The 57,671-nt window shown below is 44.3% G+C and carries 46 protein-coding genes, 1 other RNA gene, 1 pseudogene and 2 riboswitches (1 of these 50 running past the window's edge); of the genes and pseudogenes, 4 read left to right on the forward strand and 44 right to left on the reverse strand.

What is annotated here, in order from left to right; genetic code table 11:
• The 16 genes from GGQ95_RS13080 to GGQ95_RS13155 form a co-directional block, all read right to left on the reverse strand.
• Nucleotides 1-5,483: DNRLRE domain-containing protein (locus GGQ95_RS13080; RefSeq protein ID WP_244963739.1), on the reverse strand; the 5,483-nt coding region annotated here is incomplete at its 3' end.
• Nucleotides 5,484-6,671: 1,188 nt separating this feature from the next.
• The gene (locus GGQ95_RS13085) at nt 6,672-8,180 is read right to left on the reverse strand and encodes a carboxypeptidase M32 (RefSeq protein WP_080862829.1); all 1,509 of its coding nucleotides are present in this window, start codon (nt 8,178-8,180) and stop codon (nt 6,672-6,674) included.
• A gap of 107 nt (nt 8,181-8,287) precedes the next feature.
• Nucleotides 8,288-10,225 carry an ATP-dependent DNA helicase gene (locus tag GGQ95_RS13090; RefSeq protein WP_080862828.1) on the reverse strand — a complete coding sequence of 646 codons (1,938 nt, stop codon included), beginning with the start codon at nt 10,223-10,225 and terminating at the stop codon, nt 8,288-8,290.
• Nucleotides 10,226-10,320: 95 nt separating this feature from the next.
• Nucleotides 10,321-10,491, reverse strand: a complete 171-nt coding sequence (locus tag GGQ95_RS13095; protein WP_172798631.1) for a hypothetical protein — start codon at nt 10,489-10,491, stop codon at nt 10,321-10,323.
• Nucleotides 10,492-11,127: 636 nt separating this feature from the next.
• Nucleotides 11,128-12,264: a THUMP domain-containing class I SAM-dependent RNA methyltransferase gene (locus GGQ95_RS13100; protein ID WP_183186928.1), complete on the reverse strand. Its 1,137-nt coding sequence runs from the start codon at nt 12,262-12,264 to the stop codon at nt 11,128-11,130.
• Nucleotides 12,257-13,963: a putative bifunctional diguanylate cyclase/phosphodiesterase gene (locus tag GGQ95_RS13105; RefSeq protein ID WP_236546247.1), complete on the reverse strand. Its 1,707-nt coding sequence runs from the start codon at nt 13,961-13,963 to the stop codon at nt 12,257-12,259. Before GGQ95_RS13105 ends, GGQ95_RS13100 begins: the two co-directional genes overlap by 8 nt.
• 644 nt (nt 13,964-14,607) lie before the next feature.
• Nucleotides 14,608-15,002, reverse strand: an RNA gene (gene rnpB, locus GGQ95_RS13110) — RNase P RNA component class B.
• 81 nt (nt 15,003-15,083) lie between these two features.
• Nucleotides 15,084-15,380, reverse strand: a complete 297-nt coding sequence (gene gpsB, locus GGQ95_RS13115) for a cell division regulator GpsB (RefSeq protein WP_044742380.1) — start codon at nt 15,378-15,380, stop codon at nt 15,084-15,086.
• A 74-nt stretch (nt 15,381-15,454) separates the two neighbouring features.
• A complete protein-coding gene (locus GGQ95_RS13120; protein ID WP_183186929.1) occupies nt 15,455-16,000 on the reverse strand; it encodes an SLOG family protein in 546 nt (181 codons plus the stop codon).
• A 68-nt stretch (nt 16,001-16,068) separates the two neighbouring features.
• Nucleotides 16,069-16,350, reverse strand: a complete 282-nt coding sequence (locus GGQ95_RS13125; protein ID WP_066148704.1) for a spore coat protein — start codon at nt 16,348-16,350, stop codon at nt 16,069-16,071.
• Between the two features lie 331 nt (nt 16,351-16,681).
• Nucleotides 16,682-17,923 carry a ribonuclease H-like domain-containing protein gene (locus GGQ95_RS13130; protein WP_183186930.1) on the reverse strand — a complete coding sequence of 414 codons (1,242 nt, stop codon included), beginning with the start codon at nt 17,921-17,923 and terminating at the stop codon, nt 16,682-16,684.
• Complete coding sequence (locus GGQ95_RS13135; protein WP_183186976.1) at nt 17,913-20,195, reverse strand: DEAD/DEAH box helicase; 2,283 nt, start codon at nt 20,193-20,195, stop codon at nt 17,913-17,915. The genes GGQ95_RS13130 and GGQ95_RS13135 overlap by 11 nt, the downstream gene beginning before the upstream one ends.
• A 376-nt stretch (nt 20,196-20,571) precedes the next feature.
• On the reverse strand, nt 20,572-21,495 hold the full coding sequence (cysK, locus tag GGQ95_RS13140; protein ID WP_044742551.1) for a cysteine synthase A: 924 nt from the start codon (nt 21,493-21,495) through the stop codon (nt 20,572-20,574).
• A gap of 252 nt (nt 21,496-21,747) precedes the next feature.
• Nucleotides 21,748-23,172, reverse strand: coding sequence for a sensor histidine kinase (locus tag GGQ95_RS13145; protein ID WP_066148695.1), 1,425 nt, complete (start codon nt 23,170-23,172; stop codon nt 21,748-21,750).
• Between the two features lie 3 nt (nt 23,173-23,175).
• Nucleotides 23,176-23,850: a response regulator transcription factor gene (locus GGQ95_RS13150; RefSeq protein ID WP_044742549.1), complete on the reverse strand. Its 675-nt coding sequence runs from the start codon at nt 23,848-23,850 to the stop codon at nt 23,176-23,178.
• A gap of 2 nt (nt 23,851-23,852) precedes the next feature.
• Nucleotides 23,853-24,827: a YncE family protein gene (locus tag GGQ95_RS13155; protein ID WP_159719918.1), complete on the reverse strand. Its 975-nt coding sequence runs from the start codon at nt 24,825-24,827 to the stop codon at nt 23,853-23,855.
• 213 nt (nt 24,828-25,040) lie between these two features.
• On the opposite strand from GGQ95_RS13155, the gene GGQ95_RS13160 reads away from it, so the two are divergent.
• Nucleotides 25,041-26,150: a histidine kinase N-terminal domain-containing protein gene (locus tag GGQ95_RS13160; protein WP_066148691.1), complete on the forward strand. Its 1,110-nt coding sequence runs from the start codon at nt 25,041-25,043 to the stop codon at nt 26,148-26,150.
• Between the two features lie 31 nt (nt 26,151-26,181).
• On the opposite strand, the gene GGQ95_RS13165 is transcribed toward GGQ95_RS13160, so the two are convergent.
• The gene (locus tag GGQ95_RS13165) at nt 26,182-26,865 is read right to left on the reverse strand and encodes a thermonuclease family protein (protein WP_231734627.1); all 684 of its coding nucleotides are present in this window, start codon (nt 26,863-26,865) and stop codon (nt 26,182-26,184) included.
• Between the two features lie 493 nt (nt 26,866-27,358).
• On the opposite strand from GGQ95_RS13165, the gene GGQ95_RS13170 reads away from it, so the two are divergent.
• On the forward strand, nt 27,359-28,738 hold the full coding sequence (locus GGQ95_RS13170; protein ID WP_066148689.1) for a peptide MFS transporter: 1,380 nt from the start codon (nt 27,359-27,361) through the stop codon (nt 28,736-28,738).
• Between the two features lie 591 nt (nt 28,739-29,329).
• A riboswitch (Lysine riboswitch) is annotated at nt 29,330-29,517 on the forward strand.
• A gap of 109 nt (nt 29,518-29,626) precedes the next feature.
• The gene (locus GGQ95_RS13175; protein ID WP_159719920.1) at nt 29,627-31,087 is read left to right on the forward strand and encodes an amino acid permease; all 1,461 of its coding nucleotides are present in this window, start codon (nt 29,627-29,629) and stop codon (nt 31,085-31,087) included.
• A gap of 30 nt (nt 31,088-31,117) precedes the next feature.
• On the opposite strand, the gene GGQ95_RS13180 is transcribed toward GGQ95_RS13175, so the two are convergent.
• The 7 genes from GGQ95_RS13180 to GGQ95_RS13210 all read right to left on the reverse strand — a co-directional run bounded on the left by GGQ95_RS13180 (nt 31,118) and on the right by GGQ95_RS13210 (nt 39,666).
• Nucleotides 31,118-31,291, reverse strand: coding sequence for a twin-arginine translocase TatA/TatE family subunit (locus GGQ95_RS13180; RefSeq protein ID WP_044746464.1), 174 nt, complete (start codon nt 31,289-31,291; stop codon nt 31,118-31,120).
• A 476-nt stretch (nt 31,292-31,767) separates the two neighbouring features.
• Complete coding sequence (gene thiE, locus GGQ95_RS13185; RefSeq protein WP_066148685.1) at nt 31,768-32,433, reverse strand: thiamine phosphate synthase; 666 nt, start codon at nt 32,431-32,433, stop codon at nt 31,768-31,770.
• Nucleotides 32,434-32,442: 9 nt separating this feature from the next.
• Entirely contained in the window at nt 32,443-33,255 is an 813-nt protein-coding gene (gene thiD, locus GGQ95_RS13190; protein WP_066148683.1) for a bifunctional hydroxymethylpyrimidine kinase/phosphomethylpyrimidine kinase, read from the reverse strand.
• Nucleotides 33,256-33,266: 11 nt separating this feature from the next.
• The gene (gene thiM, locus GGQ95_RS13195; RefSeq protein ID WP_066148681.1) at nt 33,267-34,076 is read right to left on the reverse strand and encodes a hydroxyethylthiazole kinase; all 810 of its coding nucleotides are present in this window, start codon (nt 34,074-34,076) and stop codon (nt 33,267-33,269) included.
• A gap of 82 nt (nt 34,077-34,158) precedes the next feature.
• Nucleotides 34,159-34,270: riboswitch (TPP riboswitch) on the reverse strand.
• Between the two features lie 51 nt (nt 34,271-34,321).
• Nucleotides 34,322-35,344 carry a glycosyltransferase family 2 protein gene (locus GGQ95_RS13200; RefSeq protein WP_159719922.1) on the reverse strand — a complete coding sequence of 341 codons (1,023 nt, stop codon included), beginning with the start codon at nt 35,342-35,344 and terminating at the stop codon, nt 34,322-34,324.
• A gap of 13 nt (nt 35,345-35,357) precedes the next feature.
• The gene (locus GGQ95_RS13205) at nt 35,358-37,025 is read right to left on the reverse strand and encodes a DUF6044 family protein (RefSeq protein ID WP_066148678.1); all 1,668 of its coding nucleotides are present in this window, start codon (nt 37,023-37,025) and stop codon (nt 35,358-35,360) included.
• Nucleotides 37,026-37,332: 307 nt separating this feature from the next.
• Nucleotides 37,333-39,666 carry an FdhF/YdeP family oxidoreductase gene (locus tag GGQ95_RS13210; protein WP_183186931.1) on the reverse strand — a complete coding sequence of 778 codons (2,334 nt, stop codon included), beginning with the start codon at nt 39,664-39,666 and terminating at the stop codon, nt 37,333-37,335.
• A 468-nt stretch (nt 39,667-40,134) separates the two neighbouring features.
• On the opposite strand from GGQ95_RS13210, the gene fdhD reads away from it, so the two are divergent.
• Nucleotides 40,135-40,878 carry a formate dehydrogenase accessory sulfurtransferase FdhD gene (gene fdhD, locus GGQ95_RS13215; RefSeq protein WP_221212109.1) on the forward strand — a complete coding sequence of 248 codons (744 nt, stop codon included), beginning with the start codon at nt 40,135-40,137 and terminating at the stop codon, nt 40,876-40,878.
• A 380-nt stretch (nt 40,879-41,258) separates the two neighbouring features.
• Here fdhD and GGQ95_RS13220 read toward each other — a convergent pair whose 3' ends face one another.
• The 20 genes and pseudogenes from GGQ95_RS13220 to GGQ95_RS13310 form a co-directional block, all read right to left on the reverse strand.
• On the reverse strand, nt 41,259-42,014 hold the full coding sequence (locus GGQ95_RS13220) for a LamB/YcsF family protein (RefSeq protein WP_044746457.1): 756 nt from the start codon (nt 42,012-42,014) through the stop codon (nt 41,259-41,261).
• Entirely contained in the window at nt 41,989-42,981 is a 993-nt protein-coding gene (locus GGQ95_RS13225) for a 5-oxoprolinase subunit C family protein (protein ID WP_183186932.1), read from the reverse strand. The genes GGQ95_RS13220 and GGQ95_RS13225 overlap by 26 nt, the downstream gene beginning before the upstream one ends.
• Entirely contained in the window at nt 42,962-43,663 is a 702-nt protein-coding gene (gene pxpB, locus GGQ95_RS13230; protein WP_183186933.1) for a 5-oxoprolinase subunit PxpB, read from the reverse strand. The genes GGQ95_RS13225 and pxpB overlap by 20 nt, the downstream gene beginning before the upstream one ends.
• Nucleotides 43,663-45,195 (reverse strand): bifunctional ADP-dependent NAD(P)H-hydrate dehydratase/NAD(P)H-hydrate epimerase, encoded by a 1,533-nt coding sequence (locus GGQ95_RS13235; protein ID WP_066148669.1) that lies wholly within the window; start codon nt 45,193-45,195, stop codon nt 43,663-43,665. The genes pxpB and GGQ95_RS13235 overlap by 1 nt, the downstream gene beginning before the upstream one ends.
• A 334-nt stretch (nt 45,196-45,529) precedes the next feature.
• Nucleotides 45,530-46,591: a C40 family peptidase gene (locus GGQ95_RS13240; RefSeq protein WP_183186934.1), complete on the reverse strand. Its 1,062-nt coding sequence runs from the start codon at nt 46,589-46,591 to the stop codon at nt 45,530-45,532.
• 391 nt (nt 46,592-46,982) lie between these two features.
• Nucleotides 46,983-47,225 carry a hypothetical protein gene (locus GGQ95_RS18360; RefSeq protein WP_244963741.1) on the reverse strand — a complete coding sequence of 81 codons (243 nt, stop codon included), beginning with the start codon at nt 47,223-47,225 and terminating at the stop codon, nt 46,983-46,985.
• Between the two features lie 40 nt (nt 47,226-47,265).
• Nucleotides 47,266-47,388 carry a hypothetical protein gene (locus tag GGQ95_RS18615; RefSeq protein ID WP_255458133.1) on the reverse strand — a complete coding sequence of 41 codons (123 nt, stop codon included), beginning with the start codon at nt 47,386-47,388 and terminating at the stop codon, nt 47,266-47,268.
• Between the two features lie 24 nt (nt 47,389-47,412).
• A complete protein-coding gene (locus GGQ95_RS13255; RefSeq protein ID WP_159719928.1) occupies nt 47,413-47,802 on the reverse strand; it encodes a thiol-disulfide oxidoreductase DCC family protein in 390 nt (129 codons plus the stop codon).
• A 60-nt stretch (nt 47,803-47,862) separates the two neighbouring features.
• Complete coding sequence (locus GGQ95_RS13260) at nt 47,863-48,441, reverse strand: hypothetical protein (protein WP_159719929.1); 579 nt, start codon at nt 48,439-48,441, stop codon at nt 47,863-47,865.
• A 17-nt stretch (nt 48,442-48,458) separates the two neighbouring features.
• Nucleotides 48,459-48,986 (reverse strand): YdbC family protein, encoded by a 528-nt coding sequence (locus GGQ95_RS13265; protein WP_159719930.1) that lies wholly within the window; start codon nt 48,984-48,986, stop codon nt 48,459-48,461.
• Nucleotides 48,967-49,518 carry a GrpB family protein gene (locus GGQ95_RS13270; RefSeq protein ID WP_080862732.1) on the reverse strand — a complete coding sequence of 184 codons (552 nt, stop codon included), beginning with the start codon at nt 49,516-49,518 and terminating at the stop codon, nt 48,967-48,969. Before GGQ95_RS13270 ends, GGQ95_RS13265 begins: the two co-directional genes overlap by 20 nt.
• A 20-nt stretch (nt 49,519-49,538) precedes the next feature.
• Entirely contained in the window at nt 49,539-49,934 is a 396-nt protein-coding gene (locus GGQ95_RS13275; RefSeq protein ID WP_231734626.1) for a hypothetical protein, read from the reverse strand.
• 221 nt (nt 49,935-50,155) lie between these two features.
• Nucleotides 50,156-51,094, reverse strand: coding sequence for an alpha/beta hydrolase (locus GGQ95_RS13280; protein WP_159719931.1), 939 nt, complete (start codon nt 51,092-51,094; stop codon nt 50,156-50,158).
• A gap of 662 nt (nt 51,095-51,756) precedes the next feature.
• A complete protein-coding gene (locus GGQ95_RS13285; RefSeq protein ID WP_183186978.1) occupies nt 51,757-52,317 on the reverse strand; it encodes an aminoglycoside 6-adenylyltransferase in 561 nt (186 codons plus the stop codon).
• Between the two features lie 205 nt (nt 52,318-52,522).
• Nucleotides 52,523-52,678, reverse strand: a complete 156-nt coding sequence (locus tag GGQ95_RS13290; RefSeq protein WP_080862730.1) for a DUF1540 domain-containing protein — start codon at nt 52,676-52,678, stop codon at nt 52,523-52,525.
• A gap of 287 nt (nt 52,679-52,965) precedes the next feature.
• Nucleotides 52,966-53,153 (reverse strand): annotated as a pseudogene (locus tag GGQ95_RS18365) (GNAT family N-acetyltransferase); the annotation flags it as partial.
• A 112-nt stretch (nt 53,154-53,265) separates the two neighbouring features.
• Nucleotides 53,266-54,936, reverse strand: a complete 1,671-nt coding sequence (locus GGQ95_RS13295) for an acyl-CoA dehydrogenase family protein (RefSeq protein ID WP_066148644.1) — start codon at nt 54,934-54,936, stop codon at nt 53,266-53,268.
• On the reverse strand, nt 54,914-56,443 hold the full coding sequence (locus GGQ95_RS13300) for a class I adenylate-forming enzyme family protein (RefSeq protein ID WP_080862729.1): 1,530 nt from the start codon (nt 56,441-56,443) through the stop codon (nt 54,914-54,916). Before GGQ95_RS13300 ends, GGQ95_RS13295 begins: the two co-directional genes overlap by 23 nt.
• Entirely contained in the window at nt 56,440-56,826 is a 387-nt protein-coding gene (locus tag GGQ95_RS13305) for a MerR family transcriptional regulator (protein WP_066148640.1), read from the reverse strand. Before GGQ95_RS13305 ends, GGQ95_RS13300 begins: the two co-directional genes overlap by 4 nt.
• A 307-nt stretch (nt 56,827-57,133) precedes the next feature.
• On the reverse strand, nt 57,134-57,671 hold the 3' portion of the coding sequence (locus GGQ95_RS13310; protein ID WP_066148638.1) for an SDR family NAD(P)-dependent oxidoreductase. Its footprint extends 203 nt past the window's final position; 538 of the gene's 741 nt are visible here — the last part of the coding sequence; the start codon falls outside the window, past its right edge; the stop codon is at nt 57,134-57,136.

The following is a 57,671-nucleotide window of genomic DNA, read 5'->3' on the forward strand; positions in this document are numbered from 1 at the left end:
GTGACGGTTTGGCTGAATGATCCGTGCGAGAACAGGAACTGTTGCAATTTATCCGAGGTGGTCGGATACGTCCATTTTTGGACTCCGCCGCGGTCGGATTGCTCTGTCACACGGTTCTTCTCATCAAACTTTCTAGTCTTCGTCGTGCCGTCTTTTAAGTATTGAACCGAAAGTTCATTCCCATTTTTATCATAACTAAATTCGTAATACGGGACGTTGTTGTAGGAAATGGTTTTGACTCGTTCCGTTCCGTCGTACGTCCATTGAATCGTATTTCCTTTCGGCAAGACGGTTTTGATTTTATTGCCGTTGGCATCATACTCATTGGTTGTTACGTCATTTAATGGACCAACCGTTTTCAGGAGTTTTCCCGTCTTATCATACGAATAGGTAAATCCTTGTGACGGACCGCTGCTCGTTTGAATGACTTTCGAAGTCATATTGCCGTTCAAGTCATAATCATAGTGGACGGACGTTCCATTCGCCAATAGGAGTTGTTTTAAACGATTGGATGGGTCATACTTGTACTGTTTTTGATGTCCCTTCTCATCATATTCACTTAACAGATTTCCTACCGCATCATAGCTCTTTTTCGTGACATACCCGGCTTCATCTGTTTCTTCCTCCACATAGTTGCCTTTGGCGTCATACTTGTTTTTCGTGACAACGTTTCCTTCCATTAAGCGAATGGCGTCAAACCAGACCGTTCCGGTGTAATTGCCGCGGAAGACAGCGGATAGGTCGATTTTATCCATTGGCTTGGAAGGCTGAATCGAAACGGCGGCACGGTTCCACTCTTGCGTGCCGATCGGAAAATCTGCCGTATACGTTTGGGTCGTTCCGTCGACAAAATACGCTTTCGCGGTAATCGAATAATCGCTTGGGCTCACGGTTCCGTTGGCTTTGACATCCTGCGCTTTGGAAAGACCGGTGAGTGTCAGACGAAGCGGCGTATCACTCGAAGTTTGCCCTACGATCACGGTCTGCTTATATTCACTCGCGGACTGCGTGGTGCTCGTTCTCGATACTTTGAGGGAGTAAGACCCATCGAATGATTCCATATTGTCTACGCTTCCGCCCGTTCCGCTCCAATTCGTCACGCTTCCTTCGAAGCTGCTGTTTAACACTGGATTATAGCTGGAAGAAACTTGGGCTTCCTCGAATTGAACAGTATCAAACCACGCTTCCCCTGATGCGGTTGGTGATTTATGCTCGATCTCTAAATAGATGCGCACTTTCACCGCATTCGCAGGCGTCTTAAAGGTCAGTTGTCGATCCGTCCAAGGTCTTGTGCCCGTCAATTGGCTATAGCGATTGTCTATCCAAGAAATCCGGCGATTTTGGCTATCTAAAAGTTCGATATTAAAAAACGCATGGGCTTTCGTTAAGTTCGTTTTCATTTTTCCACTTAATGTATATGTGACGTTCGGTTTGATTGCAATTTCTTGGGTGGCCGCCACATAGCCCAGTTCGGTGGCAGGCGACGTGGAGTTCACCGTGATTTTTAGCGTTTTCCGTCCCGTCAATCCATTATAGACATTCGTATCTTCCTGTAACTGTCCAGAGTCATTCGAACGAAGCAAATTCCAAGCGGTCGTTCCCTGTTCAAAGCTAGGATTAGAGAGTAAATTCGTCGCACTACCTAATGTATCACTTTCCTCAATGATGTTGCCATAGGCATCGTACTTCGCTACAGAAGACGTTTTTCCCGATTGATCGGTTTCGGATACCGGATTTAAGCCATCATAGGCAATCGTGGTGGTATCGCCTTCCGTATCTTTCATGGAGACCACATCATGATTTTGGTTATACTGGTAGGTTTCCGTCCCATAACTATCTTTCGCCGTTAACACATTTCCGTTGGCGTCATACGTATACGATTCAGTAGGGTTCGCCGCCCCTTGGTCATTGGGATCGCGTGTTTCCTTTAAGTTATTTCCTTCGTAAACATAACGGGTCGTAATGTTTAAACCGCCGACATCCTCCACGATTTCAATCGGGTTGGCGGCCTCATTAAAGGTGTAGCGGGTTTTGCGGCCATTCGGTTTCTCCATGACCAGCTGCCGTTTCGTCGAATCGTAGCTTAATGTATACGTGTGATTCTCCGGGTCGATCACTTGATGGAGCCGGCCTCCGTCATATACGAACTGATTGACAACCGGCTTATCCTCCGTATGCGTCGGTTCGAATACTTTTTCCAACCGTCCCTGTTCATTATATTGGTATCTGGTGATTTCTCCGCCCGTTTGGGTCACTTTGGTTAACTGATCATTCTCATACTCATATGTGATGGTCCGGTTCATCGGGTCGGTGATTTTTTCAATTTTTCCGTTCGAGTTGTACTGAATATCCAGTTTTCTTCCGGACGCATCCGTGATAGACACTACCTTTCCATTGGCATAACCATAGGCGGTGGTATTTCCATGACCGTCCACGATTTTGGTTACCTTTCCATCTGTTTTTTGAAAATATAGCTTCGTTTGATCTTTAGTCGTCAGTATATATTCATTTGTCGTTTCACTTAATTCCAAGTAAACCCCTGTTGGCGCTTTATAGGTGCCATCGGATAATTTCGTAAATCGATGGAGCGTCCCATCTTCGTCTATAAATCGGGCTTCATTTCCTTGAGCCACAATCGTCATTTCCGCATCGCTATGCCATCCTTTTCCGAATAACCCGGTCGATGCGGATAAACTATTGTAGGTTCTTGTGATTCCAAGCTCCGGGCCTCTTCCAGAAATCGAAAGATCATCTTCGTCGATGATGAGATTTCCAGTGGCGGCATTGACGCTTCCGTAAGGAACATCAATGATGGACCAGTACTCTTCCTTCCCTAAATACTCATTCGCCTCCGGAATTTTCACCGTGAATGCGTTCCCAGAGAAAATCGTTTCCCCCTCGGCATTGTAGGCACTAAGCCGGAACCAATAACTGGTGCTTGTCGCATATTTCGTTCCCATTTTCGCATACATAGGAGAAGGATCTTTCGGCAGTTCGACTCCTTGTCCATCATGATGCAATGTTAACGTATTCGAATCGCCTTGTTCAATTTCCTGTGGCGTCGGCCAAATTCCTTTATTTTGTGTCGTCCAATGGTCTACATCTCCTACATCAAAGGCTTCATAGTAAAGCCCGTTAAACATCCAAACCTTGTACCCTGTGGCTCCCTCTATTTTGTCCCAGTCCAGCATCACATAACCAGATTGGCTGCCTACCTGATTGGCGTAAGCAAATCCAGAAGGGGCGGGCGGTACGGATAAGTCCGGAATTCTCGGCATATACGCCTCCGAAAAGACCGTTTCCCCTTGTGAATTATAGGCACTGACCCGAATCCAGTAGTTCGTTGAATTCTCATATCGCGTTCCTGCGTTGGCGTAGGTCCAAGAAGGATCCACAGGCAGTTCGGCCCCGCGGCTATCATTTAAATGCAGCTGATAGCGACCAGCGTCCACCTCTGCCGGAGTCGGCCAATATTTTTTCCCTTTGGTGGTCCACGACGTCACATTTCCGACGTTGAGCGATTCATAGGAGGCTCCATTAAAAATCCAAATTTTATATCCCGTCGCGCCACTCACCGGGTTCCATTGAACATCTATATAGCCGGTTCCATCTCCATTGGTATAGCTTTTTCCTGTCGGAGCGGATGGCTTCGCTAAATTCGGAATGGTGGGCATATAGGCCTCTGATACCGCGCTTTCCCCTTGAGGGAAGATCGCGCTGACACGGAACCAATAGTTCTTACTATTCGGATAGCTTCCTCCTGAATGGCGATAGACAGGAGACGGATCCACAGCTAATTCGGTTCCTAAGCCGTCCTGATGCAAATCATAGCGTCCCGCGCTGATTTCTGAAGCCGTCGGCCAAATCTTCTTTCCTTTCGTGCTCCAAGAGGTCACGTTTCCGACACTAAACGACTCATACTCTTTCCCGTTATAAATCCATACTTTGTACCCGGTTGCGCCCGGAACGGGATTCCATGATAGATCGACATAGCCGGTTCCATCCCCATTACTGTAGGCTGTTCCTGTCGGTGTATTTGGAACGGGGATCGTATACGTGACAGACAAATAAGGTTTATAGGTACTGTTCGTTCCAGAAACGACTTTTTTCCAATATGTTTGTCCGTTTCCGTTCGTATGAAGTTTCAAGCCATAATTCGGTTTGGTTCCAGCTGCCCATTCTTTGACCGTATTGGTGACATTCAATTGCGCCCATTGGTCCCTGGCGACATCGACCTTGCCGATATTGGTAGAAGAAGGCTGATTATTCCATGTTAAAGTGCTCGCCGACCACGAGCCGTTGACCGCGTCCAACCATAAGCCGGTGGCTGTTGTAGCATAGTAGGAGTGGGTCACATACACATTGAATGTAGCGCTGGTCACATTCATGTTCTTGACACTAGAAATATCCGGGTTTAAAAACCCGTAACACGTCCCTGTCGTGCCATCATAATACCCTACTTTGAGCACATATTGTCCTTGCGCAGAGTCCCACTTACTCGAAGCAGAACTATAGTTCGTCGTCGGATACGCGCTCATCACAAAGGTATCCGTCGATAGCTGAATGGAAGTGCTTGGATCAATATAGACAGGATACACTCGCTTCGGATCTTTCAACCATTCTGGATCGGCCGTGACCGTTAAGATATACCCTTGATCATCCGGTTGAAGCTCATACGTGACCTGTTCAGACCGTTGCACCTCTCCTGAACGCTCATCAAGATTGGAATCGACCATAAAAGGCTTCGGCAGTTCAAACACCTTTTCTTTTTTCTGGTTGGTAAATAAAATGGAACCGTCCTCTTGAACGGCTGCGTGTAAGTCCGTTTTCAAATGAAATTTAAAACTATGATACCCATTAAAAGAACGAAGCACGATATCTTCTTTTGTCGATTCATTAAAGGCGATATTTTGTAAATCTATATGTGGAAATACATTTTTATGAAGAATTTTATTGTCTTTTTTCTGATAGGTAGCGACTACATCCTTGGCTCGGAGCGGTGGGACGCCCTCTCCCGATGCTTCGACAATCGAGTACGAAATCGAGGAGCCATTGTAATGAAAGGTCGCATATTCCCCGTTCACCATTTTTTTATAAAAATCCGTCTCGAGCATCGTACGATCCGTTTCCACCACATTGGGGCGATCGGAACGATCCATTAAACCTGGGGATATCTCTTCAAACCGTTTCTCCCCTTTTTTCTTTAGGTGAATCGGTTCAAAATAAATGTGCTTGGTAAACGTGCCGTCTCCATTATAGAATACCTTGGTTCTCTCGGTCCGTTGTTCCATAAGCTCCCCAGGCTGAAGCTGAAAGGAAGGAGCGGGCGGCACTCGGGACGGTGACGGCTTGGCGGTGTTGTCCGCCTGAGCGTGAATCGCTTCCGCCCACCCCTCCACTGGGAGGCTAGTCAAAATTAACAAAAAAGCCAGATTCCAAATGAACCATTTTCTAAGTTGTTTCATCCTTTTGCGTGGTTTCATCGTATTCCCCCTTTATCTGCCCATGGTTCAAAAACATTGTAGCGAGGAGAAAAGGGAGTGGCAAGATTTTTCGACAGACAAAATACGAGACATTTCGACAAAATTCAGTCCGATGATCCTTTTTCCTCCTATTCCTAATCTGGCCGGCCATTCCAGAGAAGCTGAATAAAAAGCCAGACCTTATTTAAGAATAGCTTAGTGCTTTCGTTCAAGTTGGAGAGAATAAAAAAGACATATGATTTTTTAATGAAAAACTGAAGCAGTTGATAATACAGGAATTAAAACGAAAACGTATCTACACGCTCTTTTTCTCAATCATACTCTTTCATTCAATCCATATCTCATAAGAACTAAAAGGTGCGTTTTTTGCGAGTAGTTATGCAATACGGATTTACATGTACATGGGGGACGGCTGTAATCAATTATTTACTCTTTCTAAAGCTTTCACAAATTACCAATCGTCATTTGTCAGAAGAAGCCTGACATAAGAGTGCAAATCTAACCTTAGTACCTAGAGTTTAATACTAACTCATTCTATTATTTTTTTCTTATCGAAAAAGCAAAATCTTTATCAAATCGAGTGGTCACTGCCAAACTATGAGAGGGAGGCTCAATTGATTATTAATTTCTTTATATAACATTTAGCAGAGCCCCCAGAATATAGCAACACAGAAAATCTAAATAAACTGTTCTCGTTATCATCATGCTGAAAACGTACATTCATTTTTCTAGAAAAGGTTTTGTCTTGCACTCTTTTTGACAACAAAAAATGAGGATTATGAAAACCTATATTTCTTTTTTAATATTTCCTCGTCCTAAAATCACCACAGCTAATTCCCTTATATACCTTATTGTCATCACTGAACTATATTTTTTATTTCTTTCAATAACTGTGTCTAATTCTAACCATAAATTGCAATCTCTTTTCCCATGCAGCCTGTTAGTCCCAGCAATTCCCGATGGAAGCACGGCTCATTTTGATATCCTCATTTAGCTGTTTGGCTATTAAATACTTGAATGCTACTGCTGTCCGACACAGAAACAACCACGTTCTTTGCTCTGCCTCCTCTTGTGCTTTACTTCGTCTCTCTCATTCTGAATAAATCAACGGCTTCAGCCTGCGGTGATGGTATAAAAAGCCACCTTTTCTCCGCCTATCCAAGCGGGCAAAAGGTGGTTCCAATAGGTTTATAGCTGATAAATCGCTCGATATTTATCTTCTAGGTATTGAATTAAATAATCCACATTTAGCTCTTCACCTGTCGCTTCTTGCAAAATGTCAAGCGGCTTTTTCGTTTTTCCGAAGCAATGGACTTTTTCTGTCAGCCAGCTGCGGATCGGGAGCATGTCTCCCTTTTCCAGCAAATCGTCAAAATGAGGCAGATCCTTCAGCATCGCATGCTTGAATTGGGCGGCATACATATAGCCAAGCGCATAAGAAGGAAAGTAGCCAAAGCTGCCTCCTGACCAATGCACATCCTGCAATATGCCAGACGCATCGGAATCCGGTCGAATGCCTAGATATTCCTCGTATTTATCGTTCCAAAGCTCTGGCAAGTCGTCCACAGCAACGCTTCCATTGAACAGTTCTTTCTCGATTTCATAGCGAATCATAATATGTAAAGAATAGGTGAGCTCATCCGCTTCAATGCGAATAAGAGATGGCTTCGCTTCATTCACCGCCCGATAAAACTCATCTAATGTGATGCTGGCAAATTGCTCTGGCGCGTATTTCTGGAGAAGCGGATAATGGCGCTTCCAATATGAATAATGACGGCCGATGAAATTTTCGTAAAACAGCGACTGCGACTCATGAATTCCCATTGACGTTCCTGTACATAGGGGCGTACCGACCAGCTCTTTAGCAATATTTTGCTCATATATCGCATGGCCGCACTCATGAATCGTACCAAATAGAGCCGTGCGAAAATCGTGCTCATCGTATCGAGTGGTAATCCGGACATCTCCTGGATTTAACCCAATCGCAAACGGATGAACCGTCTCGTCTAAACGGCCGGCGGAAAAATCGTAGCCAAGCTCGCGCAACAATTCGAGGCTAAAAGCGCGCTGTTTCTCCTTCGGAAATTTCTGAAATAAAAATGAGGTATCGGGTTTATGCTCGGCAGCGGCCACTGCTTGAACAAGCGGAACCATACGCTCTCGCAGTTTGGCAAATACTTGGTCGAGCAGTTCAACCGTTATGCCCGGTTCATACAAATCAAGCAACGTATTGTACGGATGTCCTTGATAGCCCCAATATTCGATAAATTTTTGATTAAACTCCACTAATCTTTCTAAATAAGGACGAAACATCGCAAAATCGGATTTTTCTTTCGCTTCTTCCCAAACGCTTTCCGCTTTCGACTGCAACACAACATATTCCTTATATTCCTCAACCGGAATTTTTTTATTTCGTTCATATTCTTTTCTGCATTCCGCTAAGGCACATTGCACCACTGCAGATAGCTCCGTTTGCACATGGCTTGGTGAAAGCTTGGCGATATAAGCGGCCATTTCCTCTGATATCGACATTTTAAACATTTCTTGAGATAGAATGCCGACTACTTCTGCACGCTGCTCTAAGCCTTTTTTCGGAGCGCCAGTCCGCATGTCCCAATACATTAGTTGGATCGCTTCATTGTAGCTCATCATTTTTTTTATATAGCGCAAAAATTGCTGCTCCATTTCCTTCAGCATCTTTATCCCCCTTTCTTGGTTCGCCCAAATTATTATAATTCCCTCTTCATCTTCCTTTTCCTCTTTCTTTATGAAAATAACCATGCCACGAAAAAAAAGGGAAGAAATTATTCTTCCCTTACATTCGTCGGCAGCACTCTTTTAACTGCTTCAATTACTTTCTCGCTTTCCTCATTCGTTACAAAAATGGACACGATTCCTTGATCCTCATGTGTGCGGATCAGTCGCCCTATTCCTTGGCGCAACCGCAATAACATATACGGAACATCGACTTCCCAAAATGGATTTTCGTATGCCTTCCGTTTCGCTTGAAACACAGGGTCGTTTGGCGGATATGGAAGCGACCAGATGATGACGTTTGCCAACGACGGTCCCGGAATATCTAATCCTTCCCATAAATGTTCAGAGCATAAAATCGTTTCTTCTTGTCTTTGGAAAGTCGCTACAAGCTCACTTATTTCTTGGTCTCCTTCAAATAAAAAGGAAAGCCCGTCCTCATGTACGGCCTTTTTCTTAAATCTTTGCAGCTCTTGCCGTGAAGGGAACAAAAGTAAAGCCCGTCCATTTGTTTCGCGAATTTTTTGCAGCGCATAGCGATATTTTTGTTCAAATAACGTTTCATCATTTGCAAAAAACGGCATATAAATCGTCATCTGCTCATCGTAATTAAACGGTGATTCCACGCTAAAAGATAAATAATCCTTAATTCCTAAGCTCATAGCGATATACTCAAACGATTGGTGATTCGACAGCGTAGCAGATGAGAAGATAAAAGGAATATTTTTGCTAAACACTTTCTCCTGCAATACTTCCTGCACCGTCCGCGGCATGATGACTAGTGTTTTTCCTTCGTTCAGTACTTCCAGCCACGTAATCGCATCACGATTATGGATCAATAAGTGAAGTGAATGGCTAATCTGATCTAAATATTCATCAACAATATTTAATTGATAGTGATCGATGGTAAATGTTTCACTTTCAAAAACAAGTTCATTGCCGATCTTCTCAATCGCTGCAAGCAGTTGTTTGCCTCGTTTCATCAACTGGTCAGAGAAAGAAATTTCTTGGCGATTCGAACCTGCAATTTCTACCGCGCAAGCCGTCAGCTCAGCAAAAAAGCGAGCATTCAGTTGCAGTGCTTCTTCAATAAGATAAGCGAGCTCCTCACGAATGTCGTTTTCTAATAAGCGAGTCAATAGTGTTTCTAATGTTGTTTCCTTCATTCGATATGTTAAGGCCTTTTGAGCGGCAAATTCCAATAAATGCCCTTCGTCAAAGACCACACAGCACGCCTCAGGCAAAAGCGGAAGCTGTCCCTCCCGTTTGCGTGCCTCATATGTCCATACGTGCTCCATATAAAAATCGTGTGAACAAACAATTAAATCAGCTGCTTTCCGATAATGCTCACGCGACAATGTTTGTCCACAGCGATGCCGCTTATCACAGGCAAAGCAATCTTGAAATGAATCCCAGGCAATTTTTCGCCATTGCTCGTCGCTTAAATGTGCATATTCTTTGCGGTCTCCGTAATGATAGAACGACTGCAGCGCTTTGTAATCATGTACAAAATCAGGAAGATCATCAAAAATTTGCTCGTAAAGCTCGACATCATCTTCCGTCATTAACACTCGATCAAGCTTATTTAAACATAAATACTGATCTTGTGATTTAGCAAGACGCACATCAATATGCAAGTCGAGCACATGGGAAATTTTGGCGATATCCCCCTCTTTTTTCACTAACTGCTCAATGAGCGTTTCATCGGCACAAGCAATGATCGCTGGTTTCCCGGTATAACGCGCATAACAGATCGCATAAAGCAAATAAACGATCGTTTTTCCTGTTCCCACCCCTGCTTCAGCAAACATCACTTTCTTTTCTTTAAACGCTCTTTCCAGCTGAAACGCCATATAAACTTGCTCATCGCGCAATTCAAAGCCAGCGTCCGGCAAAATATCATAAAATACATCGCCGATCCATTCATTTAATTTATCAAAAAAGTTCTCGTTTTTTTCTAACGAAAAAGGATAGCGCTCGCGGCTCATCCTTCGACCCCCTCCAACATAATAAGAGTAACAATCAATTATTATCCCTTATCTGTCGGAGGATGTCAATGTAAGAGTCGGAACACTGGCCGCCATTACGCACGAAACACATCAGACATTGCATATGTAAATGCTTGTTTCCATTCGTGTTTGGCTATTTCAATGCTTTCAAGCCCTGTTGTTTCCTCCTGATGCTTCTCTAACAGAGCATAGGTTTTGTCGAGCGCTTGAGAAATTTTTAACAAATCCTTACATAATAAAGCCATTTCATTCTCTCCTTCATCCATTTTGTTATTTCTGCAAGACTCGCATCAAAGCAGATATAAACGTTTATTTCAAGCGAATAAACGCGCAATCAAGAGTCTTGTCTTCCTTTATCTCCAAAATATCCAGAAATATGCAAGCCGTTGAACCAGCCATTTCCTTGCGAATGGAAGAATGATGCATTTTTGTGCACAATAGGTGCCGATATTATTTATATGCCCAAAAGAAACAAATCATGCTATATTTCTTTACCTATTCGTCATGATGTTTCAACAAAAAGGAGAAAGGAAGTATTTGTTTTTATCGTTATATCACTAGTGTTGATGATTCATTAATAAAAACAGAGTAATATGGCTTAACGTCCGCTTTTCTGTTTGCTGACTTCAGCAAAAAAATGAGGGATTCAGGGCTGCTCATTGGATCGTCCATACGCCTAATCTTATATATAAATTTTTACTTTGCAGCGAATCGATTCAGTAAATATCTGATTTCTCGAAAAACCCTTCATCACATAAAACATCAATAATCGACAAAAAACAACCGCACCTCGTTTAAAATAAAAGAGATGCGGTGCAACAATAAAAATGGAATATTGGTTGTTCGTCTGCGAGGTAAAAACTTTTCACTTGCTCCTTCACTCATCGCTCTTTTGGAGGACGTGGCCCCCAATATTGATAATATTGTGTTTCAATAAAGCCATTGAAAAGCTTGCGGCGCTTGGTTGCCGGTTTCCCATAATATGTTTCAAATTGTTTGTGCGCAGTTAACATATAGATGGACCATGTATCAAGCTTAGCGAAGGTTTGTCCCATTTCTTTATACATTTCCTCTACCTGCTTCCGCTCGCCAAGCCGCTCGCCGTATGGCGGATTGCCGAGGATCACTCCGTATAGTTTGTTAGTTGTAAAATCCTTTACTTGCATCTGCTTAAATGCAATGATATCGCCTAATCCCGCTTCTAGCGCGTTATCTTTGGCTACTTGAACCATGCGGTGATCAATATCGAATCCGGAAATATCAAGCGGCTGATCATATTTCGCCAAATCCTCTGCCTCTTCACGCGCCCGCTCCCAATGGCGCTCGCCAATCCAGTCCCATTGTTCCGACACAAAGTCGCGATTAAACCCAGGAGCAATGTTTTGCCCGATCAGTGCCGCTTCAATGGGAATGGTTCCCGATCCGCAAAAAGGATCGACGAATGGACGATCTGGTGTCCAATTTGTTAATTGAATGAGCGCGGCCGCCAATGTTTCCTTTAATGACGCTTCCCCTTGAGCAACGCGATAGCCGCGTTTGTGAAGACCGGCTCCGCTTGTATCAATCGTTAAGGTAGCGATATCTTTATGCAGCGCCACTTCAATGCGATAGAGCGGTCCCGTCTCTTCAAACCACGATACCCGATAATGCTGCTTTAAACTTTCAACAACGGCTTTTTTTACAATAGCTTGACAATCAGAAACGCTGAACAATTGGGACTTCACTGATTTTCCGATGACCGGGAACTCCGCATGAACAGGGATATAATCTGCCCACGGGAGCGCTTTCGTTTGCTCAAACAATTCTTCAAAGGTTGTTGCTCGAAATTCACCCATTTTTAATTTGATTCGATCCGCTGTTCGCAGCCATAAATTGGAGCGGCAAATAGCCAATTCATCGGCAGCAAATGTAATTTTGCCGTTCTCAACCGTGCATTCATAGCCAAGGCGCCGCACTTCTTCTGCTACAATTGATTCAAGTCCCATGGCTGCAGTCGCAATAATCGTCAGTTTATCCATCTGTATTCCCTCCTATAATCGCTGTCCATTCCTTTAAAAATTCTTGCAGTTCCGCGAACGGCAGAGGCTTCGATATATAATACCCTTGTGCGTAATCACATCCTTGCTGCCGCAAAAACTTAAACTGCTTTTCCGTTTCTACTCCCTCGGCAATAATCGAAAGCCGTAAATTTTGCCCCATTTTAATAATCGCTGTAACAATGGATGCGTCATCATAGGAAGACGACAAGCTTTTAATAAAGCTTTGATCAATTTTTAAAATATCGATAGGAAAACGGCGCAAATAGCTTAGAGAAGAAAAACCGGTGCCAAAATCATCGACCGCAATTTTCAGACCGAGCTGCTTCAGCTTCACTAGCTGTTCAATGGATTTTTCCGCACGAGGCATAATCGTACTTTCTGTCAGCTCTAATTCTAAAAACCTTGGATTTACGTTCGACTGTTCGATCATTTGTTCAAGCTTTTTCACAAAATCGGCTTGCTGAAAATGAATAGCTGAAATATTAACGGACATTTTTAAATGCGGATAGGTTAAACTTAGCCTTTTTAAATCTTCACAGGCTTGCAAAAGCACCCACTCGCTAATGGGGATGATCATCCCCGATTCTTCGGCAATCGGAATAAACTGGCCTGGAGATACAAAGCCGATATCCGGACGCTTCCATCTGAGCAAGGCCTCCACACCATAAATTTGTTTTGTTTCAATGTGAATTTGCGGCTGATAATGCAATTCAAATTCTTTGTGTATGACTGCTTTTCGGAGCAGATTTTCAAGAAAAAAGCCTTGCTGGTCCTGATCATGTGATTCACTATGATACACTTCAAAATGATTTCGGCCGCTTACTTTTGCCTGATACATCGCCCGGTCTGCATTGCGAATCAATGTTTCGATGTCCTCCCCGTCGTGCGGGTAAAAGCTGATTCCGATGCTCACTGAAATATAAGCTTCATGGCCATTTAAGCGAAAAGCAGCCTTCAAGGCTTCATGGATGGCTTCTGCTATTTGAATCGCTTCTCTAATATGCCTCAAGTTAGGGAGAACTATAATAAACTCGTCTCCGCCGATTCTGGCGATCGTATCCTTTCTTTGCAAAATCCCTTTCAATCTCTGGGCCACCTTTTTCAGCAGCAAATCTCCCGCCAGATGGCCCAGCGTATCATTGACGTACTTAAATCGGTCCAAGTCTAAAAACAAAACAGCAAATTGCTGATTATATTTCCTAGACGTTTGAATTAAGCTTTCGATCCGTTTCGTTAATAAATAACGATTGGGCACACCTGTCAAAATATCATAATGTGCCATCTTTTTTAGCTGCTCAATATTTTTTTTCCGCTCCGTAATATCGGAGAAAATCGCAACATAATTTGTAATCGCTCCTTCGCTGTCTTTAATGGAATGGATTTTCAGCCACTCAACAAATAGCTCTCCGTTCTTTCGTTTATTCCAAATTTCCCCTTCCCAAAAACCGCGATGAATAATCTCATTCCACATGCTTTCATAAAATTCTTTGTTGTGTACCCCTGATTGCAAAATGTTTGGGTTTTCTCCAATCACTTCTTCTGCGACGTATCCTGTGACCATTTCAAAAGCCGGATTGACAAATACAATCTTTCCTTTTTCATCGGTGATAATAAGCCCCTCATGAATATGGTTAATGACGTTTTGGGCAATTTTAGAGAGTATATTTTGTTTTAGCATGACCAACATCCCCCTTTATAGTCAGTAAAAGAACGTCTTGTCTGGTCATTCACAACACTCTTCGCTTCACTTACCACATAAGCTCAGGAGCGCTTCTAGGAGAACGGGTGCGTAACAAAGGCAAGTCGATGACTTGCCTTTGACTTATGCGCAGATTGGCATGAAAAAACATACATCGCCACGATATGAATGATTGCAGGTAGAAAAGGGTGATCTCTCTGTACTCTCATATGCGTGAACGAAACAAAAGAAAAAGACCGACTGCATATGATTTTCTCTAGCTTCAACCGCTTTAATTTCATTGTATCATTTTAGAATGATGGAATATGTGTTTGAACGTTCAAAAATGATAAATATTTTATGTACTTGTGCCATGAGAACCTGTTGTCCTTATACTGTATAAATACATGGAAAAGATGGCTCGATTTAGCCGAAGAGATATTTTATGTATGCACCGTAAAAAACAAAGCAATGATCGGCTCTAAAATCCCAAAGCTTTTTGGCAGCCTTCCCACCCTAGGAGCATCAAAAGCATTCGAGAGAAAAAAGGATCTTTAACGATACACAGCACCGTTCGACAGAAGCAAGAAAAGCCCTCCTATATGCAGGAGAGCTTTTGCCACCATGTTTAGCCATTAATAATGCTCTGTAAGCCATGTTTTGTTCCTTCGTACTGCAAGCGGCTTTTCGCCTCGTACTCCGGCGGTAATCATCTATCTACAGATGGAACATGCCATCTGTCCTTCCCTCCGTTCATTTCCTTCGGGAAGATGCCCCTACCATCATTTGGGTTTCTCGCTCGAGGGGTTTACCGCGTTCCACCTCTAAGGTTTCCCTTAGAGCTACGTCACTGTGGCACTTTCAGGGTAATTGAGCCATATCAGAACTTGACTTAGGCTCTTTCCCCGCCGTCAGCCCAGCCGAAGCCAGACTGCCCTAGCTTATGGATTCGCTAGGCACGAACACTACGGGCATCTCAGCACCGTGCGAGCATGGACTTTCCTCTACGGCAAAACTGCCGCAGCGATTACCCGAACATTATCAATGGCGCAATATCTGCATAATGTAGTATAGTCCATTTTTTCCTTCACTTCAATGGAAATTTTGTGTTTTATGTAGCCTACTCATATAATTTGTTGCCAAATACGTGCTTTTCTAAATTTGACAACCGCTGTAAAATATCAAAATTGGTCGTGCCAACAGGAGTAGCTGGCCGTTTTTGCAGTTGCTCTATTTGATGCTTTAAACGTAGGTTTTCTTGCTGAAGCTCCTCAATTTCTTGATGAAACGCTTCATAATCCTTAATAATCGCATCTAAAAACTGATCTACCTCATCTTGATTATAGCCCCGCATGCTTACTTTAAATTCTTTTTCTAGAATATCCTTCGCTGTCAGTTTCACGCGACCTGCTAACATAAAAATTCGCCCCCTTAATTCCACATTCCGCTTTTCTTTTCTTTATTTTTTCAGAAAGTCGATCGATTGTCAATTTACCATTGATTCATTTGTTCTTCTTCTATGATAGCCTGTAAATCAGAAAATGAAATAAAAAAAATAGGATAGTTTTTTCTTCTTTTGGCGACGTTTAGTAAAAACTTTGGCGTTCCTTCTTGCTCTTCGTCATAAACAAGCAGCAGCCCCTCACTTTTAGCAACAATAAATTCGTTTTTTAAGCGAAATTGCATAGGACTTTCGTAAGGGCGTTTAGTTACACAGTCAAAAAAGTCCGCTTGTGAGACAATCGATTCGTAATACTCGCGGTTTTCTCCCTTCCATCGTTCTTCTTGATTTAAAAATGGAGCAATGACGGCTAAACGCAGATGCGGATAGGATTCCTGCAATTCATATACCGCTTCTGCTGCCCATAATTCGACGCCAAGCTGTCCGCTAATCATGACCCATTCCAGCCCTTCATCCGCCAGCTCCGTTAGACGCTCTTTAATCGCTTTTTTGATATAAACAACAGCCGGGTGATGATGGGAAAAAATATGAAGCTCATGCGGCTTGTATCCGCTTAATGCAAGGACCTTGAGCACTTTTTTCTCCCTCCTTTTCGGAGAAATAAAACAGGAACTGAATTTTTCAGTTCCTGTTTCTTTACGGTTTAGAAGCCCCAAGGCATCGGTCCTGCTGGGCCTGGTCCTACTGGTCCTGGTCCAAGTGGCATTGGCGCAGGGCCTCCACCGCAAAAGAATTGTTGATTTGCCGTCTCATTTACCGCCGACTCCGTGTGCGGGAAATAGTGTTGATGCTGATAAAGATGATGATTGACATGCGTCGTATGAGACGGGTGAATATGTGGTACAATGGTTGCTTGGAAGTGATGCTGTACACAACATTTTGTCGGATGAACAATTGGCGCCGTTACATTTGGTCTGCAATGCATAAATACATCTCTCCTTTTGATTTATCATAAGCTGTTTTACAATACTAGCCTATGATGAAAGGAGCGGACACGTACTAGTATAGATACCCATTTTCTCCGTTATATCATGTTAAATTGGTAAATACAACGACCGTTAAGCCAACCACGACAAAAAATAAATACAAAATTTTTTTATACATCCTTTTCAAGGCTCGTCTCCCCATTACTACTTGTTTTTTCGCACTATTCACAACACATAATTGTACACCCTTTGCGATTTTTCTACAATATTCGCAATAAAAAATAAATTTTCTGTATGTTCTGTCGTTTTTTGCGCTTTCCGGGGAAATCATCATTTCCTGATTTTCCGTTCAAGCCTCTTCAATCGCTTGAGCAACTCGTCGGAGGGCTCGCTGAAGCGATGGGTACGAGCGATCTTTTTCCACATGTGATAAGCTGTTTGCGCATATTCATAAGCCTCTTCTGGCTTTTTATAAACATGTTCATATAGTTTGGCCAGCTCCACTGCAGCTTTGATGCTCCGCGGATCAAAATCAGCCTGCAACAGCTCTCTCCAAAGTTTGACGGCCTTTTCATACTGCTTTTCTTTTTTATAAATAAGCGAAAGCTGCCATTTCGCTCTTGCGGATTCCTTCCCTTCCTTTTCGGCTACTTGCTCATATATTTTTCTCGCTTCCCCAGCTTCGCCAACAGAATCAAACCATCGGCCCATCTCTAACTTTTCTGTCACATGTTCGATATTGTACGCTTGCAAAATTTGCTTCGATAAATGAATGTATAGAACAATAAGAGACAGCACATCCATTTCGTTATGCTTCAGCACCCCGGTCATTCCGTCTGGTTGCTTTGATGAGAGAAATTCAAAATACATCATAGGTGCTAAAAACCCGGGAATATCCTCTGTTCGCTCCACCCCAAGAATTTCTTTCTCTACATGGGCTAGCTTGACAGATTCCAACCGATGCTTCCATATTCTTCGTGAAGCATGGTATAAATCGAAATGCCCAAATGCCGGCAATTTCGGTACGGTGTCACGGAGGAGGGTATGACGCGTCTTTAACACCGGCCAATCAAAGGCTTTTCCGTTATAGGTCACAAGCGTTGTATAGTCTACCTCTGATAAAAAGCTTTGATAAAGGGCTACTTCCGCCCCCGGATGCGGCAAAAAATGCTGACGCACCACAATGCGATCAGCATATACACGTGCATGTCCAAGCAAAAAAATTGTATTTCCTGTTCCGCTTCCAAGTCCTGTCGTTTCCGTATCAAAAAAAAATAAATCGCTTATATCATGGCCTTTGCTAGAAAGCGGATGAGAGAATAAAGCCTGCTGCCATTTTTCATGGATCTCATGCAATTCGCCAAGCCGATAGATTCCATGCTGTTGATCGAGTGAATAAGTGACTTCGCGAATCAAGCAATACTCTCCATCGAAAAAAAACGGCTCAGCATTCATGGTACGCCATTGTGCCAAATAAGGCACGTCCGTCTCTGTTTCATCATCTCTGCAAGCTGGCGAAGCCGCGGCGATACTCGTTCCTTTTAATTTTGCCAGCTTTTCTTTAATCGACATGCTCCTCCTCCTTTTCTTCGTTAAGGATGGCCAAAAGCTTAAGCGCATCGCGTTTCGCTCGTTCGGATGATATATGAGTCCCAATGCAGGACGGGCAGCCAGATTCACATGGACAGCGCTCAATCATTTGTTTGGCTTCCCTAAGCACCTGCTCCATCTCATGATACAACGCATCACTCAGTCCAATTCCTCCCGGATACCGATCATAAACGAAAATGGTCGGTTGTTCATTATGGAGCGATTTTACTTGCGGTACGACATGCAAGTCAGTGCGGTCGCACATCAAAAACAAAGAAGCCACATACTGGAGGACATGGGTGATTCCAAGCAACCCTTGCTCCATGCGTTCATCGTTCCAATGCGGCAACGCTTCTCGTTTGATGCTGATCCATGCGGCGTTCGTGTGCAGCTCCGCCTCCGGCAAGTAAATCGGTCCTGAGCCGATATTCTCGTGTGTTTCTAGTTTGATTTTTTTAAAAATCGTCGCTTTCGCGAGCACCATCACATCGCCAAATCCGATGATTGATAAGTCCGCTCCCCTCTTCCGATCCTCCTCGAGCACTTTCAATTCGACTGCTACATTCGCATCAGTAAAATAGTCGACATCCACTTCGCGAACATACGCTTTTTTCTCTTCCCAATCCAGCTTCTCCACCTGATACTGAACCCCTTGATGCAAATAGATCGCTTCCTCATGAAGCAATGTCATCGCACTAAAGCGATCCATTTCTCCGATTACCCGATGGTCTCCTCTATTTGACACATCGATAATGACCACATTTTCCTGAGAGGCGGAACGCAAACTGATGCCATGAGCTGGAAACGAGTCACTCATCCAATGCCATTTATTTCCTCGTTGATAAAGCACTCGCTCGTCTGCCAAATATTCAAGAATTTCCTCGATCTCGACACCAGCAAATGTTTCCCCTTGGCGAAAAGGCAATTCAAAAGCCGCACATTTCACGTGATCGACGAGAATCACAAGATTGTTCGGATTTAAGCGTGCGCTTTCCGGACTCCTCTCCAATACATATGCAGGATGTTGAATAATATACTGATCGAGCGGGCTGGAGCTGGCCACCATGACTACCATTGCTTCCTCTTGACGTCGACCAGCCCGCCCCGCCTGCTGCCAAGTGCTTGCAATCGTACCAGGATATCCTGTTAGCACGCATGCCTGCAGCTGGCCGATGTCCACTCCTAACTCAAGCGCGTTCGTACTGACTACTCCATAAATTTCTCCGTTTCGCAACCCTCGTTCAATCTCTCTGCGCTCGTTCGGCAAATAGCCTCCCCGATAAGCACGAATAGCTTTGCTCCCCAATTCGTGCTTGATGAGCTGTTGCAAATAAGTAAGCAAAATTTCGACACGAACACGACTTTTTGCAAATACGATGGTTTGAATGCGATGCTTTAACAGTTCGCTCGCGATCGCTTTCGCTTCCAATGTAGCACTTCTGCGAATGTTTAATGCTCGGTTGACAACCGGAGGATTATAAAAGACAAAATGCTTTCTTCCCGACGGCGCTCCATTTTGATCAATGAGCTCCATCGCTTCCCCTGTTAGCACTTCTGCATGCTCTTTTGGGTTCGCAATCGTGGCCGATGTGCAAATAAAACGCGGATGACTTCCATAAAATTCACAAATTCGTTTTAAACGACGGATGACGTTGGCAACATGGCTGCCAAATACTCCCCGATATGTGTGAAGCTCGTCAATCACAACAAATTGCAAATTCTCAAACAATGACACCCATTTCGTATGATGCGGCAAAATTCCTGAATGCAACATATCGGGATTTGTTATGACAATATGGCCCGCTTTTCTCACCCTTTGCCGAATGGTTGGCGATGTATCTCCATCATACGTATCACAATAAATCGTTGTTTCCATTTCCCCAATAAGCTCATTTAAGGCGCTTTTTTGATCTTGAGCCAGCGCCTTCGTCGGGAATAAATAAAGCGCTCTTGCTTCCTTTTGCTGCAATATCTTCTGCAGCACAGGCAAGTTATAACACAATGTTTTTCCTGACGCCGTCGGTGTAACAGCCACGATATTTCGTCCGGCTTCTACCGCTTCATATGCTTTTTTTTGATGGATATATAACGATGAAATGCCTCGTTTCTCTAAAGCATGCCGCAAAGCAGGATGAAGCGATTCAGGAAACGGTGTGCTTTGTGCTTCTTTTTCCGGAATGGTATGCCAATAGGCAACGCATTCATTCTCTTTCCAGTCTTCAATGACTTGTTGCAACGTTTTGCGCTGGTTCAGCATGTTTCTCACCTACCTATTTCTATTTTAGAGAATAGAGGTTCGTTTTCAATAAAAAAAGCACGAAAATGTCGTGCGTTTATTTTAGCAGCTATTTTATTCACTTTCATCCATGCAAACGGTTTGCTTTGAAACAGTTTTGTAGCGAGCAAAATACCAAACAATCCAAAGGAAGGAAGAGCGGCTTCCTCTTTATCTCTCCTGCCATTCACCGATCTCATCCATAACCAAACGAGAGTTTGTTGTGCATATAGAAATTAGAAAATGGAATGTATCTATTTTGATGATGCGTCGCTTCCATATCAATGCCAATGTTGAGCTGCCAAGTTACGTCACAATAAATAGCTATAAAAGGCGCGCCAGTCAGCGAGCCTTTCTAAAAATTGAACAAATCCCATGATAAATACCGTTCTCCAGAATCGGGCGCCATGCAAAGAACACGGGCATCAGACGGCAATCGCTTTGCTATTTCTATCGCATAATGTGCAGCCGCGCCAGCTGAAGCCCCCACCAAAATCCCTTCTTCTGCTGCTAAACGGCGCGCCATCGTTTGGGCATCTTCATCTTTAATTAATAAAATTTCATCAAAAATGTCGCGATTTAATATCTTTGGAACAAATCCAGGCCCAGTTCCCGGGATTTTATGCGGCCCCGGTTCTCCTCCAGACAGTACAGGCGAGCCGTACGGTTCTACGACATAAATCCGCAAACGAGGAAGATGCTTTTTTAGCTCCTCGCCCGTACCCGTCACGGTTCCTCCTGTTCCAGCGGTTAGCACAAAAGCATCAAGCCTTCCTTCAAAGGCCGCTAAAATTTCTAAAGCCGTGCTCTGTCTATGGGCATCTGGATTAGCGGGATTTTCAAATTGCATTGGAATAAAACTATCTTCAATAACAGCCGCAAGACGATGCGCTTCATCAATCGCCCCCTGCATGCGAAGCGAAGAAGGAGTTAGATGCACCTCAGCGCCGTACGCCTTTAAAAGCTTGACACGCTCCATTGTGGCATTATCCGGCATGGTAATCATGCAGCGATAACCTTTCGCAGCGCATACCATGGCTAGTCCGATCCCTGTATTTCCAGAGGTCGGCTCAATAATCGTACTTTTTCCTGGCACGATTTTCCCTTCTTCCTCCGCGCGCTGAATCATTTGAAATGCAGCCCGATCTTTCACGCTTCCACCCGGATTAAATGATTCAAGCTTGATATATACCTCTGCTCCCTTCGGATCGGGAATTCGGTTTAGTTTGACTACTGGTGTATTGCCGATCACATCTAAAATAGACTGATACCGCTTCATCAATATCGCCAACCTTTGTTTATCATTTTTCTTTAACGATTATATTGCTTCACCTTTCCTCTTTCAACGCTTGGCCATTTATGTGAGGAAGAGGGAAGCTGAAAGATTAAACAAGCTTTTATTCTAGAATCCCGGTTTGTAAGTTTTACTGATACTGCTCATTCATAAGATCACAGAGCGCAAGAACCGAGTGAATGGATTGGATCTGTCGCACCGAGAGTGGCTGGAGTTTTTCATGATTCTGTATTCCGTTCACTCGACCTCATGTTGCTGGTCATCCCACATTGGCAAACAAATGGACACCTCTGTTCCTTTTCCCTCTTCGCTGGCAAACGCTATCGTGCCACCATGAAGATGGACGATCTGTTTGACAATCGCTAATCCAAGCCCCGTGCCGCCTTCTGCTCTTGTGCGCGCTTGATCGACACGGAAAAAACGCTGTCCCAACAGCGGGAGCTTCTCCTTTGGAATGCCTTTTCCGGAATCTCGGATGACAAAGCAGCAAGAATGAGTCTCCGCTTCAAAAAGCTGCAGTGTGATCGTGCCTCCTTTTGGCGTATAGCGGATCGCATTGTCGAGCAAATTATGGATGACTTGCTCCATGCGATCGCCATCCCCTTCAACAATCACTTCTGGACTTAAATCCGCGACAACTTGTATTTCCTTTTCATGCAAAAATGGCTCATATTTGGCTAACGTATCTTCAATAACTTGTGAAAATACGAGCGGCACCTTTTGCAGTGGGACGCTTTTTCCTTCCAATTGCGCTAAATCAAGTAAGTCGCGGACAAGCCGTTCCATTCTTCCTGCTTCTCGATGAATGAGCTTCATGTATTTTGTTTCTTCTTCTTTTGTTTTCACCATTCCTGCTAAAATGGCTTCACTGTATCCTTTGACATAACTGAGCGGCGTTCGCAATTCGTGCGACACATTGGCGAGGAATTCCCTCTTGCGCATATCCTCCTCGTGAATGGCTTTTGCCATTACATTAAACGCCCGAGCGAGCCTTCCTATTTCGTCATTCGCTTGAGTCGGAATCCTTGCTTCATAATCCCCCTGCGACATGCTGTAAGCAACTCTTTCCATCTCCTTGAGCGGTCCAGCCAAGCGGTCCGCCATTTTTTTTCCGAACAGCAGCAAAGCCGCCACAAATAAAATAGCAAGCGGAATCCAAATGGACGCAGCCTCCTTGGTCATTTCCTGAATGGTCGCAAGCGGAATATAAAGATAAAACACTCCTTGTAAGCGATGCTCGTCCAATAGCGGCACGATCACACCCATGATTTTGCGCCCAAATCGCTTTTCATAGCCTGTTTTCGTCACTACTTTTCCTTCAAGCAGCTTTTGCCGATCTGCTTCGCTAATCAACGAATCGTAATCGATTTGAAACGGCAAACAAGCGCTTAATTCCCGCGGGTTGCTGACGAGCAGCACTTCCGATGTCGTCTTTTCGTTATACCATTCTACCCGCTTCCGATATTCTTCAGTTATTGGTCCTCCTTGATAATCGCTTGCTAAATTTCTGCCTTCTTCAATCAATGTTTGTTCTACTTTATTTACATATAAATTTTGGTAAAAATAATTTAAAAGAAAATAAGAAAAAAGTACAGTAATAATCACAACAAGGCTCATAGCCAGCCAAATCTTTTGTACTAAAGTCATGGATTTTCGCCGCATCTGTCACACCTCAAATTTATAGCCAATCCCCCACACCGTTTTAATGAATGCTCCACTTTCCTTTAGCTTTAACCTTAATGTTTTAATGTGTGTATCCACCGTTCGAGCGTTTCCTGCATAATCATATCCCCATATCCGAATAAGCAAATCTTCCCTGCTAAATACTTGTCCGTGATGCTTAGCAAGAAAAAGAAGCAAGTCAAATTCTTTTAATGTTAAAATAACATTTTCTCCTTTTACCGTCACTTTCCGTCCTTTTTCATCAATCAAAAGCCCGCCAAAAGAAAGGTCATCTTGCTTTTTGGCTTGATATGTGCGTCTCATGATCGCCTCAATGCGCGCAATTAACTCTCCGGGGCTAAATGGCTTTACGATGTAATCGTCACCGCCAAGCTTAAATCCACGAACTTTATCCCATTCATCTCCTTTTGCTGTCAAAAAGATAATCGGCACATTCGAATAGCCGCGAATATGCTCACATAATGAAAACCCGTCCATATTCGGCATCATGATATCAAGCAAAATCAAGTCGATGGTTTGTTTCTGGATAAGCGCCAGCGCCTCTCGTCCATCTTGTGCTTGCAAACAGGTAAATCCGGAGTTTTCAAGATACATACATACTAAAAAACGCATATCCTCCTCATCATCAACAACCAGAATCGTTTGCTTCGTCTCCATTCTCACCCTTCCTCTCTTATCATTAGTTGAAACGGACCTTTTCCCGTTGTCAATCGTTGAACCACTTGGAGTGTACGGCCATCAATGACCGTCACTTCATTGCTGTCATAGCTTGCGACATATAAGTAATGGCTTTCGCCAATCATCACAAACGGATTCGCCCCTACTGTAATCGACGCTTTTTCCTCTCCTGCATGATCCCATTTGCGCACAGTATTTGAGCCGTGACTTAATGCAAAAATTCCTTCATTTGTCTCGGCAAAACTAACAGGCATCTCTGGAGCAGGAATCGTCTTCATGAGTGTTCCACTAGGTAATGAATAGATATGAATCACGGTTTCTACCGAACTTCCGCTTCCATGGCCGCCAACCCAAAGCTCTTGCTCCCGCTCGCGAAGCAAACCGCCGAGCGCAAATTTCGGAACCGAAAACGTATGGGTCACTTGATGTTTCTCCATATCGATCACAGCGGCTTTTTCATCTTGGAAATCAATCGCATACACACGTGTCCCTGTGCTGTTTTGCAGTAGAGTAAGGGGCTGGCTTCCTATTTTGATGGATCCATTTTCTTTGCCGTTCATGTGAAAAATGCGGATCGCCTTTTGATTTTGGTCAGCTAATAATAGATGCTGTTGATCATTGGAAACAAGTGCACTAATAATCCCCTTGCCTGTTTTCCATTCCTTCTCCATTTTCCCAGTTGCCAAATTATACTCATATGCCCGGTCCAGCTCATGTCCGTATAACAGCAGCGTGCTCCCGTTATTCAGCAGCACTCCTCCTTGAATAGGCTGACCAAGCTCCCATTGGGCGTATTTTTTTTCACGTTTTAAATCGAAAAATGTGACACTTCCATCCTTAATATTTATACTAATCAACACTTTCATCCGTTTAGGAATCGGCGTAAACTCTTCCTGTCGTTCGCACCCCATTAACAAGCTGACAAACATAAAGGCAAGCACAAGGGCAAGTCTCATTGTTCTCCTCCTTTTCAGGCGAAACACTTGACATATTATAAACAAATATTGTGAGAAACTTGTGAAAAATGACGAAAAAATTTTGTATGATATCATTCAGCAATAGAGCATTGTAAAAACTGCAAATTTAGCAATATTTCTCTTTATCATTTTAGCTATTTCCTTTTATAATAATAACATGCGATGGCGAGCGGATAAATGAGGTGAGTGGATTTGGAGTCTTCAAAAGAAAAACTAATTGCGTTTCTAGAAGAGCATGTATCTGATTTTCTAACGCATTGGCGAAACCATGTGCGTATCGCCGATAATGATAAATATATTGATCAAGTAGAGCATAACGGGCTATCTTTCTTTCAACTTGTGAAAGAAATGCTCAGCCATCCCCTTCCGTCAGAACACATTCAAGCACTGGCGGAAAAAATCGCAAAAGAAAGAGCAGAAGCAAATGTGAATATCGGTGAATTTGTCTATAATACAAACCTCGGCCGAAGTCTATTAATCCGGTATGCGTTGCAGTCTGGTCTTCCAATTGACGAGCTTCAACCATTAATTGACGATATTAACGCTTTATTTGATCGTTTTTCGTTTTATGCGGTTACAAAATACACCGAACTAAAAGATGCGGAAATTCAAAAAAGAAACTTGTTTATTTCTCAGTCTCATAAAGATCGGCTCACATTGCTTGGCCAAATGTCTTCGAGTTTCGTTCATGAATTTCGCAATCCATTGACGGCTATTATCGGGTTTATTCAGCTGCTAAAATTTGAACATCCAACCTTAAAATATTTGGATATTATTGAACATGAGCTCCAACAATTGAAATTTCGCATTTCTCAATTTCTTCATGCTTCAAGAAAAGAAGCGGTTGAAGAGAAAAAGGAGACTGTATCTCTTTCCGAGTTTTTCGAAGAGATCCTATCCTTTCTGTACCCAAGCTTTGTGGATGAAGATGTCGATGTGTCTACCAATATCGATTCAACATTGACTGTATTTGTCTATAGGAATCAGCTCAAACAGGTCATCATGAATATTCTTCTCAATTCCATCGAGGCGGTCAAAGAAAAGGAAAAGCCGCGGCGGATCAATATCGATGTGTCATTGATGGACGGAAAGATTGCCATCATGATTTCTAATAACGGTCCAATGATTCCTTCGGAAGCCATTCACGCCATCTTTGAGCCATTTTTCACAACGAAAAAGCTTGGCACAGGAATCGGCCTGTATGTATGTAAAAAAATTATTGAAGATCATGGCGGCCAAATCACCTGCTCTTCCAATCAGCATGTTACTTCCTTTATGATTTCCCTTCCCAGTTCAAACTAAATCCCTCTCCCCTTAATATGGAGAGAGGGATTTAGCGTAGCGGTTTGCGAAATCCTGCATCTTGTGCCTCTTTCTCAGTACAAAACATTCTTTCTGCCTTTGTTACCTTATATTGCGGACTTCCAGGAACATGATAAATTTTTTCTCCGCTTTTTGAAATATTGCCTTTAATCATTGGCTTAGAGCACGATGATGAAGAAGAAGCTTGATCGTTAAATCCTTGATCTGTTGCATAATTTTCTATTGACCAAATCCCCAGTTGCTTCTCCCTGGCTTTCTCCTGAATTTGCCGGAATTCATCGACATATTTCGTATTAGGCTCAAATACGTAAGCCACCCGAGCATAGCCCTGCTCCAGCAGCAGCTCATTAAGCATTTTGTTTCCGATCCATACATAGGCTAGCAGCCGGCCGTATTTGTCTCGCTCTCTCACATCCAATTCCAGCTCCACCTTTGTCCCTGATGGCAGTAATTGCTTCACATATTGACTTGACTCCACGCCAAACGGCTGCACGGGCTTGGTCGGATGTACAGATTCAGGTGTGTCAACTAACAACAAACGGACGGTTTCTTCTTTGCTTCCGACTGCAACTTTTAACGTATCCCCATCAATGACCCGTTGAACAATAGCTGGAATTTTTTCTGAAGATGATTGGCATCCCGTTAACACGAGAACCGCAAAAGCAGTCAAAAGCGCCATGAGGTATTTCTTCAATCTTTCTCCTCCTTCCGTATCTTATCGTAGCGCATCTCAGAAAACTTGACCACTATTTGTTCACTTTTTTATCCATAATCCTAAGCTTTCAAGACCATACAAAACATTTTCCAAGGCGCATGGATCGCCTAAAAATAGAACTATTATTCCGTTTATATGGAGAAACTATAGAGAAAATGGAACGAACCTTTCGATCTTTTCATTTAAGCGATGCCATCCAATGGAATGGGTCAACATTTCTTCCTCAAACGAGTATGAATTGAACAAGCACCATGAATGCCCTGTTTCCATTGAACGAAATAGCTAGTATATAGAGTATGATGGAAAGATTCATTATACAAATAATATAATATTTAGATTAATAACACTATTAAATCGATAAAGATAAGTTTAAAAGTTTATATTTTTCTATTTCTATATAATTTTATTGACTTATAGATATTTTATAAAATAAAATGTTCTTTGCACGATCATCAATTTAGGAGGAAGAAAAATGGGAGCATTACCTGAGGTTCAACCGATGCAACAGGAACAAAGCAAAAAACATCCTCCCGGGCTTTATCTTTTATTCTTCACCGAGATTTGGGAGCGTTTTAGCTACTATGGAATGCGGGCGATCCTAGTTCTTTATTTAACGACAGCAACCATTAGTGGCGGTTTAGGATTTGATCAAAGAATCGCCGTAAGTATTTATGGGTTCTTTACAGGGATTGTTTATTTTACCCCTATTATCGGTGGATACCTTTCTGACCGCTTTTTAGGTCGTCGCTTAGCTATTACCATCGGCGGAATTATTATGGCCGTCGGCAATCTTATACTGTTTGCGGTCAATACAAAAATAGGGTTATATACGGGGCTTTTACTATTAATTATCGGAAACGGTTTCTTTAAACCTAATATTTCGACGCTTGTCGGTGAATTGTACGGACCAAATGACAAGCGCCGCGATGCAGCCTTTACCATTTTCTATATGGGAATTAACATCGGCGCCTTTTTTGCTCCGCTGATCTGTGGATTTTTAGCTGAAGATTATTTTAAAACGACTGTCAATGGCGTCGTGCAGTATGGATTTAAATATGGTTTCCTTGCCGCATCCATCGGTATGATAATTGGTCAAGTATTTTTTAATCTATTAGGAAATCGTTATCTAGGAGAAATCGGCAAAAAGCCGATTGGCAAACAGAAAACAGCTTCAACTGCGCCAAAAGAGCCGTTAACAAAAAAAGAAAAACAGCGCATTCGTGTGATCTTAATTTTAATGTGCTTTGTTGTCTTTTTCTGGGCTGGCTTCGAACAAGCAGGAAGCTCGCTTACATTGTATACCGATAAGTTCGTCGATAAATCCATCGGCAGCTGGACCATGCCAACCTCTTGGTTTCAATCATTAAATCCATTATTTATCGTTCTATTAACACCCGTTTTATCTGCATTATGGGTAAAATTGGCTAACTCTAAACGCGGTGATTTATCAGCTCCGACAAAGATGGGATTAGGTATGATTTTGCTTGGTCTCGGATTTGCTGTTTTGGTTCCTGCTCTGCTGCAAACCGGAAGCGACGAGCAACACATTACGGTAAAAGCAAATGCATTATTTATTGTTTTAACATACTTTTTGCATACGCTTGGTGAGCTTTGCCTATCACCGGTTGGGCTATCACTTACAAGCCGCATCGCACCGATTCGTCTCGCTTCCCTGCTAATGGGAGTTTGGTTATCAGCAACTGGTATCGCGAATATTTTAGCAGGTCAATTAGCAGCTTTTACGGAGTCATTAGGCTATCTAGAAATTTTCAGCTTAATTGGCGGCATTACCATTGTTCTTGGCTTTGTTCTGTTATTATTATCGAAAAAACTTGTAGAAATGTCAGAATAATAAAGAAAAAAGGATTCACTTATATCGTGAATCCTTTTTTCTTTGCTTATTTACCATTGGTCGTTTTAACATTCTTCAGTCGAGAAGTCTCCCATTTCTAAATCTTGCGAAGCTTGATGAAAGTGGGAGATGAATCGACTTCGGACAAGGACAGGCTTTTGCCTGTTCAATTGTCTGACCCTGTGGTAAAATAAACCTATGTCGTTCTTTCATAACTGGATATAGGAGGTTGCATGGAGAAAATAAAATGCGAAAACCAAGCGGATCCTTCCATGCGTAAAATATCCAAGGTACAAAAGAACTCCGAATTGTCGGACATCTAGGGTTGGAACGACCCGAAGTCACGCTCAGGGAGACGAAAGGCGGCTTTCGTCGTGGAACTGAGAAGCTCCCACTTCAAGCTTTAGCTAAGTGGTGAGTAGTTCACGAAACAGGATTTCTATCGTTCCATGCCTCTCGCTCTATTCCACGTATATAGTAAACATAGAAGGGTTTGGCTTTTTTGCGATTGAAGCATAAATAAATATTGTTTTTGTACAAAAATTGTTTTATAATCATCATGGAACAAAATGAATAGCATCCTCATTCACCCGATGAGGTAGAGGTTGCGGCTTTTATGAGTACAGCGAACGAGATGCAGAGAACATTGAAGACTTCGCTCGAAGGGAAAAGCCGCCGAAGTTGGCACATTTCTCTGGATGTGCGAACTGGGGCTGTCACCGAATAGGTGCAGCACTGTCACGGTTTGCGTAAAGCAACCGTGGGGCGCTATCTTCACGGAAGGGTTGATACGGGTAATGATTGCATTGCCGCCGAATCTCCTTCGGCGGCTTTTTTTATTGCCCGGCTCCTTTCCATGACAACATGAAAAAAAGGAGCGATGAAAACATGGAAAGCGTCATGCAAAAACAGGAAGCCGCCACACCGGCTTCGCCTAACCAGCTGCAACGAAAGCTAAAAACAAGGCATCTAACAATGATTTCTCTTGGGGGAACGATTGGTACTGGGTTGTTTTTAGCAAGCGGCGGAGCGATTCATACCGCTGGACCGGGTGGAGCGCTCATAGCGTATATCGCGATTGGAGTGATGGTATATTTTTTGATGACCAGCCTTGCGGAAATGGCCGCTTATATGCCCGTTACCGGAACGTTTAGTACGTATGCAACGAAATTTGTCGATCCTGCTCTCGGATTTGCTTTAGGATGGAACTACTGGTATAACTGGGCCATTACAATTGCCGCAGAACTCTCGGCTGTGACTATGATCATGAAATTTTGGTTTCCGAATAGCCCTTCACTTTTATGGAGCGCATTATGCTTAGTGATTATGTTTTTACTTAACTATTTATCTGTAAAAGGATTTGGTGAAGCCGAATATTGGTTTTCCCTTATTAAAGTAGTAACGGTTATTATTTTTCTTATTGTCAGCTTTTTCATGATTATAGGTATTATGGGTGGTGAAGCGGTTGGATTTAGAAACTTCACCATCGACGACGCTCCGTTCCATGGTGGGTTCATGGCGACTCTCGGCATTTTTATGGCCGCAGGATTTTCTTTCCAAGGAACAGAGCTGCTTGGGGTTGCAGCCGGTGAAAGCGAGGATCCGAAACGAAACATTCCTCGCGCCATTCGTCAAGTATTTTGGCGTATTTTGCTATTTTATATACTGGCTATTTTAGCAATCGGGCTGCTTATTCCGTATACAAATGAAAATCTAGCGAATAGCGACGTTACGGTCAGCCCATTTACTCTCGTCTTTGATAAAGCTGGCATTGCGTTGGCTGCATCCGTTATGAACGCCGTCATTTTAACAGCGGTTTTATCAGCCGGAAATTCCGGTATGTATGCGTCTACTCGAATGCTTTGGGATCTAGCAAAAGAAGGAAAAGCGCCAAAATTTCTGGCCAAGCTAAATCACCGCGGTGTTCCTGTTAATGCATTACTAGTCACAGCTTCACTAGGAACGCTTGCTTTTTTGGCTTCGTTCTTTGGCGATGGCACCGTTTATGTATGGTTATTAAATGCCTCGGGTATGTCGGGATTCATTGCGTGGCTAGGCATCGCGGTCAGTCACTACCGTTTCCGCAAAGCATATGCCGCGCAAGGGCGCGATCTCAATGATCTTCCTTATAAAGCCAAATGGTTTCCATTTGGACCATTGTTCGCTCTAGTGCTTTGCACGATTGTCATTTTGGGACAGAACTATGGGGCCTTTATGGGGAAGTCAATCGATTGGTACGGCATTCTCGTTTCCTACATTGGACTGCCATTGTTTTTAGCGGTTTGGCTTGGCTATAAAATCGTGAAAAAGACAAAGGTCGTTCCCCTCAAAGAATGTGAATTAGACTAAAAAACCGCTCGGCTATGCCAAGCGGTTTTTTCAGTCGTGCTTTTTCGTTTTCTGTTCTTCGTCATCCATGATGCCTTTTGTAGCATTTTTAAATTCGCGGAGCGTTTTTCCAGCTGCTTGTCCAAGCTCTGGCAGCTTTTTCGGGCCGAAAAGTAACAGGGCAAAAAATACGATCAAGGCAATCTCGCCAAATCCTATGTTCATATCATTCACTCCATGCGCTTCATTTTCGTCTTTTCCTTTTCCATTATATCATATCATCTTTGAATTACTACCACTTTCGCTTCAAAGTGGGAGATTCCTGCGAACATGGAAACATCCTTCGATTTTTCAGCTAGCAGACCTTCCCCGTTGTTCCAACGGGAAACGACAAGAAAGCTTGTACATTCGTCCGCTTCACACGTTCGACTGGGCTCGGTTTTCGTTGCTTCGAACCGTGCACAGACAAGGGAACGTTGAAGCTTTTACGTAACGGACGGTGTTCCTTGTCACAATCCTCTATCTTCAGTTTTTCCAAGAACCACTTACAAGTATAGAATAGCACATAGATTCTTGTGATTCCACTACTTTGGCCAATGCCAACCGACATTTCTCTCTCTAACTCATGAAGCGATGCCCGTCATGTTCCTTGAGGCGATAGTCTTCTGTCGGGATATGGAGTAGTCCAATGATCGACATCCTTATTCGTTCAGTGCTTCAGAAACCGCTCTTGCCAGCCATTCCGCACTTTTTTTAGGAGAAGGAGCTAAACTGATCGCGCTAATGACAGACACCCCGTCTGCTCCAGCGGCAATAACCTTCTTTGCGTTGTTCGCGGTAATTCCGCCAATGCCCACGATCGGTATCGACAGACCATGCTCACGCATAAGACGAAGAACGGCCGTTCCTTGTGCCTCTTTTGCATCTTCTTTTGTGCTGGTTGGAAAAATAGGACCGACTCCAAGATAGTCAGCGCCTTGCTCAATGGCGCGTTTCGCTTCTGCCAAATTATGAGCTGAAACGCCGAGAATTTTATTTCCTATTTTTTTTCGTACGACATCTGCCCGTTCATCGTCTTGTCCAATATGGACCCCATCAGCATCAAGCTCTAATGCTAGCTCCACATCATCATTCACAATAAACGGAATATGGTGCTTCCGGCAAAGCGCTTGCAACTCTTTGGCTAATGCATACTGCTCCTTTTTCGAAAGAGCCCCTTTGCCCTTTTCGCGAAATTGAAACATCGTAATTCCGCCTTCAATCGCTTCTGTCAGCACCTCTAACGGACTTCGTTCACAATTGTTGCTTCCCATAATAAAATAAACACGTAATTGCTCTTTCAGACTATCCATTGAAGTTTGCGCCATTTTCATCACCTACGACATCCATTTTTGCCGATACGCCCAATGGTTGGTTGGGCCATGCCCATTGCCGATCCCCAGTTCGTTTTCAATCGCGGCTTGAATAAATGCTTTCGCTGTTTCGATCGCTTCATGGACGCTGCGCCCCTTAGCAAGCTCCGCTGTTACTGCAGCGGCAAACGTGCAGCCTGTTCCATGCGTATGTCTCGTTTCAATTCGGGCGCCCTTGAAATAGGAAAATTCACGGCCATCATATAGCAAATCAACCGCTGCATTTTCAACATCATCGTGGCCTCCTTTAATGACCACGTACGTGACTCCGATTTTGTGAAGCTGTTTTGCCGCTTCTTGGCGTTCCTCTAATGTACGGATCTTCATCCCCGTCAATACTTCTGCCTCTGGAATGTTAGGAGTGGCTACCATCGCCAGCGGCAACAAATGTGTTTTTAACGCTGACACCGCTGCTTCCTGTAAAAGTGGTGCCCCGCCTTTAGCGATCATAACCGGGTCAACGACAAGCCGACGCCAGCCAAATTGCTTCACCTTTTTCGCTACGGCTTGGATGATATCTGCATTAAACAACATGCCCGTTTTGACGGCGTCTGCTCCTAAGTCCGTACCAATGGATTCAATCTGCTGCTCAACGGCTTCTACAGAAAGCGGATACACTCCCTGCACGCCAAGCGTATTTTGCGCCGTTACCGCCGTTAATGCAGACATTCCAAAGACGCGTAACTCTTGAAATGTTTTTAAATCCGCCTGAATGCCGGCTCCACCTCCACTGTCTGACCCAGCAATCGTTAATGCTTTATAAACTTGATTCACCATATCTCTCCCCTTCATTCAACTTTGGTAAAGGATCCATATTGACTAATGGCCTCCGCGCCAACTTTGGCCAACTGATTTAAAAAGGCGATTTGAAAGCTTCCAGGCCCATACTCTGCCGCTTCATCAGCAGCTAGTTGCGCCGCCACGCCATAGCTGACAAGCGCCGCTGTTGCCGCTGCTGCATAGTCCTTTTCAACAGCCGCAAACGCTCCGATTACAGATGTGACAAGGCAGCCTGTCCCAGTGACTTTTGTTAACAGCGAATGACCGTTATGAACCACATAAACCGTCGCTCCGTCTGTGACAACATCGTCCTTTCCGGTAATAGCGACTGTCATTTTTAACTGCTGTGCTGCTTTTTTCGCTAGTGCCACCACATCGCCGCTTCCTTCGGCGGCATCCACTCCTTTAATCTCCCACCGCTCGCCGATAACATTCGCGATTTCTGCTGCATTGCCGCGGATGACGGCAATATTTAATTGACGGACTATTTTTCGGGCGGTTTCCGTGCGATATGGCGTCGCTCCCGCTCCAACCGGATCGAAAATCACAGGAACTCCCTGTTCATTTGCTGCCTTGCCGGCAATCAGCATCGCTTCAATTTCCTGTTCATTTAGCGTGCCGATATTTAAAACAAGCGCTCCGGCAATTCGCGCCATATCCGCTACTTCTTGCTTGGCATAGGCCATCACTGGTGAAGCGCCAAGCGCAAGCAGACCATTTGCTGTAAAATTGGTCACAACTACATTTGTGATGTTATGCACAAGTGGATTAGCCTTGCGCACTTGATCGAGTACTTCTGCCACATGTTGCAAATTCATCTTTTCCATCCTCTCCCTTATTCGTTTGTCCAGCTGGATTTGCAAATAAAAATGCACTTTGCGCGTAAGCAAAGTGCATCTATATCGCCTCTATCACTTTCCCTACGCTGGCATTACCCAACAGGTTCAAACGGTCAACGGCGGATGATAGCCGTACTCTCAGCCTGATTCCACAGACTCCCGTATCCTTTTCACTGTTTACAAGCACAGTCTACCCCTTCTCGCCCGAGAATGCAAGCAAAAAATTATGTGCTCCCTCCCGGCAATGATTCCGTTCTTCTTGGCTCTTCATGAAACGAGGAAGATCGCGGCAATGGCAAATTAAATAAATCTAAATCCACAATATAACGAGGGCGCCGTTTCGTTTCTTTATAAATCTTTCCGATGTATTCACCGATTAGCCCAAAAGCAATCAGCTGCAATCCTCCAAGCAGCCAAATCGATGTAATCAACGATGTCCATCCCGTTTGTGTGTGACCGGTCCATTTTAAAAACAGGAAGTAAGCACCAAATAACAGGCTGACAAAAAAAGAAACCAACCCGATCATGGAAATAAAACGAATAGGTGTCACACTAAATGACGTAATACCGTCAAGAGCAAAGGAAATCATTTTTTTTAGCGGATATTTTGTTTCACCGGCAAGTCGTTCCTTTCGATCATAATAAACAACAGTTGAACGAAATCCAAGCAATGGAACAATTCCTCGCAAAAATAAATTGGCTTCTTCAAATCGTTCCAGCTCTTCAACCGCCCGCCTGCTCATCAAGCGGTAATCGGCATGATTATATATAAGGTGAACGCCCATCGCCTTCATCATTCTATAAAATCCCTGTGCTGTATGACGCTTGAAAAACGTATCTGTATCGCGGCGGTTGCGAACCCCGTATACAATCTCATACCCTTCATGAAATTTTTGTACAAACTGGCGGATGACCGACACATCATCCTGTAGATCGGCGTCAATGGAAATGATACAATCTGAGCGAGTTTTTGCGGAAAACAAACCAGCTAATAACGCATTTTGATGGCCGGCATTATGGGCAAGCTTGACCCCTTTGACCTCCGGATAATGCAAACTCGCTTTGTAAATGATCGTCCATGTTGCATCTCGGCTTCCATCATCGACAAATAGTAAAGCACTATATTCGGAAATAAGCCGCTCCCTGACAAGCTGCTCGCGCAGTTCGCGCAGCTGCCGAATCGTTTCCGGAAGCACTTCTTCTTCGTTGTAGCAAGGTACAACAATCGTTAATACAGGTTCGCTCATGATGCTCTCCTCCCTATGATGCTAGTTTGTATAAATAAATCGTCCATGCGGATTCCTTGGAATGAAACACTTTCTCAAGCCGTAGCTGATTTTGGGCTGCGTTTTCGATCGGAAGCGCCGAAAAAATATAACGGCCGCCCATCTTGCGGAATACATCGGTATTCAGCTCTAAATGTTGAATTTTCTTCTTTGAATTCTTTTTAAACATGTAGTGCTTGCCAAGCTCATCGACAAATAAATAGCAACGGCCGCCCCACTTATCGAAATACTTGCGCAGCGTCTGGTTTTTTGCTAGCTCAGGAGCAATGATTTGCCGAAATTGATGTTTATATTCAAGCGGATAAAAATTGTTGTACGTATCCAGCGTATAAAAGCCGTTATATTGAGCAATGGCCGGATGAATGCCGATGCTGGCAACGCGGTATGTATCAACGGGCCGCGCGATATAACGTTTAATTTCCGCGAATTGTTTTTCAGCGTAGAACTGGCGAAACGACGGCTTATTTTGATACATAATTTCTTCGTTAAATATAGCTAAAATAAAAAGCTGCAGCGCAAGCGCCAGCCATACAACATTTTTCCATGCTTTAGCATGCTGCCATATGATTCGCAATGAAAGAGCAAACAATACGTAAATCACCATAGGTCGCAAGAAGTGATAGCGGGCAAAATTAAACTTATTAAGAAGATCAAACCGTTCTGTAAGTGGCAGCCACCCTCGATAAAACCAAAACGCATACCACAGGGAAAGGGCAAAGTTAAGCACATGGAGAAATAAAAACAGCTTTTCTTGCCGCCATTTCTTCCTTTTTCCCACAAAATACAAGGCGAAAAGCGTGATTGGTAAAATCACGAGTCCGTGCACGGTCATGACATGCGTATGACCAAGAATATAATTTTTAAATGTCAAACGAACCGCACGCCAAAAAGAAAGATCAGCATGAAAATATTCATCGCGGCTTGTTGGCTCTTCGGAAAATAGAAGTGAATGAACAAGCCGATAATCAACGGCTAAATATAACACAGTCATATAGATGATGGCGGCCAAAAAGCGCAGATTCCATCTTTTATACCTCAATGCATCCACAAGCCACCAAATGCCCAGAGCACTGAGGAAAAAGAAGAAACCAAGTACAAGACCAGAGTATAGCGGCAATAGTGTAAGCACGAGATAATCCACCCACGACCGCCTGCCAGCGCGAATATTTAAAAACGCCCAAAGTGCCAGCGGCATACCAAGCGTGCTTAACATTCCGGACGGCCAAAATGGTGTTAATGCAAAAGCAAGTGCTACACCAATGCGAATCCATGCCCATTCTTTCTCCCTCATAACATGCGTTTTCAGCAATAAGTACATTCCGATAAAAGCAAATACCCTTGTAATCAGCTGGCTGAGTCCATAAGCATAAATCGATGGAAATAACGCATGGAGCCATACGATTCCACTAAATTCTGTTCCAAAGGCATTTCGCGGCAGACCGTTAATGATTTGCGGAATGACCGCCCCCACCGGCCCAAACAGCTGACCGCTGTTGGCGAGCACCTTGTACCAAGCGATGTTGGAATCTAAATTATCATGTACTCGCATATGCGCATTCTCGCCTAAAATAAAATAAGGCGATACAAACAAAGCGATCACAAGGAATGAGAAGAGCAAAAGTCGCTTTTCTGTTATCGTCATTTCTTCTCCTCCTCTTGTCTGATCATGTTATTTTTATCTTTTAACAAAAAGAGGAAATTATACAGAAAAAAATTGCATGTATAGCAAAAACGTGCGGCTCGATCGTCTCTATACTATGGACACAACTCTATGAGCCGCCTTTGTTCTCAAGAAGCACCATGCATATCAAGTGTGGTCTAAGTCGATACAACCCCTTTCATCGTTGCGTCCTGCCTCTCTTTTGCTGAACCCCTAACATTTTGGCGCTTGATGCCCCCATAAAAAACAGCGCCATTCCCTCTTATTTGGAATGGCGCTTTCGCAAACGTTATTCTACATTTAATTCGAGCTCTTCCATCCGTTTTTCTGCATAGTTTTGATCCTTTTGCGCATGATAATGCTCCGCTTTTTCAACGATGGCCACCGTATTGTATTCCGGAATGTGCGCGTACGTTTCATACACTCCTTTTGGAATGAGCACATTTCCCTCCGGCCAATAGACGGCGATATTGCCGCGTTTGACGTCCGCGTATTTGGCGCGCCCTTGCATCATGCCATGCCGGTTGTACACAACGATCGGTTCGCCGTCGCGAATATGGAGCGATTTGGCGTCTTCTTCGTTCAGCAAAATATCATAACGGTCGGCGTTATTAAACGGATCTTTCTCGCTATAGACCATCGAGTTGAACTGCTTGCCCCGCCTTGTTGTGACAAAAAAGCTGCCTTCCGTCTTGCGCAGCTCCGGCAATTCGATCGGAATAAGGTTTCCGCGGCCGTCCGGTGTCGGGCATATGCCGCCTTCACAAAGCCACGCGCCGCCCCATTGAAACACATCGCCTTTTTTCCGTAAATGTTGAATGCCGTCGTAGTTTCGGTTGGCCACCGCGATTTCGTCGCGGATTTGCTGGGCGTTTTGAAACTCGATGAGATGCTTTTGTTCCGGCTTGACTCTAGAGGCGAGATCAACATAAATTTCCCATTCCGCGCGCGCTTCCTCAATGCGTGGGCCGTCAATTTCCGGGCTGAAATAGACCATCCGCTCTGTGCTGGTCGAGGTACCGCCACCCGGCTGCTCGTATCGCGTCATCGCTGGTAAAATAATCACCTCTTCCTTCGCATCTAAGAGCGTTGAAGTATTGAAAATAATATCTTGATGCACGCGCAGCTCCAACTGTTCAAGCGCCTGGCGAACGAAATCAGGATTCGGCATCGTCTCAAGAAAATTGCCGCCGCTCGTATACATCAGCTTCATTTTTCGTTCATGACCATCTGGAAGCAAGATGTTTTCAATCGTTTGTCCGATTGTGTCCCCTTGCCAGCGAGGAATCGGAAAGCCCCATATTTGTTCAAGACGGGTAATATTTTCCTCATCAAATTCGCCGCCCGGAAGAACAAATGGGTCAGCCCCCATTTCCCCCGAACCTTGCACGCCGCTATGGCCGCGAATCGGCATGACGCCGCAATGCTCGCGTCCGATAAACCCGCGAAGCAAGGCAAGGTTAACGACTTGTGACACATTATCCGTACCGAACCGGTGCTGAGTCAATCCCATGCTCCAAACAAATACAGCTGACTTGGCATTAGCCAGTAATCTAGCAAACTCATACATTCGTTCCTTTGAAAGCCCCGATGACTGCTCAAGCGTCTGCCAATCATATTTCGCGACATGCGAACGCAGCTCGTCAACACCGTTCGTGTGTTTGGAGACAAACTCCCAATTAATTGCATCCTCCATCTCAAACCAATGCTTGATAACTCCATTTATAAAGGCGATATCTCCGCCAATATGGACTTGATAAAAATCATCTGCGATTTTTGTTCCGAATAAAGCGCTTTCCCAAATGGACGGAATCCAGTAGTTTTCCATAGCCGGCTCACGGTACGGATTCACAACGATGATTTTCGTGCCTGCTTTTTTCGCAGCGTACATATATTTCGTCGATACCGGCTGGTTGTTGGCAGCCACAGATCCCCAAAAGACAAGAACATCTGTGCCGATCCAATCTTTATAGCTGCAGCTTGATGCACCGATTCCAAGTGAACGCTTTAACGCTGTTTTGCTTGGTGAATGACAAATGCGTGAAGCATTATCGATGTTGTTTGTTCCTAAAAAGCGCGCTACCTTGGCGGCAGTGTAATACACTTCATTCGTAATGCCGCGCGCTGTCAAATAAAAAGCGATCTGTTTCGGATCAAGTGAGCGGATTTTTCGGGCAATCCGTTCAAGCGCTTCATTCCAACTAATTCTTGTAAACTTTTTTTCTCCTGGTTTTCGTGACAGTGGATAGGGAATGCGGCCAAGCTTGCGCAGCTCTGTACTGTCCATTTTGCGCAGCTCCTCCACATCTTCCAGCCATTTTGGGTCCATTGCTGGCATCGTATTTAGACGAAGTACGTTTAAACGAGTCGTACAAAGATGCGGACCTGTCAATGTTTGATCATGAAGTCCGGATACACCGAGCGCACAACCATCGCATACTCCCTGCGTTAAAATGCGGTAGGCATAAGCAAGCTGGTCTTTGTTTTCCAGCATCACTTTTAAAGTATCACGGAGATGATGAGGCTTTATCTTTCCAACTCCCATCGGCAAAAGGCTCGCCCAAAGCGAGGGTTGGGGACGCTGATTCAGTTTGATTGGGCCGGTGTGTTTCGTTTTGCCCATCTTCGCTCCTCCTTTTTATTGGTCATCCTATTTTCGAAACATTCCTACATTTTTATGGTATTATTATATTATATCATCCCTTCTTATTTCCTCAATCAATATGCAGCTGATCCTTTGAGCATGATCAATAAAAAGGAGAGGATGAATGGTATAAATCAGCGATCCTGATCCGACCAGTCAAACAAGAAAAACATCACTTCATTGAATAGAGTAAATCAAAGGAGAATTCGATGGTTTCGACAGTCGCAGGCAAGTTCTTGACTTGTTTCTCATGCCTGCCCACGGAAGGAAGAAAGATGGGCACATTCCATTGGAGTTCTATCACCACACAAGAGGACATCTCTAAAAGGAAAAGGGTGAAAGATTCACCCGGCTTTATATACGCCTAATAGCTTCGGGGTTATATATGAAAAGAAGGTGAAAAGGGTGAAATCGAATATAACGACTGCCAAGCAAATCTATAAATATATGGAGGGAGAACTTCACGAGCAAGAGGACGCCATTGTTCTTGAACAGCCATTGACCATTATCGTGAATGGAGAGGAGTTTGCCACGCTCGTTTGTTCGCCAGAGCACCTTGATGAGCTTGTTCTCGGCTTCCTTGCTTCTGAAGGAGTGATTCGTTTCCACGATGATATTCACCAACTATCCATTGACGAAGAGCGAGGGTTTGCCTATGTTGATCTGTCCGTACCTCTAGCCCCAGCTTCTTCTTTTTCCAAACGGTTCATCGGCTCATGCTGTGGAAAAAGCCGACAGTTTTATTTATTAAATGATGTAAAAACAGCAAAAACGATTACAACCTCCACACGCATCCGCGTTGAGCAATGCTTCGCTCTTATGAATACATTGCAAAATGAAAGCACGGTTTTTCGCCATACAGGAGGAGTGCATAATGCAGCCTTATGCAATGAAGAAGGGATGATCATCGCCCGCTCTGATATCGGTCGTCACAATGCTCTTGATAAAATTTATGGCTATTGTTTGCGCCATGCGATTCCGATGCGTGACAAGCTCGTCGCTTTCAGCGGCCGCGTATCTTCGGAAATATTGCTGAAGGCATCGAAAATGGGGGCAGGAATCGTACTTTCAAAATCGGCCCCGACCGATTTAGCGTTACAGCTTGCCGATGACTTGCACATGACCGTTGTCGGCTTTATTCGCGGAACAACCCTCAATATATACACCCATCCGGAACGGATTATTGTATAACAACCGGCTTCTGTTCGTTTGAAACGAATCTAAAGAAAAAGTTCGGCTGTTACGACCGAGCTTTTTCTTTGTAACAAACAAATGAAAGCCAAATACTAGCAGCCATAAGAACGGTGTGAAAAAATGGTGTAACGAAATGATGAAACTACGATTGATGAAAGGTGACTTCCATCATGTTCTATGATGCATTGTCCCACCTCTTTCTGAATCCAAACGTTGCTCAAAGCTTATAAGTAAAGGAATGGTTTCTATATCCTCCGCCATTCGCTAGCGGCCTTGCCACATCGCTTTTGCGCTTCCTTTGCCGCGAGAATCCGGACGAACGGACAGACAGAAAAATATATTTACCGTGAATGACGCCGGAATATATCACGTTTTCGTTATCCAATCGCTTGGATTTCAATCATTGCACCATGCAACGCTTGAACTAACCGCTTCGCAAACGAAACGGCTTGACTCCCGTCACCGTGAACACACACCGTTTCTGCCACAATCTCCACATCAGTACCTGCAAGCGAACGAACACAGCGTTCGCGCACCATTTTCACCACTTGACGCACCGCATCCTCTTCGTTCGTAATCAAGGCCCGTGGATGACTTCTTGGAGTGAGTGAGCCATCTTCTTGATAGGTCCGGTCGGCAAACACTTCATTTGCCGTTCTCAAACCAAACCGTTTGCCGGCACGAATCAGTTCGCTTCCGCTAAGCCCATATAAAACGAGCGACGAATCCACATCCCGCACCGCTTGAGCGATCGCTTCCGCCAATTCTGCATCTTTCGCCGCCATATTATACAAGGCGCCGTGCGGCTTGACATGAGAAAGCCGGCCTCCTTCCGCCTTGACAAATGCCGACAGCGCTCCAATTTGATAAACAACGTAGGCATACGCCTCCTCAAAAGTGACATGCATATGGCGGCGTCCAAAGCCAAGCAAATCAGGAAAACCAGGATGTGCACCGATCGCCACTCCCTTTTCAAGCGCCATCTGCACAGTTTTCCTCATGACAACCGGATCGCCGGCATGAAATCCGCATGCTATATTAACGGATGTGACATAGTGCAATATTTCGTTTTCGCCAAGCTCATATATACCAAAACCTTCACCAAAATCACAATTTAAATCGATTTGCGCCATTTATCTCCCTCCATTTTTGGCGGATGATCGCTCTTGAGTACATCATCTCACGCTCGCGCTGGATGTATAATCGCTGCGCTTCCTGCCAAGATGATGGTTGAAAGCGAATGCGATCGCCGGGGCGCGCTTGTGCTAAAATTGGCAAATCGACAGCTAATACTTGAGCGATACGCGGGTAGCCGCCGGTTGTTTGCCGATCCGCCATTAACACAATTGGATCGCCGGACGCGGGCACTTGTACGGTTCCAAACGTCACCGCTTCTGAAACGATCTCTTGGTCCACACTTCTCTGCAACTTTTGACCTCGCAGCCGGTAGCCCATCCGATCAGACTGTGTCGTGACTTCATATACTTCGGTAAAAAAATGTTCAATGCTTTCTTTTGTAAACGTGTGGAAGTCTGGTCCTTCTACGGCACGAATCACTTTTTCTTGACTGTTGATATATTGACGTATAGAAAAAGCGATTCCCCATGAAGGCTGCCATTCTGGCAAACAAGGAGCTGGCCGCAGCGAAAGCTCATCATCTTTTTGCAAAGGGCGGCCATAAAAGCCGCCGATAGCGGCTTTCGTGTAGGTTGAACGGCTATTCATCAGCAGCGGAACATGCAATCCTCCAGAAACAGCGACATATCCCCGATAGCCTATCCGACAGGCGCCAATGGCAAGTATATCGCCCGGCTGTACCATAAACGGCTGCCACAGCGGTACGGACTGATCGTTCAGTTTGCCAGAAAATTCGCCGCCGCAAATAGCGACAACCGTTCCTATTTCAAAACGCAGGGTCGGACCCAGCATGGTTATTTCTAACACGGCTTCATTTGCTTCGTTTCCGACTAAAAAATTAGCAAGGCGGCTCGCAAAATCATCCATAACGCCGCTGACTGGCACACCGTCTTTTTGAACCCCCCATCTCCCCAAATCTTGTACAGTTGTGAAAAAGCCTCCATCAAGAACAAAAATCCCCATTATTTTTCCACATCCTATATTCTTTCTCCGTCATCGGATGAAACTGCACAACATCTCCAGCTTGCAACAAGCTAGGAGGCTGCCGCTCTGCACAGAATAAAGACAGTGGAGTTTTCCCGATAATTTGCCATCCCCCCGGTGTAGCAAGCGGATATACTCCCGTCTGGCGGTCGGCAATACCGACAGATCCCTCCGGGACAAGCAAGCGTGGAACAGCGCGGCGCGGGGTGGCAAGCTGCGATGGCAGCCCTCCCAAATACGCAAATCCTGGAGCAAACCCAATCATATATACTTTATATGTTCCTGCCGAATGAAGACGAATCACCTCTTCCTCCGTTATGCCATGATACTGCGCTACTTCTAGCAAATCAGGTCCGAACTCTCCCCCATAACAAACCGGGATTACAACCGTGCGTCCTGCTAAAGCTGAAGCCGCTCTCTCCATTCCTTCCACTTTCTCGCTGATGTCTCGGCTTGCTTGTTCATATGTCCCAAGCACAAGCGGATTGTAATAGACCGTAACCGATGAAAAGGCAGGGACGATATCTATGATCCCTTCCATCGCTTCACAACGGAGCAAACGAGTTAGTTTTTGAACGCGCTCATGTGCTTCGTCGCTGATCTCATTCGAAAAGCGAATCGTCAATGCATTCTCGCTTAATGGAAACATCGTATATCTCATCATTTTTTCCCTTTACATAACGAAGATAGGACGTTTGGAATGGCGCTGATTACATCGGTCGCCAGCACATCGAATGGCGAATGCTTCGTTTTCACTAAAAAATCAGCTGCTTTTCCATGCACCCAAACCGCATTGCTGATCGCCGCTTCAAGCGAACGATGCTGCATCAAAAACGCAAGAATCATTCCTGTAAGCGCATCGCCGCTTCCCCCTTTGGCCAGAGCCGGATTCCCCGTCGTATTGATATACTGCTTTCCATCAGGGGTAGCGACAATCGTATAAGGCCCTTTTAAGACGACGTAGATCCCATAGTCAATGGCCATTTGTCTGCTTACTTGAAAGCGGTCATTTTCCACCTCGCGAATCGATAGGCCAAGCATGCGCGCCATTTCTCCTGGATGTGGGGTCACGATCGTGGGGCTTGTTCGTTTTTTCAAAAAACGAGCGTAGTCGCTCCAAAAAAATAAGGCATCGGCATCAAGAACAACTGGCACTTCTTGGGCAAGAGCCGCTTGAACGATCGGTTTCGTTCCTTCCAGCCTTCCCATCCCCGGCCCTATAGCGATGGCATCCATATCCAAATGGATCAAATCGATCTCTCCAGCAAAGCCGCCATTTTTCGCTGAACAAGGATGATACATCGCTTCAAGCACGCCGCTAGCCACCACAGGATAAATCGTTTCAGGAATGGCCAGCGTCAAAAGTCCCGCCCCGCTCCGTAAAGCCGCCTTTGCTGCCATCATAACGGCGCCGGTCATCCTTTGAGAGCCTCCAATAATCAATCCCTTACCATGCACTCCTTTATGTGAGGCGCGCTTTCTTTCTGGGAGCGTGCGGATGACGTCCTCTTTCATCCATACTTTACGGAAAGCCGCATGGTGCTCCGATGAACGCGGAGGGATCCCGATATCAACCACTACTAATTCACCGTAATAATCAGCGCTTGGAAATGTATAAGCGCTCAGTTTTGGATATTGTATCGTAATCGTCATATCTGCATAAACAGCCGCTCCTATCTCTCCACCGTCAGCCGGAACACCGCTTGGAACATCAATAGCATATACAACTGCGTCATGATGATGGTTCATCGCATCGATGATTTCTTTATAAGGCGATTGGACTGGCCCTTTCACACCGATTCCGAGCAGCGCATCAATCAAAACGTGATAGCTCAGCATTTGCTGAAAAAATAACGGCTCATTTCCGATAAAGCTTTTCACCTCATAACCGCAATTTTCATAGATTTCAAGCGCTTTTTTGGCTGCTCCTTTTATTCTTTCTTTTGGGGGAATAAGCCATAAATCAACGGTATAGCCCCAGCTTTTCAACACTCTTGCCATAATAAAGCCATCCCCTCCGTTATTGCCCGCACCTGCTAACACAGCAATACGCTGAAACGGAGAAATGCGCTCAAGCAGTACTCTAGCAGCGGCTTGTCCGGCATTTTCCATCAATGCTTCTTCACTGATTCCTATATGCTCGATCGTATAGCGGTCAATGGCATACATTTCAGCTGCTGTTACCACACGCATGATCGTTCGCCCTCCTTCTCCAACGATTCACTATGAAATTCCTCTTCCCCATACGTTGTGAAAATCTCCTCAATAAACATGTTAAATGATTCTCCGTTTAACCGAAAAACCCTTTTGTAAAGCAGACGGGTTTTTCGGTTTGAAATTAAAAAAGCTTCAAGGGCCAACCCTTGAAGCTTCTTCTTTTTATATGAGGTTCTGAGCTGAGATTCTGATACTAGTAAATGCATTTCAAAGCGTTTGACTTTTCTCTTTTATCACTTTTCCATTCATTAATTAGGAGGAAACTTGAAGATGAAACAAAGCCGTTTCAACTAATAAATGTTTAAATAGATTAGTTGAGAACGCGTACAGCCTTTACAAAACGCTCTTGCCAATAGGCCATATTGATTGATACATACGTGACACCTTTTGAAGTGGTGGCATTGAGCATTTGCCCGCCGCCTGCATAAATGCCGACATGGTTGATCGTTCCATTGAAGTCTGTATCAAAGAACAACAGATCTCCTTTTTGAAGCTGGCTGATCGAGATCGGAGTCCCTACTTGCGCCTGCGCCGATGAACTGCGTGGCAGAGCAATTCCTGCTTCACTAAATACTCTCATGGTAAAAGAAGAGCAATCAAACGCATCGGTGCGGGATGGACTAGCACCATATAAATATTTGGCTCCTAAATACTTTTCGCCGATTTGAATAATTTTATCAGCTAAAGAGAGAGTCGTTGGTTTTGTGTTGTTTTGCACCGGATCAGCAGAAACTTTTTCGTCTGAATAAGAGACCTTTTGCGGCTGTTCATTTTTCGCTGTGCTGGAAGACACTGCTTGGTTTTGTTCGGCAACACCGACTGGCTGTCCTGCCACCTTAATGGACTGGCCAGCTCGAATCAGATTAGGATTAGCAATCTGCGGATTTAACGCAAGCAACGAGCGAATGGTAGTTTGAAACTTTGCCGCAATGCCAGAAAGTGTGTCTCCTTCCTTTACAATATAATAGCCATTCGCAGAGGACGGCACAGTAGATTGGGTAGATGATGATACCTGTTTTACTAAATAAACAATTTGACCCTCCTTAATAAAATTCGGATCAGAAATTCCTGGATTCATTTGCAATAATGAATCTACCGTTATATGAAATTGATTAGCAATCTCGCTCAATGTATCGCCTTTTTTCACTACATATGTATCTTCTTTCTCACTCACTTTTAATGTTTGGCCAGGAAAAATAAGATCAGAAGTTAAACCGTTCATTTGCATTAATGTTTCAACCGTCGTATGATACTGGTTCGATATGTTCCAAAGCGTATCGCCTTTTTGAACTGTGTAACTGCTAGCAAAAGCTGTTTGTCCTGCTAATAAAGACATGATCAGTGTCCCTGTAAAAATCGCCGTTTTTTTCATGTTGCTCCTCCCGATGTATTGATAGTCTCCGTTTCTACGAACATGGATCATTATATTAAAAGAAAATGGCGAATCAATGACAAAAAGAATAAAAAGCAGTTACAAATCTATTACGATTCCATTACAAGCCTTTTGTCTTTGATTCTCCCTAATTCTATCAATCGCCTATCTCCTTTGCCGGAATATCGCCGAAAACTCTATTTTCATACGGCGATCGCTGGAACACTTGATGCAAAACAAACAGAAAAATGTCGACCCTCCGTTCGAGAAAAGTAATGGATGGACTGGCGATTTCGATCGTGATCGTTTCTATAATAAAACGAAACTTCGGGAAGCGCCGGCCGTCATTCGCTCGTGAATCACGCTCCAATTTTTCATGAAATGCTAGCCGTCAGAATGCTCCACCTTCATTCGTTTCTTCATGAAAAATGAGCCGCTCCCAAAAACAATCAAATGCACCAACCAATTTTTTGACTTCGGGAAGATGATAAAATGTTGCTGTTGTTTCCGAATGATAGATGTCTTCATCAGTTGAATACATATAAACGCGCTTGCCTGATGCAAGCGCAATGCCTAATTCAACATGGCTCCCCTTCCTGGCCGGAAGCGACATAATAAAAAAATCGGCCGCCATCACCTCTCGCACCTCTTTTTGCCCTATTTGTTAAAGCTGTTCAATGGCTGTCGGACGCTCGTTTTTTGTCATATGTCTGTGTAAAACCGTTTACGATCAATCTCCGGGCGCAGAGGCGAACCACTTCTTTATTAGCGAAGCTTGAGGCAATATAAAATTTCATTGATTCCTCCTTATCCATGTATCCTTATGGCAAAAATCGCCTTCGCACGTCCTCTGTTGGAATCAAACACTGATCGGTCGTCCCAAACCATTGATAACGGTTTTTGGCGATCCAATCATAGAGAAGATCGCGAAGCGGACGTGGAATAAGAACGAATACATATAGACACTTCCACCATCCGCGCAAATGCTTGCATATCTTTAACGCCGCGCTTGACTTCGTATAATAAGTGTTTCCGTCAATCAATATCAAGCTATCAATCTGGCTAGGCACTCGATCGTCTTCCAATAGCGCTTGTCCCGCTTCGCTCTGCAATGAGTCAAACCGAAAATAAGCGTGCGGGTCTCTTTCAATAATCAATCGAACGCTTGCATGGCAAAAGCTGCAAGCGCCATCAAACAGAATGATTTTCATTTCATCCCCTCTCCAATGCTTGATGCACCAGCATATAGATTCCCCTAAAAGGCAGCATTTTCATCGATCTTCTGTTGAGGCACGATCCAGATTAAACAATTTAACAAACAAAACAAAGACAAAAAGAAAAAAAATGACTCCGCCCCATACCATCCTACCGGAATGGTAACGCCAAGAGGTTTTTATATAGCGTTCCGCCATATGCAAGAACGGTTCAGGAATCGGTTCGCTGCGCTTTTCCGCATATGATAAATGCTGAACCGTCCATCCCCCTAAAGCAGGCTCCCATCCTCTTTTCCCTTGCTTCAGCCATACTTCAACCACATCACCAACCGCGACACTTAATGGAACGCTCCCCAGTTCATCCTGTATCCACGAGGGCCTATAAACATAATATACGATCACTTCGGAAAAGGATTGCTCTTGGGGAGCTTTGATCAGCTGCTTGACTGACAGTGCCATGCGGCGAATTTGTGACGGATGATCGGCCTCGTTTGTTTGATCTTGATATAACCGATCCGAGATGACGACGCCGATCAGGTGTACCGGAGCTTTTTCCTTCGCTTTCGTTATTTCACTAGGTGCAGGAGAAGCACAAATGCGCGCCGGAAAAAGCAGCAGGCACAACCCAAAAACCAAAAGCCCTCTTCTTCACTTCATGTTTCTTCCCCCTCCATAAAACGAAACGTAGTCCATGACTCTTCAATTGCCACGGTCGTCCCATCACTATCCGTCAGCGGCATAGCAGGGACGATAAGCAAGCGACGATGATCATGCAGATGTTGAAACCAAATAAATTCTTCTGCACTACACGAACCGGACAATGGTTCGCAGCGCTCCCATACATGCAGCACATTGCTTTTACGCAGCATTTCCATAATAGAGAAAGTATCGTCATTGGGTGATGCTTTCATATATAAGTCAACCGCAAGACGATGATAGGTGCCACGCTGGTTGTTTTTCGCCATGATTTCATCGTGATCCCGCTTCATAAATGCCTCGTAGGCGGAATGATTTTCCCAGAACGAAAAAATATAGGCCTCGTTCGCATCGTTTACATTCCAACCACCTATTTGCTGGAGAAAGCCGGAAATCGCCTTTAATTCCTGCCATTGCTCTTGTGCGAACGAAAACCTCCGCTTTTGCTCCGGAAAGACACCGCATTTAATCCATTTCAGCAGCACTCGATTTCCCCTTTCTTCGCTTGCGATACCATGCTAGCGCTTCTTGTTCCGCTTTTTTGATAAACGGATCCTTTCCTTCTATGTACGATCCAATATCCAAAGGGAATTGTTGCGCTAGCATTTGTTTCAGCTTGCTATATTCCTTAGCTTGATCGGAGTGAGCGACCATATATTCTTTAAACGCCAAATGCCGCTCGATATGTTCGCTCCCCTTTTGAAACACATGAACGTGATGCGTCCGCTCTTCTCCTCCTTTGCGAAAAAATCTCCGCTTCGCAATCCCGTGTTCCCCCAATGCTTCATAACCAAGCTCAGCCATTTGCTTATTAAAACGATCGACTTCGTCAAGATTGTGGACCTCGACCATGATATCAATGATGGGCTTGGCGCGCATTCCAGGGACCGAGGTGCTTCCGATATGGTAGATTTCAACGCACCCGTTTTGAAAGACGTCTTTCATTTTGTCTGCTTCACAACGAAACTGCTCCGCCCATTGTTCGGAAAATGGAACGACTTCGACTTTTCGCGCCATCCATCATCACCTTTTTTCTTTTAGACATTTCGGCTCCTCATGACCTTTATGCCAAATCGCAGACAATCCCGACAAATCAACGCAAAGGGCCCCTGTACGAGCGGCTCTTTGTGCTGAAGGCAGAAGGAGCATCGTTGTTTTATTTCTCGCGCAAATACATGCTGGCTTTTTTCTTCGCTTAGCGCTTTTATATTTTCATACACGCAGTTTAAAAATGTTTCATCAATATACTCCAATCCCCTCTTTAGCTTCATCGCCATCAGCTTGCAAGCAACAGCCATTCCTTCATAAAATCTTCGATTCTCTATATCTTTGCTGTTGCCGGCCTGATTTCCTATCTCTGTCGCAAACTCTTCCAATTCCTCGATCATTCCTTCAACATCCTGACTAGTAAACCATTTTCTTCGATTGCTCACAAACATCCCCTCCTCATACAAATGGCTACGTAGATGTTAATACTACATAAAGGTAAATTATTCCTTTAAAAAAGATACTGATCCAAGAATTTTTGCCAAATAAAAACGACCAGTTTTCGAATATTTACAATGGAGGGCTGTCGACATGCCAGGACATCGAAAAATGCTTGAGATCGCTTTGCAACTAGAATCCCGTTCCATAAATCCTTCGTTCAACGTCATCATTCTGCCTTTTGTACTTTTTCTAAAAACTGAAGCACCTTTTGAATATAATCGTCTTTGTACATCGCAAAGCTTTTCACATGCTTGGCCTTTTCAGTGAGCCAAATTTCAAAAACATCGCGATGTTTATTATACATGCTTACACTTTCCTTGTATGGAATCGACGGATCATCTTTACTGTGGATAAATAAGACGGGACGCGGTGCTATCTGATCCACTGCTTTTATAGGGATTGATTCCGCCGGATTTAAATCTGTCAACATAGGAATAAGCGTTATAATTAAGTAAGTAAATGGGACGTTGGGCAAATGGGTCCATACAGGCATATAAGTGCGCAAATAGCCTTCTAAATCACTAAATGGACTGTCAGCAATCACCGCTTTTACATCTTTATCCATTCCCGCAGCTAAAATGGAGGTGGCAGCTCCCATCGACACACCATAAAGCGCGACCGGCTCAGAATAATGATGTTTTGCATAATCAATCACACCAAGCAAGTCGTATTTTTCCTTTGCGCCAATCGTAGTCATATCGCCTTCTGATTCACCGCTTGCTCGAAAATCAAACATCATAACGCGGTATCCTTCCGCCGCTAGCGATTGAGCCAACGGCAAAAAAGGAACATTGGGCTCGTAGCGGTTGCCGCCGTAGCCATGCGAAAAAATAATCGTCATCCGAGCCTGTTTGGTCGGTTCTATAATCCATCCTTTCAACTTAAGCCCGTCGTCTTTGCTGATAAAGGTGGCATCTTGATAGGCAAGTCCATAATCTTTTGGTGTTTCTAAAATCGGTTTTCGTTCTTTATGCGTTAAATTCCATCCAACATAGACGGAAATCGCCACACATGCGACGATCGCAACAAGCAATACACTAGCGAGCGAGATCGCAATTCTCTTTTTTGTCCTTGCCTTTCTCTCAAGCTGCATTGGCAAATTCATCGTTGTCACCTCTTTATCTATATTTTGAAACGAAAGAGAGGGAAGCAAAGCAGCATCTGTCTCTTTTATCGCGAAACCGGTTGATGAAACCTTTGATATTTGCACGGAAGCTCCTATTCGTTCAATAATAAACTGAATATTCAGACTTATTGACAGACAAAATAAGAAACGTGCGCTGCACTATGAATTGTCCATATTCGCAGTCAAGAACACTTGGCTGCTTAATGCAAGCGGCTCGCATCGTTATGACCCGCTCTTCTTGCCTTATCTTCTTTTTCCCATTATATCGAAATCTCCTGTTTCCATAAAGGAAATTTTCAAGCCGCTCTTTTTTTATAAAAACACAACCGTTGCCTCCATTCAGCCAATATTCCAAAAGAATGTCTGGTGACCAGCAAGTAGGCGGGCAACTCTCGACTAGACAGTACACAATATTCCAAAAGAATGTCTGGTGACCAGTGTTCGTGGTCCATTATTTTACTAAAAAGCAACGAATGCTATGGACAAATATAAGCTTATATACATGAAAAGACGTTCATAACAGCTTCCGCCTCTTAACAGAGCGGGGGAATAGGCTCAGAAATGGAATGTCCAGTAAAAACCACGGCCAGAAGGTCAGTCTTTAGACCTGGCCCCCGACCGTGGAAAAACAGTCCAACAGGTTAACATCTATCTAACCGCCTTACTTGTAACAAATACTCTCTGATCTTTTCTTCCACTTTGCTAGGATATGTATAGCCTAATGACTGGCCAACTTTCGCGCTTAACTTTGTAAACAAATCGGCCATGCCAAAAAGAGCCGTCCAGTTATCCTCTATGTTGCTTCCGACAAATGTCGACTCAAGCTCGATCCACGTTTCTTCATCTAGATATCTTTTAAACCATCGGCCATGCTTGTTCGGATTCACCTTCCAATCATACTGAACACCTATATACCATTCCACCATTTTCTGTAAATAATGAAATCGGCTTACAGAATCAAGCATAAACTTGGCAAAGTATAATTCATCGCGCCATAGTCCTTTAGCAACATAAGTCGTATCCCACCAAAAATCATTGATAAGCTCCAGATACTCTTCTTCTGTCGGCTTTTGTGTCAAAAATGCTGAATAAGTTGGAGTTTTTAGCTTCTGAGTCAACTGATCTTTATCAAGTAAAATTTGATAACCGTTTTGAGCTATATATTTTGTCCGTGTCCGACTCCATCCGTCATTTTTCGTTATTCATCAGCGGATCAAAGTTTTTTATCAATGAATATGTAGCAGCAAAACATATGCCGAGTACAAAAAATCCCACTTCCTTGAAAGCACAGATAGCGAGTAAAAATCTCCAATAAATGATAAAAGAAACGCTTGATAATGATTATCATTCATGTTAGAATAAATGCGGGAGGAAGGAATGACAGACCTCCTTACCTCCCTGTCTCCATTACTTAGCTTCGAATGTTTTGCAATCTGTTTCTGCAGAGCTTTGTGCTTTTTCATGGGAACTATGAGAAATGATGTAGATTTTGTCAGCTTGGCATTGATTGCCGTCACCCCAATGGCGGCAAGTGTTCACTTCACAGAGCACATCTTTGGCCATGTCTGATCACCTCCTTTTTGGAATAGCATGGCAAAACTTAGAGGTTGATTCTAGATTGATTTGTTGCTTGTCCCCCTTTTGGAGTAAGGGGCTTTTTTTGTGTCTCACTTCTACTATATAATAGATTCTATGTAACTGCAAGCTATTGAAAGAATCCCACCGCAGTCCATTCCTATTCATGCTTTTCAAATTGCTCCATAATCTCTGATTTTCCGGAAAATCGGATCGAAGCAGGATCTCGGCGAATGATCTCAGTCCATCTGCATCAAACGCGGCTGGAGCATACAGAATATCATAAAAACGCCATAAAACGGCCCGAAGCGCACCTTGTTCGTCAAAGTCTCCCCATAATTCTTGGAAATCCTGCTAATAACCAAAAGCCACGATATCATCAATGATAAAAAGATTGATAGAAGCTTCTTGCGCTAAAAAGAAAAACAGCGGAATGATCTCTTTTGGTCAATCTCCGAATCATATGACTCCCCTGTCTCCATCGATCGATGTCGATAAAATTAGCAAAAAAGCGCTCTCTTCAATCTTTCCATAAAAAAATAAAAGCTGGCATACGCCAGCTTCTTTTGATCCTCTTATACTCTCATCTTCTTATTTTTATTTACTAGCAAATCGAAACAATTGACCGCAAGCATCTCATAATCCAGTAAATGCTGAGGCCAAATGTGCTGCAAAAAGAGGCGGGCCATCATTTCGCTTCGTTCGCTTTCCGAAGCGTTTTTCAATGCCGTCACGCTTAAATAAAGATCGCACAAACGATTGGCTATTTTTTTCGCATGGTATGTTTGCGCATGTTCCGGCATCGCTTGCAGCCTTGGCAATGACTCCATCAGCTCATCCAATCCGCTTTCCACCGGCTTCGCCAACGGGCGAAGATGTCCGGGAAGCGCCGCCAACTGCTCGCGCATCTTGTCGTTAAAGCGTTCCTCAATGCGATGCTTTCGGATGAGCCGCAATACTTCCAAGCTCAAAATATTAGCGGTGCCTTCCCAAACCGTCAGCACTTGTGCGTCACGAAGAAGCCTTGGAGTGACAAAATCTTCGATATAACCATTGCCGCCGTGCATCTCAATCGCTTCGTGTGCAAAAGCGATCGCCTCTTCAGCGGTGCGCATTTTCAAAATGGCAATCAATAGCCGATTCCACGCTTTTTCTGCTTCCGTTGCCTGCTCTGGCGCTTGCATAATGCGATCAAATAATGCAATCAGCTCAAAACAAGCACTTGTCTGTACTTCTTGGCGCGCCGTCAAGTGAGCCAACGTTTCTCTCACCATCGGGTACGAGGTCAATGTTTGCCCAAAAGCCGATCGTTCCTCTGCATACTGTACCGCTTCATCAAGCGCCCGCTTCATAATGCCGATGGAAGCAACCGCATTGCAGACACGCGATAAATTGAGCGCTTCCATCATGTAATAAAAGCCTTTTGTTGGATCGCCCACAACATAAGCTTTCGCACCGTCAAACACCACTTCCGCTGATGGAACGGCCCGCACCCCAAGCTTATCTTTCAATCGGCGAATTTGAATGCCATTGAGCGATCCATCGTCCGTGCGCCACGGCACAAGAAACAAGCTAAGTCCTTTTGTTCCCGGTCCGCTGCCCTCGATGCGCGCTAATACCATGGCTACGCCGCACATGCCAGCATTGCTCGCAAAGTATTTTTCACCATAAATTTTATAATGATCGCCGCAAGGAACCGCCTTCACCTCATTCGCTCCAACATCCGATCCTCCTTGCCGCTCTGTCAAAAAGGTGGCTCCCTCATATCGTTCGACTTCTCCTGTTGAAATGACATGTGGCAAATATTTATTTTTCAGCTCTTGATCCGCAAAATGCTCCAATAAATAGGCCGTTGCCATTGTCAACGTGACCGGGCAATAAAAACCTGGCTCTACCTGTGATAACAAATAACCTTGCGCGTAAGAGTAAATATAGTTACCTTTTCGGCCAAGCTCTGGAATAGTTTTATGAACATAGCCGACGATTCCAGATTCATATGTTTGCTTTACCGTCTGACGGTAGCCTTCGTTGACCCACACCTCCGATACATCATTTCCAAAGCGATCATATTTGATCAACCTCGGCTGCCCTTCACGATCGGTATGGACGGCCCTTTTATCAAATTCCGTCATACAAAGCTGCCAAAACTTCTCCAGCTCTTTCTCTGCATAGCCATATAACTCTGGATCTAAATATTTTTTTAAATTCTCCAGTAAATTTGGATCAGCTTCGCGCAGCTGCTTCATCGCCCATCCCCCTTAAGACTTGCTTTAATATTTTTCCCGTCGCATTGCGCGGCAGTTCATCAATCTGTTCATATAAGCGCGGAATTTTATAATCAGCAAGCTTCCCTGATAGAAAGCGTTTACAACGATCTGCGAGTGAATCGATCGGTTTTGCCCCAACAATAAAAGCCTTTACCGTTTCTCCCCATTCCGGATGCGGCACCCCAACAACAGCGACATCTATAATGTCGGGATGGGTTCGCAACACGTCTTCCACTTCCTTCGGATAGACATTGACACCACCGGAAATAATCATATCTTTTTTACGGTCCACAATCCAAATATAGCCGTCCTCATCACGACGGGCCAAATCTCCCGTATAAAGCCAGCCGTTTTTTAATGTTTCTCCTGTTTTTTCTTCGTCTTTATAGTATCTTTTCATCGTTCCTTCGCCAGCGAGCGCAATTTCTCCAATTTCGCCCGCTGGCACTTCACGCCCCTGCTCATCGACAATTTTCACTTCGCAGTTGAGCGCAGCGAATTTGCCGACGCTGCCCGCTTTGTGAGCATGTTCCTCTGGCGACAAGTACGTGCCGTTCGGACCGGCTTCTGTTAAGCCGTATAAGCACATGAGGCGGTCGGTGCGAAACTGTTTGGCGACCAATCGCACTTCTTCAGCTGACAGCGGCGCTCCGCCATATGTCCAATATTGAACGGAAGAGAGATCATGCTGATGAAGGAGCGGGTGCTTAGCCGCAAGCAGATAAGCGACAGGGGCTCCGAAAAAGTGGGTAATGCGGTGCTGTTCGACAAGCTGAAACAATGCTTCTGGGGAAAACGAAGGTGATAATATATGGGTGGCCCCAACATACATGCCGCCAATAAAAAATAAATGAAGCGGAGCGGAGTGACTGAGCGGCATCATATGCAACAAGCGGCTGTCTTTATCCATTTTCGTTTCTAGCGCCATCATGACAGCGACAGATAAAATATTGCGGTACGTAAATAAGACGCCTTTGGGCCTCCCTGTCGTGCCCGATGTATATAAAATCGTCGCTTCATCGTCTTCTTGAAGCGGGCAGGCAATCGAATTCGCGCTGCCATCATGAATGAGCTGCGCGAGCGACCGCCAGCCGTCTTTCGCCTCGCCGGTTTTGATCCATAGAAGATCGAAATCGCCAGCAAGCGGCGCCAGCGCTTCATAAATCCAATCATGGGCGATGACCGCTTTCGCTTCGCTATGCTCGACAATATAGCGCACTTCTTCAGCCGTCAGCCGGGCGTTGACCGGAACGGCAATCGCACCGAGGCGCAAAACCGCAAAGTAGGCATACACAAATTCTTTCGTGTTTGGCATATACAAAACGACTTTATCCTCTCGCTTCAGCCCGAGCCTTTGCAGCGACGAAGCGAGGCGATTGACCGTCTCATCCACTTGCCTGTATGAAAGAACCGCGTCTCCATCAATGATCGCGATTTTTTCCGGAAATTTGCGCGCATTTCGCGCCAAGAGTTCAGAAATGTTCATTCACTTCCCTCCAATTCTTCTAATCTTGTTTTAAAGTCTTCTAAAATCGTTTCCATTTCATGTTTCAGCTGCAGCCAATCATCGATCCGCTCTTTCACCTCCTTCAGCTTCTGCTCACCATATTCAATCGTTTTTTCAAGCTGCTTCCGTCCGGTGCGATCTTTGTCAAAAAGCGAAATCATTTCATGAATTTCCTCAAGCGAGAAGCCAAACCGCTTGCCGCGCAAAATAAGCTTTAACACAGCCCGATCCTTTTTCGTGTACAAGCGCTGGCCCGACTCGGTGCGGATCGGTACAATGAGCCCGCGCTCTTCATAATAACGAATCGTCCGCGTGCTGATGTCAAATTCCTGCGACAATTGGGAGATGGTATAGAAATTCATCGAGTTCACCTATATTTTTATTTTTCTGAATTTTATTTTAATTTACGTTAACGTAAAAGTCAATCATTAGATTCGTCTCCCAATCATCGATTTTCCTTAGACCACATGTGCATAGAATCGCGACATTTCATCCATTAATGACGATTTATTTTAACGTATCCACTGACAAACTTTTCGCTTTTTAAAACTATAGTATTGAACAATCTTCTCTGCGCATTTCTTGCCGAACACAACCACAAAAAACAACAAAGGAGCTATCCCATACTAACAGCTCCTTTGTGAAAACCTCTTCATTTATCGTTTTCTGCTACTCCACATATATCATTTTCCGCGTCATTCCGCCATCGACGACCAATTGAATCCCCGTGACAAAATGGTTGTCTGGATTTGTCAAATATAAGCAAGCGCGGGCGATATCGTCCGGTTTCCCGACTCGGCCGGATGGATGCTGGGCGTGGTCTTCATCGCGCAGCTGTTCATAATCACCCGTTTCGATCCATCCAGGACAAATCGCATTAACCGTGATACGATCCGGTCCAAGCGAAACGGCCAAAGCGTGCGTCAACGATAAAATGCCGCCTTTGGAAGCCGCGTACGCCTCCGAGTTCGCTTCCGACATGAGCGCCCGCGTCGAAGAAATGTTCACGATCGCCCCGCCGCCATGCGTTCGCATCATTTTTGCTGCTTCACGCGAACAAAGGAACGTGCCGCGCAAATTCGTGTGGATAACATCATCCCACTGTTCGACGGTTAAATCATACGGCGAAACGAAAATGCCAAATCCGGCATTATTGATGAGCACATCCATTCGGCCAAACGATTCCCTGATTTGCTCAAACATCTTC

Origin of the sequence: Anoxybacteroides rupiense (genome assembly GCF_014196195.1) — a bacterium.
In the GTDB taxonomy this organism is placed as follows: Bacteria; Bacillota; Bacilli; order Bacillales; family Anoxybacillaceae; genus Anoxybacteroides; species Anoxybacteroides rupiense.

Coding starts and splice junctions, on each gene's coding strand:
- GGQ95_RS13085 (WP_080862829.1), bottom strand. CDS start 8,180: ATGCTGAAGGAAATGGAGCAGCAATTTTTGCGCTATATAAAAAAAATG.
- GGQ95_RS13090 (WP_080862828.1), bottom strand. CDS start 10,225: ATGAGCCGCGAGCGCTATCCTTTTTCGTTAGAAAAAAACGAGAACTTT.
- GGQ95_RS13095 (WP_172798631.1), bottom strand. CDS start 10,491: ATGGCTTTATTATGTAAGGATTTGTTAAAAATTTCTCAAGCGCTCGAC.
- GGQ95_RS13100 (WP_183186928.1), bottom strand. CDS start 12,264: ATGGATAAACTGACGATTATTGCGACTGCAGCCATGGGACTTGAATCA.
- GGQ95_RS13105 (WP_236546247.1), bottom strand. CDS start 13,963: ATGCTAAAACAAAATATACTCTCTAAAATTGCCCAAAACGTCATTAAC.
- gpsB (WP_044742380.1), bottom strand. CDS start 15,380: ATGTTAGCAGGTCGCGTGAAACTGACAGCGAAGGATATTCTAGAAAAA.
- GGQ95_RS13125 (WP_066148704.1), bottom strand. CDS start 16,350: ATGCATTGCAGACCAAATGTAACGGCGCCAATTGTTCATCCGACAAAA.
- GGQ95_RS13130 (WP_183186930.1), bottom strand. CDS start 17,923: ATGTCGATTAAAGAAAAGCTGGCAAAATTAAAAGGAACGAGTATCGCC.
- cysK (WP_044742551.1), bottom strand. CDS start 21,495: ATGAAGCGGTATCAGTCTATTTTAGATGTGATCGGCAATACACCAGTA.
- GGQ95_RS13145 (WP_066148695.1), bottom strand. CDS start 23,172: ATGCGGCGAAAATCCATGACTTTAGTACAAAAGATTTGGCTGGCTATG.
- GGQ95_RS13150 (WP_044742549.1), bottom strand. CDS start 23,850: ATGGAGACGAAGCAAACGATTCTGGTTGTTGATGATGAGGAGGATATG.
- GGQ95_RS13155 (WP_159719918.1), bottom strand. CDS start 24,827: ATGAGACTTGCCCTTGTGCTTGCCTTTATGTTTGTCAGCTTGTTAATG.
- GGQ95_RS13170 (WP_066148689.1), top strand. CDS start 27,359: ATGGGAGCATTACCTGAGGTTCAACCGATGCAACAGGAACAAAGCAAA.
- GGQ95_RS13175 (WP_159719920.1), top strand. CDS start 29,627: ATGGAAAGCGTCATGCAAAAACAGGAAGCCGCCACACCGGCTTCGCCT.
- GGQ95_RS13180 (WP_044746464.1), bottom strand. CDS start 31,291: ATGAACATAGGATTTGGCGAGATTGCCTTGATCGTATTTTTTGCCCTG.
- thiE (WP_066148685.1), bottom strand. CDS start 32,433: ATGGCGCAAACTTCAATGGATAGTCTGAAAGAGCAATTACGTGTTTAT.
- thiD (WP_066148683.1), bottom strand. CDS start 33,255: ATGGTGAATCAAGTTTATAAAGCATTAACGATTGCTGGGTCAGACAGT.
- thiM (WP_066148681.1), bottom strand. CDS start 34,076: ATGAATTTGCAACATGTGGCAGAAGTACTCGATCAAGTGCGCAAGGCT.
- GGQ95_RS13200 (WP_159719922.1), bottom strand. CDS start 35,344: ATGAGCGAACCTGTATTAACGATTGTTGTACCTTGCTACAACGAAGAA.
- GGQ95_RS13205 (WP_066148678.1), bottom strand. CDS start 37,025: ATGACGATAACAGAAAAGCGACTTTTGCTCTTCTCATTCCTTGTGATC.
- GGQ95_RS13210 (WP_183186931.1), bottom strand. CDS start 39,666: ATGGGCAAAACGAAACACACCGGCCCAATCAAACTGAATCAGCGTCCC.
- fdhD (WP_221212109.1), top strand. CDS start 40,135: ATGGAGGGAGAACTTCACGAGCAAGAGGACGCCATTGTTCTTGAACAG.
- GGQ95_RS13220 (WP_044746457.1), bottom strand. CDS start 42,014: ATGGCGCAAATCGATTTAAATTGTGATTTTGGTGAAGGTTTTGGTATA.
- GGQ95_RS13225 (WP_183186932.1), bottom strand. CDS start 42,981: ATGGGGATTTTTGTTCTTGATGGAGGCTTTTTCACAACTGTACAAGAT.
- pxpB (WP_183186933.1), bottom strand. CDS start 43,663: ATGAGATATACGATGTTTCCATTAAGCGAGAATGCATTGACGATTCGC.
- GGQ95_RS13235 (WP_066148669.1), bottom strand. CDS start 45,195: ATGCGTGTGGTAACAGCAGCTGAAATGTATGCCATTGACCGCTATACG.
- GGQ95_RS13240 (WP_183186934.1), bottom strand. CDS start 46,591: ATGAAAAAAACGGCGATTTTTACAGGGACACTGATCATGTCTTTATTA.
- GGQ95_RS18360 (WP_244963741.1), bottom strand. CDS start 47,225: ATGGCGGCCGATTTTTTTATTATGTCGCTTCCGGCCAGGAAGGGGAGC.
- GGQ95_RS18615 (WP_255458133.1), bottom strand. CDS start 47,388: ATGAAATTTTATATTGCCTCAAGCTTCGCTAATAAAGAAGTGGTTCGC.
- GGQ95_RS13255 (WP_159719928.1), bottom strand. CDS start 47,802: ATGAAAATCATTCTGTTTGATGGCGCTTGCAGCTTTTGCCATGCAAGC.
- GGQ95_RS13270 (WP_080862732.1), bottom strand. CDS start 49,518: ATGGCGCGAAAAGTCGAAGTCGTTCCATTTTCCGAACAATGGGCGGAG.
- GGQ95_RS13280 (WP_159719931.1), bottom strand. CDS start 51,094: ATGAATTTGCCAATGCAGCTTGAGAGAAAGGCAAGGACAAAAAAGAGA.
- GGQ95_RS13290 (WP_080862730.1), bottom strand. CDS start 52,678: ATGGCCAAAGATGTGCTCTGTGAAGTGAACACTTGCCGCCATTGGGGT.
- GGQ95_RS13295 (WP_066148644.1), bottom strand. CDS start 54,936: ATGAAGCAGCTGCGCGAAGCTGATCCAAATTTACTGGAGAATTTAAAA.
- GGQ95_RS13300 (WP_080862729.1), bottom strand. CDS start 56,443: ATGAACATTTCTGAACTCTTGGCGCGAAATGCGCGCAAATTTCCGGAA.
- GGQ95_RS13305 (WP_066148640.1), bottom strand. CDS start 56,826: ATGAATTTCTATACCATCTCCCAATTGTCGCAGGAATTTGACATCAGC.